Below are 55,960 nucleotides of genomic sequence, written 5' to 3'. Positions count from 1 at the left end.
GCCAGCACGATCATGGACTGCTCGCTGCCGGCGTAGATCGCGAAGGGCTGCAGGGTGACGACGGCGAGCAGGAAGACGACGGTGAGGGACGCCAGGAGGATGTTCAGGGCGATCTCGTTGGGCGTCTTCTGCCGGGCCGCGCCCTCGACCAGAGCGATCATCCGGTCGATGAAGGTCTCGCCCGGCTTGGTGGTGATCTTGACGACGATGCGGTCGGAGAGCACCTTCGTACCACCGGTGACGGCACTGCGGTCGCCGCCCGACTCCCGGATGACCGGGGCCGATTCGCCGGTGATCGCGGACTCGTCGACGCTGGCGACGCCCTCGACGACATCTCCGTCGCCCGGAACGATGTCGCCGGCCTCGCAGACGACCAGATCTCCGATGCGCAGTTCGGTACCGGGGACCCGCTCCTCGTCCGTGCCGACGATCCGGCGGGCGACGGTGTCGGTCTTGGCCTTCCGCAGGGTGTCGGCCTGGGCCTTGCCGCGGCCCTCGGCGACCGCCTCCGCCAGGTTGGCGAAGATCGTCGTCAACCACAGCCAGACGGCGATCGCCCAGCCGAACCAGTCCGTCGGATCCAGTGCCGCGAGCACGGTGGTGAGCACCGAACCCACCAGCACCACGAACATCACCGGCGACTTGACCATCACCCGTGGGTCGAGTTTGCGTATCGCGTCGGGGAAGGAGGCGATCAGCATCCTGGGGTCGAACAGCCCGGCGCCGACGCGCCCTTCGGGAACGGCCCCGGCCGGAGTGTCCTGATGCGGCGCGCGGGCCGGCGTGACTGTGGACATCGCGTCCTCTTGCTTCGTACGGATGGTCATGACGCCAGCCCCTCGGCCAGCGGCCCCAGGGCGAGGGCCGGGAAGTAGGTCAGACCGGCGATGATCATGATGGTGGCGACCAGCAGTCCACTGAAGAGGGGCTTGTGGGTGCCGAGGGTCCCGACGGTCGCCGGTACGGGCCGTTGCCCGGCCAGCGAGCCGGCCAGGGCCAGGACGAACACCATGGGCAGGAACCGGCCCAGGAGCATCGCGAGTCCGATCGTGGTGTTGAACCACTGCGTGTCCGCGTTGAGCCCGGCGAACGCCGAACCGTTGTTGTTGGCGCCGGAGGTGTAGGCGTAAAGGATCTCCGAGAAACCGTGCGCGCCGGAGTTGGTCATCGAGTTGCCCGGGGTGGGCAGGGCCATCGCGGCGGCGGTGAAGCAGAGCACCAGGGCCGGTGTGACGAGGATGTAGCAGGCGGCGAGCTTGATCTCGCGGGTGCCGATCTTCTTGCCCAGGTACTCCGGCGTACGGCCGACCATCAGACCGGCGATGAACACCGCGATGATCGCCATGATCAGCATCCCGTAGAGACCGGAGCCGGTACCACCGGGCGCGATCTCACCCAATTGCATGCCGAGCATCGTGATGCCGCCGCCGAGGCCGGTGAACGAGGAGTGGAACGAGTTCACCGCACCGGTCGAGGTGAGCGTGGTGGCCACCGCGAAGATGGACGAGCCACCGACCCCGAACCGGTTCTCCTTGCCCTCCATCGCCCCGCCCGCGATGTCGAACGCGGGCCCGTGGTGGGCGAATTCGGTCCACATCATCAGCGCGGTGAAGCCGAGCCAGATGACGCCCATCGTCGCGAGGATCGCGTACCCCTGCTTGAGGGAGCCGACCATGCGGCCGAAGGTGCGCGTGAGAGCGAACGGGATGACGAGGATCAGGAAGATCTCGAAGAGGTTGGAGAGCCCGTTGGGGTTCTCGAACGGGTGGGCCGAGTTGGCGTTGAAGTAGCCGCCGCCGTTCGTGCCCAGCTCCTTGATCGCCTCCTGCGAGGCGACCGCGCCGCCGTTCCACTGCTGCGAGCCGCCCGTGAACTGGCCGACCTCATGGATGCCGGAGAAGTTCTGGATCGCTCCGCAGGCGACCAGCACGAGCGCGCCGATCACCGCGATCGGCAGCAGGATCCGCACGGTGCCGCGCACCAGGTCGGCCCAGAAGTTGCCGAGTTCACCGCTGCGCGTGGCGGCGAATCCCCGGACGAGTGCCACCGCGACGGCGATGCCGACGGCGGCCGAGACGAAGTTCTGCACCGCGAGGCCGCCGGTCTGCACGACGTGGCCCATGGCCTGCTCGCCGTAGTACGACTGCCAGTTGGTGTTCGCGACGAACGAGGCCGCCGTGTTGAACGCCTGGTCGGGGTCGATCGAGGAGAAGCCGAGCGAGCCGGGCAGCGAGCCCTGGAGCCGCTGCAGCAGATACAGGAAGAGGACGCTCACGGCGGAGAAGGCGAGAACACCGCGCAGATAGGCGGGCCAGCGCATCTGCGTGTCAGGGTTGGCGCCGATGGCCTTGTAGATCCACTTCTCGGCCCGCAGATGGCGGGGCGAGGTGTAGACACGGGCCATGTGGTCACCGAGCGGGCGGTATGCCAGACCCAGCGCCACAACGAGCGCGAGTACCTGGAGCACGCCTGCGAGGACGGGGCTCATATCGGGCTCAGAACCTCTCCGGGTACAGAAGGGCGAGGACGAGATAGCCCAGCAGGGCTACGGCCACGACGAGGCCGGCCACGTTTTCGGCAGTCACAGCTTCGCCACCCCCTTGGCAATGAGAGCCACCAGCGCGAAGACCGCGATCGTGGTGACGACGAAGGCCACGTCGGCCATCGGGTGCTCCTGAATGAGGTGCGGATTTCTCGGACCCCTTGAGCAAACCCCCTGCCCGCACCCCCGTGACCTGCGTTGATGGCTTCCTTACGGGTTCGGGCGCGGCCTTGACGGCGCCATTACGTGCCCGATACGCGCCCCATACGGGCGGCCACGCGCCGCCCCGCCCCGTGACACGCAAAAGCCGGTGGCCCGTATCCCTGCGAAGGGGGTACGGGCCACCGGCCGGTGCATACGGGGTGCGGGTCAGCGCACCTCGGTGATCTCGGGGTGCGGTCAGCGCACCTCGGTGATCTCGGGGCCGCGCTGGAGGCCTGCCATGCCGCCGGAGAACTTCGAGCCCTCCTGCTCCTCCTGCTGAACGCCCTCGGGGACCATCTGGGCGTCGTTGGGGAGCTTGAGCACGATCGGGTCGCGCGGGGCCATCGGGCCGTCACCGCGGACGACCACGGTGTCCCGGAAGACCGTCTCCAGGAGACCGGCGGCCTCCGGCTGCACGGCACCCTGGCCGGAGATCACTCCGCGCAGGAACCAGCGCGGACCGTCGACACCGACGAAGCGCACCATCTGCACGCCGTTCGCCCCGTCGGGAAGCTGTACGGGGACCTGCGCGCGCAGTTCCCAGCCCAGCGGGCCCTCGACCTCGTCGATGATGCCGCCCTGCTGGGTGATACCGGAGGCGATCTCCTCGCGGACCTCGCCCCAGATGCCCTCTTTCTTGGGGGCGGCGAAGGCCTGCAGCTGGATCGCGCTGTCGCGCAGCACGACCGTGGCGGCGACGATCGCGTCACCGGCGACCTCTACGCGCAGCTCCATGCCCTCGACACCGGGCACGAAGATGCCGCCCAGGTCGACCCGGCCCTCGCCGGGCTGGGAGACCTCGTCGATGTCCCACGGCCCGTCCGGCCGCGGAGCCGGCGGAAGGTTCGTCCGGCGCGACCCGCTCTCGGCGTCATCGAGCTCGTCGACGACCTGCTCGGCCTCGCGCGCTTCGTCCGCCGTGTCCTCGGCGGAACCACTGTTCTTGCGACGTCCGAACACGTCACTTTCCTTCCCGGTCGGATTCGACCGAAGCGTAGCTGTTCCCGCCCTGGGGAACCCCGCCCCGGACGCCATCAACATCAACGGCGGCATGACCGCCGGTGGACCCGAAGCCCCCTTCGGCCCGCGCCGAACCGGGAAGCTCCGACACTTCGTGGAAGCGCACCTTCTCGACCTGCTGCACGACCAGTTGGGCAATCCGGTCGAACCGCTCGAACCGCACGGACTCGCGCGGGTCGAGATTGATGACGATCACCTTGATCTCTCCACGGTACCCGGCATCCACCGTCCCCGGGGCATTCACCAGGGCGACTCCACAGCGTGCGGCGAGGCCGGATCGGGGGTGCACGAACGCGGCGTACCCGTCCGGCAGCGCGATCGAGACCCCGGTCGGCAGTACCGCCCGCTCCCCCGGCGCCAGCTCGACGGCCTCGGTGGTGACGAGATCGGCTCCGGCGTCGCCCGGGTGCCCGTACGCCGGAATCGGCACGTCCGGGTCGACCCGGCGGATCAGGACGTCCACGGGATGGCGCATCAGGGGTTCACCTCGAAGGCTCGGGCCCTCTTGACCTGGTCGGGGTCGGCCATCGCGGCCCGGATCTCGGCAGGGCGGCCGTTGTCGATGAAGTGATCGACCTTGACCTCGATGAACAGGGCCTCGGCCCGGACCGCCACGGGCCCGTCCGGGCCGCCGATCCGGCCGGTCGCCCGGGAGTAGATCTTGCGGCCGTGCACAGCGGTGATCTCGGCGTCCAGGAACAGCACGGTGTCCACCGGCACGGGGCGGACGAAGTCGGTCTCCAGCCGCCCGGTCACCGCGATCACACGCAGCAGCCAGTTCAGCGAGCCGAGTGTCTCGTCGAGCGCGGTGGCCAGCACCCCGCCGTGGGCGAGGCCCGGGGCGCCCTGGTGGGCGGCCTGCACGGTGAACTCGGCGGTGACGCCGACGCCCTCACCGGCCCGCGCCTGGAGGTGCAGCCCGTGCGGCTGTCCGTCACCGCAGCCGAAACAGTGTTCGTAATGGGCGCCGAGCAGCTCGCCGGGTGCGGGGGCGTCGGGATGCCGGACCGGTTTCACCGCGTCGGCCGGGGGCTTCAGAGCCGCAGATGTTCCACTCACAGCCGCAGACCTTACCCGCGCGGGTACCCGCAGGTCGCGCCGTGCCAAGCTTGGCTTCATGCAGCCTTCCACCCCGCCCTTCGACGAACGTCTCACCGCACCCCGTTCGTGGTGGCTCATCGCCGTCCTGGTCGGCATCGCATGCGCGCTGATGCTGCTGCCGCTGGGCACCCTGCCGCTGCTCGCCGGGCTGGCGGGCGGCACCGCACTGTCGGCAGTGGCGGTCAGCTCCTACGGCTCCGCCCGGATCCGGGTGGTCGCCGGCGCCCTCGTCGCCGGCGACGCGCGGATCCCCGTGTCGGCGCTCGGCGAGGCCGAGGTGCTGGACGCCGACGAGGCGCGCGCCTGGCGCTCGTACAAGGCGGACACGCGGGCCTTCATGCTGCTGCGCAGCTACATCCCCACGGCGGTGCGCGTGGAGATCACGGATCCGCAGGACCCGACTCCGTACGTCTACCTGTCGACGCGCGAGCCGCAGGCACTGGTGGCAGCCCTGAAGACGGCGGATCCGGCCTGATCGGGTGCCGGAGGCCCGGTCCGAGGCCCGGTCCGAGGCCGGGGCCCTGTCCGACCCGGGGCCGGGGGGCCTGTCCGACCCGAGGCCGGGGCCCGGGCTGTTCGTACGGGGCTCCTGAAGGTCTCGTGCGTCCTGCGGGGGCCCTCAGCCGTCCGATTCCTTCGGCTTCCCGGGCCGGGCCGTGTACGGGCTTTCCAGCGGCGGCAGTTCCGTCAGCCGGTCCCAGGGGACCTGCCGCTTGCGCAGATCCTTCCTGACCCGTTCGGCGAGTTTCCTGGTGTCGCGCCGGTTCATCATCGCGCCGACGGCGGCGCCGATCATGAACGGGATGAGGTTGGGCAGATCGCGCGCGGTGCGCTTCATGATCTGCTGGCGCAGCTCGCGCTTCATCTGGCCGCCGAGCGCCGCGTTGACCGTCGTGGGGTGGGCCACGTCGATACCGCGCTCCTCCGTCCAGGACGTGAGGTAGGCGGTGGAGCGCTGGCCGATGCCGCCCGGCGGGCGCAGTCCGTAGACCTCGTGCAGCTCCGCGACGAGCTTCATCTCGATCGCGGCCACGCCGGTGATCTCGGCCGCCAGCTCGGCGAGCATGGCGGGTGGTACGGGCATCATGGCCGCCGCGCCGATGCCGGCGCCGACGGTGGCGGTGCCCTTGCTCGCGCCGGCGATGAGCCGGTCGGCGATCTCCTCCGGCCCCAGGCCCGGGAACTGCCTGCGGAGGGTGGCGAGATCGCGTACAGGGACGCGGGGAGCGATATCGATGATCAGGTCGGCGATATGACCGATCGCCGCCTTGGCGCTCTCCCCGCCCTTGCGTACGCCCCGTTTCACTGACTTCAGACGGCCTGCCCCGGTCACGGGCTCCGTCCTGTCGACCTCTCCGGCCCTGTCGGCCGCGTCGACTTCCGCAGCCGCCTCGATGGCCGCGACAGCTGCTTCGACTGCTTCGAGCGAGGCCGGCAGGCCTCGCTCGTCGTCCTGTTCGCCCGGCGTGGGTGGCAGGGCGGACCGCTCGGCAGGCGCTGCTACGCCCTCTGCCGGGCCTGTACCGCCCTGTTGCGCCTCCGGCCCTTCCTTGCGCCGGATGCGCCGCTTCCGGAACGGTTTGTCCCCTGCCACGGCCGACCGGACCTCAGTCGCAGTCGCGGCAGATCGGCTGGCCGTTCTTCTCGCGGGCCAGCTGGCTGCGGTGGTGCACGAGGAAGCAGCTCATGCAGGTGAACTCGTCGGCCTGCTTGGGCAGGACCCTTACGGCCAGTTCTTCGTTGGACAGGTCTGCGCCGGGCAGCTCCAGTCCTTCGGCCGCATCGAATTCGTCGACGTCGACGGCGGACGCCGTCTTGTCGCTCCGGCGAGCCTTGAGCTCTTCAAGGCTGTCCTGATCGACGTCGTCGTCGGTCTTGCGTGGGGTGTCGTAATCCGTTGCCATTGTCGCTCTCCCCCTCTGGGTGTCTGCGGTGTCTCAGCGCACGTAACGCGTGAGAGGCCGGACTTGTGCCCGACCCGAGGCGGAGATTTTGCCTCACATCAAGGTCTGTTACTCAATCGACACCCAAAAGGACCGCTCGAGAGTGATCGGCTTGGGTGGCGATGGGGACCGTACACGGTCCCGGTGGCGCTGTTTGCCAGCACCACCCCGTGTACTTCCCGTGATATCGACCCCCGAAAACCCGACTTTTGCCGGATTTTCGGAAGGATCCCTGATCACGGAGCGTGGACGGGCGGAATATCGCTCTTGTGATCGATCACACACGACTCCTCCGGGATCGAGTCCCGAAAATTCCGCTCAAAGCGAACAAAAATAATCCGCACACATATCGCCACGCCCAGCTTCTCAGACAGGCAGTGAGACGCGCATCACAAGACCACCGCCTTCGCGGGGCTCGGCGATGATACGGCCGCCGTGCGCGCGCGCGACGGAGCGTGCGATCGACAGGCCGAGACCGACCCCCTTGTCGCTGCCCGTTCGCTCCGTACGCAGCCGCCTGAAGGGCTCGAAGAGGTTGTCGATCTCGTAGGCAGGCACCACGGGCCCGGTGTTCGCGACGACCATCAGGGCCTGCCCAGGCAGCAGCTCGGTGCTGACCTCGACCCAGCCGTCCGCCGGAACGTTGTAGCGCACCGCGTTCTGTACGAGGTTCAACGCGATCCGCTCCAGCAGGACGCCGTTGCCCTGAACGACGGCCGGGGCCAGCTCGCTGCGCATCTCCACGCCCTTGGCCTCGGCCTCGCCCCGGGCCTGATCCAGCGCCCGGGAGGCCACTTCTGCCAGATCGACGGGCTTGCGCTCGACGATCTGGTTGTCGCTGCGGGCGAGCAGCAGCAGCCCCTCCACGAGCTGCTCGCTGCGTTCGTTGGTGGCCAGCAGTGTCTTGCCCAGCTGCTGGAGCTCCGGGGGCGCCTCCGGATCGGAGAGGTGGACCTCCAGCAGTGTGCGGTTGATCGCCAAGGGGGTGCGCAGCTCGTGCGACGCGTTCCCGACGAACCGCTGCTGCGCGGTGAAGGCCCGCTCCAGCCGGTCCAGCATGTCGTCGAAGGTGTCGGCGAGCTCCTTGAGCTCGTCGTCCGGCCCGTCCAGTTCGATGCGGCGGGACAGATCGGTTCCGGCCACCCTGCGGGCGATGCGGGTGATCCGGCCCAGCGGCGCGAGCACCCGCCCCGCCATGGCGTAGCCGAAGGCGAAGGCGATGACGCTCAGCCCCACCAGGGCCAGCAGCGACCGGTTGAGGAGCGTGTCGAGCGCCTGCTGGCGCTGATGGTTGACGCAGGCGTTCATCGCGGCGTTGAAGTCGTCCGGGGTCGCCTTGTCCGGCAGGTTGCAGACCTTGCTGGTCACCTGCCCGTTGGCGATCTCGAACGGCAGCTCGCTGCCCACGTGCAGGGCCTGGGCGGCCAGCATGTAGATGATCGACAGCAGCAGGATGCCGGCGATCAGGAACATGCCGCCGTACAGCAGGGTGAGCCTTATCCGGATGGTCGGGCGCAGCCAGGGGTACGGGGGCTCCTGCTGCTTGGGCTCCCAGGTGGGTTTGGGGGGCGCCGCCGCGGGCGGCGGAACGATGGGCACCGGCGTCAGATCCGGTAGCCGGAGCCGGGCACCGTGACGATCACCGGCGGCTCGCCGAGCTTGCGCCGCAGGGTCATGACGGTGACCCGGACGACGTTGGTGAACGGGTCGGTGTTCTCGTCCCAGGCCTTCTCCAGGAGCTGCTCGGCCGAGACGACGGCGCCCTCGCTGCGCATCAGGACCTCCAGCACCGCGAACTCCTTGGGAGCGAGCTGCACCTCCTGATCGCCCCGGAAGACCTCGCGGCGGTTGGGGTCGAGCTTGATTCCCGCGCGCTCCAGGACGGGCGGCAGCGCCACCGTCGTACGGCGGCCGAGGGCCCGGACCCTCGCGGTCAGCTCGCTGAACGCGAAGGGCTTGGGCAGATAGTCGTCCGCGCCGAGCTCCAGGCCCTCCACGCGGTCGCTGACGTCCCCGGATGCGGTGAGCATGAGCACCCGGGTCGGCATGCCCAGCTGGACGATCCGGCGGCAGACGTCGTCGCCGTGCACCAGGGGGAGGTCCCGGTCGAGGACCACGACGTCGTAGTCGTTGACCTCGATGCGCTCCAGGGCCGCTGCACCGTCGTACACGACATCGACGGCCATGGCCTCACGGCGCAGCCCGGTGGCCACCGCATCGGCGAGCAGCTGCTCGTCCTCCACGACGAGTACGCGCACGGCGCTTCCTTCCTTAGAACTTCACAAAAGTGCTTCACAACAGAACTTCACGGCTGAACTTCACAACGTTCGAAACAGACCGGCGGAGCGTCCGGACGGACGCATGGTCGTGATCCGGACCACGCCTCGGCACGGTCTGTGCGGCTCCATCCTGCCCGCAACACGTATAAACCGGCGGTAAGACGGCGTGGCCCGACCTGCGGCTTCCGGGAATTCGGAGGATTCCCGGGCCAGTTGAGGTTTCTCTGAGGGTTGGGCCGGGGAGGACGAATTCACACCCGCGATCACGTCTTGTATGTGGCGTGCCACAGGCCCCTCCGTCCCCCGGAGAGTGCGTGATCACCCGCCCTACCGCCTCGGCGGAGGGAAACCCGGGCACACCCCCGTGCCACCGACCCACGATGAGGGGGCGCTTCATGGACGCTTTCACCGCAGGTCTGCTGCAACGCATCCAGACCACCGAGTCCGACCTCACGAAGGCCCGCGAGACGGGTGACGACTTCCTTGCGGACGTCGAGCAGGGCGAGCTGGACGACCTGCACCGCCTCGCTGCCGAGCACGGTGTTCACATCGGCGCCACAAGCGTCTGAGCCGTCACGGGAAGGCCCCGCGGTGCCGCACAGGCGCTGCGGGGCCTTCTCGGTTCCGGTGGGGCCCACGGCCCGCTCAGCGGCTCTCGCAGGCCCTGGGTGGTTCGGGTGACCTGGTCAGTCGTGCCAGGCTCCCAGTTCCTCCAGCAGGGCCTGGAGGGGTTCGAAGACGCCCGGCGCCGCGGCCACCGTCAGTCCGCCGTCGGCGGGCAGCCCGGGGCGGCCGCCCGTGAGCGCGCCCGCCTCCCGGGCGATGAGGTCCCCGGCGGCGAGGTCCCACGGGTGAAGGCCGCGCTCGTAGTAGCCGTCGAGGCGGCCGGCGGCGACGTCGCAGAGGTCGATCGCCGCGGAGCCGCCGCGGCGGATGTCCCGCAGCCGCGGGATCAGGACGCGCGCCACGTCCGCCTGGTGCTCGCGGACGTCCGCGACGTAGTTGAAGCCGGTCGACACGAGCGCCTGGTCGAGCGGCGGGGCCGGGCGGCAGCGCAGCCGGGCGCCGTCCCCGTACGCTCCGCCCTTTGCGTGCGCACCGCCGCCGAGGACCGCGTGGTAGGTCTCCCCGCGCATCGGGACCTCCACCACGCCCACGACCCGCTCGCCGTCGCGCTCCGCGGCAACGGAGACGGCCCACGTGGGCAGGCCGTAGAGATAGTTCACGGTGCCGTCGAGCGGATCGATCACCCAGCGGACGCCGCTGGTGCCCTCGGAACTGGCGCCTTCCTCGCCGAGGAAGCCGTCCTGGGGGCGGCGGTCGGCCAGGAGGCCGGTGATCAGCTTCTCGGCGGCGATGTCCATCTCGGTGACGACGTCCACCGGGCTGGACTTGGTCGCGGCCACTCCCAGGTCGGCGGGTCGGCCGTCGCGCAGCAGCGCGCCGGCGCGGCCTGCGACGTCCAGGGCGAGGTCGAGCAGTTCGGACAGCAGGGGGTCGGTCACGGCGCTCCCAAGGGGGTGAGGCGGGTACGGAGGTCGGCGGTGGCGCGTCACGCGTAGGGGCTGTCGGCGCCCGCGGCAGCCGGCTTGGGCGCCCGGGCCGGACAGCAGCCGACCGGGCAGAGATCGTGGCTCGCCCCGAGCGTCCCGAGGGCGCACCGCTCCCGGCGGAGGCCCTGCTCGGTGGCGGCGCGCTCCAGCACCAGGTCCCGCACGGCCGCCGCGAAGCGCGGGTCGGCACCCACCGTGGCCGACCGGCGCACCGTGAGTCCGATCTCGGCCGCCTTCGCCGTGGCTTCGGTGTCGAGGTCGTAGAGGACCTCCATGTGATCCGAGACGAACCCGATGGGTGCCATCACCACGGCAGGGACACCCTCACCGTGCAGCGACTCCAGGTGGTCGCAGATGTCGGGCTCCAGCCACGGGATGTGCGGGGCGCCGCTGCGCGACTGGTAGACGAGCTGCCAGGGGTACGCGACGCCGGTCCGTTCGGCCACGGCGGCCACGATAAGCCGGGCGACGTCGAGGTGCTCGGCGACGTACGCACCGCCGTCGCCGTGTGCCTCCACCGGTCCGGAGGTGTCCGCCGCCGATGTGGGGATGGAGTGCGTCGTGAAGGCCAGATGCGCTCCGGCCCGTACGTCCGCGGGAAGGCCGGCCAGCGAGGCGAGGACCCCCTCCACCATCGGTTCGACGAATCCGGGGTGGTTGAAGTAGTGCCGCAGCTTGTCGACCCGCGGCACGGACAGTCCCTCGGCCTCCAGGGCCGCCAGCGACTCGGCAAGGTTCTCGCGGTACTGCCGGCAGCCGGAGTACGAGGCGTACGCACTGGTCGCCAGGACGGCGATGCGACGGTGCCCGGCCCGGACCATCTCGCGCAGGGTGTCGGTCAGGTAGGGCGCCCAGTTGCGGTTGCCCCAGTACACGGGCAGATCCAGTCCGTGGTCCGCGAAGTCCTTGCGCAGGGCGTCGAGCAGTGCCCGGTTCTGGGCGTTGATCGGGCTGACGCCGCCGAAGAGGAAGTAGTGCTTGCCGACTTCCTTCAGCCGCTCCTCGGGGATTCCCCGGCCACGGGTCACGTTCGCCAGGAACGGAACCACGTCGTCCGGGCCTTCGGGGCCTCCGAAGGAGAGCAGCAGCAGGGCGTCGTAGGGAGCGGGATCGCGCAGATCGGACATGACATCGATCCTGCCACCCGCCCGCGGTCCGGCTCCCACCGACACCTGCCCCCACCCGGCCCCGCGCGTTCACCGGCGGGCCCCGGAATCCCACTGTCGGCCCCTCCCGCGCGCCCGTAAGCTGTGTCGGCCACGTTCACCCCTGACACCGCGTGTGACCACGCCGTACCGGAGTCTCCCGTGCCCAGTCCCTACCGCGCGATCTTCGCCGCCCCCGGCTCCAAGGAGTTCTCCTCGGCCGGCTTCTTCGGCCGGATGCCCCTGTCCATGATGGGCATCGGCGTGGTGACCATGGTTTCCCAGCTGACCGGCCGGTACGGGCTGGCGGGCGCCCTCTCCGCGACGCTGGCGATGTCGGCCGCGGTGGTCGGACCGCAGGTGTCCAGGCTGGTCGACCGACACGGGCAGCGCCGGGTGCTGCGTCCGGTGACGCTCGTCGCGCTGGCGGCCGTGGCCGGGCTGCTGGTCTGCGCCCAGCAGCGGCTGCCCGACTGGACCCTGTTCGTCTTCGCGGCGGGTGCGGGGTGTGTGCCCAGTGTCGGGTCGATGGTCCGGGCCCGCTGGGCGGAGATCTACCGCGGTTCGGCGCAGCAGCTGCACACCGCGTACGCGTGGGAGTCGATCGTCGACGAGGTCTGCTTCATCTTCGGTCCGATCATCTCCATCGGGCTCTCCACCGCCTGGTTCCCGGAGGCCGGCCCGCTGCTCGCCGCCGGATTCCTGCTGGTCGGAGTCTTCTGGCTGACCGCACAGCGGGCCACCGAACCGGTCCCGCACCCGCACGCCCGGCACGCCACCGGCTCCGCGCTGGGCTCGCGCGGGCTGCAGGTGCTCGTGGTCACCTTCGTGGCGACCGGGGCGGTCTTCGGAGCGGTCGACGTGGTGACGGTGGCCTTCGCCGAGGAGCAGGGCCACAAGGCCGCGGCGAGCCTCGTGCTGGCCGTGTACGCGCTCGGGTCCTGCCTCGCCGGAGCGGTCTTCGGCCTGTTGCATCTCAAGGGCAGGCCGTCCACCCGGTGGCTGGTGGGAGTGTGTGCGATGGCCGTGAGTATGATCCCCCTCCAACTGGCCGGGAGCCTTCCGTTTCTGGCCGTGGCGCTCTTTGTCGCGGGTCTCGCCATCGCACCGACGATGGTCACCACCATGGCCCTCGTCGAACAGCACGTACCGCGCACCAGACTGACCGAGGGCATGACCTGGACCAGCACCGGGCTCGCCGTAGGTGTGGCGCTCGGCTCCTCGGCCGCCGGCTGGGTGGTCGACGCGTCCGGGGCGAAGGCGGGGTACGCGGTGCCCGCCGTGGCGGGAGCGCTCGCGGCCGCGGTGGCGTTCCTGGGGTACCGCCGGCTCGCAGGGCCGGTTCCTACGGAAGGGCGCGGGGAAGATGACCGACACCTACGCACGGACGACGACGAGCGCGTGGCGTAACTGGGCGGGGAACGTCACCGCCCGTCCGGTACGGACCGTGTCCCCCGCCTCCGTGGACGAGCTCGCCGAGGCGCTGCGCAGGGCGTCCGAGGACGGTCTGAAGGTGAAGCCGGTCGGCACCGGCCACTCGTTCACCGCGACCGCGGCCACCGACGGGTTGCTGATCCGGCCCGATCTGCTCACCGGCATACGTGAGATCGACCGGGCGGCGATGACGGTGACCGTCGAGGCCGGCACCCCGCTGAAGCGGCTCAACACCGCGCTGGCCCGCGAGGGCCTCTCGCTCACCAACATGGGCGACATCATGGAGCAGACGGTTGCCGGGGCCACCTCGACCGGCACCCATGGCACCGGCCGCGACTCGGCGTCGATATCCGCGCAGATCCGCGCCCTGGAACTGGTCACAGCGGACGGCACGGTGCTGACGTGTTCGGCGGCCGAGAACCCCGAGATCTTCGCCGTCGCCCGGATCGGGCTCGGCGCGCTGGGCGTCATCACGGCCATCACCTTCGCCGTGGAGCCGGTCTTCCTGCTGACGGCGCGTGAGGAGCCGATGACCTTCGACAAGGTCACGGCGGACTTCGATCAGCTGGTGACCGAGAACGAACACTTCGAGTTCTACTGGTTCCCGCACACGGGCAACTGCAACACCAAGCGCAACAACCGGAGCGCGGGCCCCGCGGCCCCGCCCGGGAAGGTCAGCGGCTGGATCGAGGACGAGCTCCTCTCCAACGGCATCTTCCAGGTGGCCTGCTCGCTCGGCCGGGCAGTCCCCGCCACGATCCCCTCGGTCGCGAAGCTCTCCAGCCGTGCCCTGTCGGCGCGTACGTACACCGACATCCCGTACAAGGTCTTCACCAGCCCGCGCCGGGTGCGGTTCGTGGAGATGGAGTACGCCCTGCCGCGCGAGGCCGCCGTGGAGGCGCTGCACGAGGTCAAGGCGATGGTGGACCGTTCCCCGCTGCGGATCAGCTTCCCGGTGGAGGTGCGCATCGCCCCCGCGGACGACATCGCGCTCTCCACGGCCTCGGGCCGGGACAGCGCGTACATCGCCGTCCACCTCTACCGGGGCACGCCCTACCAGGCGTACTTCACGGCGGTCGAGCGGATCATGACCGCGCACGGCGGGCGTCCGCACTGGGGCAAGGTCAACACCCGCGACGCCGCGTATCTGGCGGGCGTGTACCCGCGCTTCGGTGAGTTCACCGCCGTACGGGACCGGCTGGACCCGGACCGGCTCTTCGCCAACGACTACCTGCGCCGGGTCCTGGGCGACTGACCTCGTCCCTCACCGCGACGCAGTCGGCCTCCGCCCTGGTCATGGGCGGAGGCCGACTGCGTCGCGGCCGGAGACCGGCCGCGTCCGCTCACTCCTGGGTGTCCGTATCGGCGGGTGCGCGGTCCTCCTGCGCCGGAGCGCTCGCCGTACCCGTCGGGTCCGGTGCGGAGCTGCTGCCGTCACCGGTGGTCGCCGGGCTGGGCGCGGGCGCCGGAGCCGTACTGTCCCCGGCGGATGCCGACGGGGTGGGCGTGGGCGTCGGGTCGGCCGAGGAACTGCCGTCCCGGTCCGGTTCCGGGCTCGCGCTCTGTCCGCCGTCCTGCGTGTCGGTGCCGGGCTCCGTGCTGTTGTCCTGGCCGGGTGCCGTGGCGTCCTGTTCCGGGTCGGTGCTGGGGGACGGTGCCGGGTCCGAGGAACCCGAGCCCCGCTCGCCGCGCACGACGGAGCCGACGGTGGTCCCCTGGCCGCCACTCAGGTCGTTCCCGGAGACCAGCTCGAACGTGGTGATCCCCGCCATCGAGACGACGAACACCACGGCTGCCCCGAGGGCCGAGCGCTTCCAGCCGCGGATCCGGGTGCCGTGCGTGGTCGCCTGCGTGAACTCGTCGTCCGGCGACGGGGCCGCGGGCGCCGCCGTGAGCCGCCGGGTTCCGTCCGGCGACTCGATCAGCTGCGTGCGGTCCGGGTCGACAGTCACCTTGCGCAGCACGGTCGTGGCATCCACCGGCCGCAGGACGGCTGTGGCGTCGGCGTCCTTCTGCGCGGGGACCCCGCCCCGCACCGGAGAATCCACCTGCCGCAGGACGGTCGTGGCATCCAGTGGGCGCAGCATCGCGGTGGCATCGGCGGATCCGGCCGTCTCGCGCAACGCGACCCGCGTCCCGGAAGTCACCCATTCCGCATCCGGGTCACCGCCGTCACGCGTCTGACGCGTGTGAACCGTCACCTCACGGCCCGGGTGCTTCACCTGGACCGTCACCTCGCGGATCTGCTCGCCCGTGCGGCGGAAGAAGTGCTGGAAGACCGAGCCGCCGCAGGTGGCCACGACGCTCATCACCCCGGCGCCGAGAATCGTCCCGTACACACCCAGTTGAGAGGCCGCCACCGCCGCCGCGACCGCCGCCACGGCACTGCCCGCCACCTGGGGCAGGCTCAGATCTATCCGCCTTTCTCTGGGTTCTATGTCGCTTTCCGGCTTCTGCACCATTTCCAGCCCTTGATTGACATCTCTCCCACCATGCAACAACAAGGGACATTTGAGCGAAGCGGATAGTTCCGTTTACGGGGATTGTGTGAAGCAGGACACGCGTGAGGGGCATTCCGCCTCCAACTGGGTACCTCAACTCCCGTGCCTCACGAGAACTTCGGCGGCGCGGCGGTCCACCCCCATGGCCCGAATGGAGTACTGTGGCGAGCCCTGGGGCCGGACTCCCGCGTGGAATCCGGAACCTTCGGGGAGGGAGCCGAAGGAGGCACTCGATCCGGCGGCGCCGCGGCATCGCACGGGGCCAGCTACGCTGAGCGACCATCGGTTACTTTGCGTTGCGCAAGAGGTCACCGTGTCATACCGGCGATCAAGGGCTCACGCCCGACACGCCGGGCAACACGGCAATGTTGTGGCAGGCAGCACCCGGGCAGGCCACACTCGACTAGCGGAAGCAGCGACGCACGTGACGTCGGCAGGCACCACCCGGGAGGTCCCCATGCCCGAACTGCGTGTCGTGGCCGTCTCCAACGACGGCACACGACTGGTGCTCAAGGCTGCAGACAGCACGGAGTACACGCTCCCGATCGACGAGCGGCTGCGAGCCGCCGTGCGCAACGACCGGGCACGGCTCGGCCAGATCGAGATCGAGGTGGAGAGCCACCTCCGCCCCCGCGACATCCAGGCCCGGATACGGGCCGGTGCCTCCGCGGAGGAGGTCGCTCAGTTCGCCGGGATTCCGGTCGACCGTGTCCGCCGCTTCGAGGGCCCCGTGCTCGCGGAGCGCGCCTTCATGGCCGAGCGGGCCCGGAAGACTCCTGTGCGCCGTCCAGGCGAGAACACCGGCCCCCAGCTCGGCGAGGCGGTGCAGGAGCGCCTGCTGCTGCGCGGCGCCGACAAGGAAACCGTCCAGTGGGACTCGTGGCGCCGCGACGACGGCACCTGGGAGGTCCTCCTGGTGTACCGGGTCGCCGGTGAGCCGCACTCGGCGAGCTGGACCTACGACCCGCCACGCCGGCTGGTCCAGGCCGTCGACGACGAGGCGCGCTCGCTGATCGGCGAGACCGACGACGTCGCCGCACCCGAACCCAGCTTCCCGTTCGTCCCCCGGATCGCCCGGCTGCCGCGCGACCGGCCGCTGGACCGCGCCCTCGACCGCCAGATGGAACGCCCCACGCCGCCTCCGCCGCCGGAGCCGGAGGAGCGCATCGGCGGGGTCACCGCGAGCGAGCGGGATTCACTCACCAGCCTGCTGGAGGCGGTACCGAGCTTCCGCGGCGACATGGTCGTACCGGAACGGCCCGCACCGCCCGAGCCCCCGGCGCTCGAACCCGCCGTCCACAAGCCGGAGGCCGAGGAGCCACCTGCCCCCGCCGCGTCGGCCGGCGCCGGTTCCGCGTACGCGGACGTGCTGATGCCGCGCGCGGTCGCAGGTCACCGCGACCGGCTCACCGGGACGACGGACCGGCAGGCCGAGGCGGACGGGGTCCGGCCCGGGCGTCGGGCCGCGGTGCCGAGCTGGGACGAGATCGTCTTCGGCACGCGCCGTAAGAAGCAGGACTGAGCGGAACCGGGTGACCGCGGCATGACGAGGGCCCGTACGCAGCCGCGTACGGGCCCTCGCGCGCTGCCCGGGCCGGAGCCGCAGCCCCGCCCGGCTCCCCTACTGCGGGTCGGGGCCCGTGGCGACCGGGCGGGACCCGTCGCGCGTCCAGTGCGACCAGGAGCCCGCGTAGAGGGCGCCCGCGAATCCGGCGACCTCCAGTGCCAGCACCTCATGGGCACCGGAGACCCCCGAGCCGCAGTAGACGCCGACCTCCTCGGCGTCCTCGGAGGCGCCCAGCTCGAAGAACCGGGCGGCCAGCCGCTCGGCGGGCAGGAATCGCCCGTCCTCGCCGACGTTCTCCACGGTCGGCGCCGAGACCGCTCCCGGGATATGCCCGCCCACCCGGTCGATCGGCTCCACATCGCCCCGGTAGCGCTCGGCGGCCCGCGCGTCGAGCACCAGACCCGAGCGGGCGAGGGCGGCCACGCCGTCCGCGTCCAGCAGGGGCAGCGCACCGGGCGCGGGGACGAAGTCACCCTCCGCGGGAGCCGGGATCTCCTTCGACAGCTCACCGGTCCAGGCACTGAGACCGCCGTCCAGCACCCGGACGTCCCGGTGCCCCGTCCAGCGCAGCAGCCACCAGGCACGGGCCGCCGCCCAGCCCTGGCCGCCGTCGTACACGATCACCGAACTGTCCCGCCCGACCCCCGCGCGGCGCATCACCGCACCGAACTCCACCGGGTCGGGCAGGGGATGGCGTCCGCCGTCACCGGCCGGACCGGCGAGCTCCGCGTCCAGATCGACGAAGACCGCGCCGGGAATGTGCCCGGCCTCGTAGTCGGAGCGACCATGGGGGCCGCCCAGCTGCCAACGTACGTCCAGGAGCACTGGCGGACGTGGCCCCGCCGACTCGCTCACACATTCGGATGCGGAGATGATGGGCTTCATGCATGCCATCTTCGCGCAGCGGCCGCCTCACCCGTAACAGCGCCGAAAAGGATATACCGCCACGAACCGGACCTTCTCTGTCGAGATCACGGAAAAGACGGCGCGGCCGGGGCGCATCACGCGCCGGGTGGTGCAAGCATCTGCACGGGGCGTACACATCCCGTACCGCACAACGGCGCGCCGGCCCCGTTCCCCCCGTACGGCCACCACGATGGTCCGAGGAGAGTGTGACGATGACCGAGGCTGCCGCTCGGCGTACACCCGGAACACCTTGCTGGGTGAGCCTGATCGTGCACGGCCTGCACACGACCCAGAACTTCTACGCCGAACTGTTCGGCTGGGAGTTCGGTCCCGGCCCCGAGCAGCTCGGCCCGTACGTCCGGGCACTGATCGACGGGCAGGAGGTCGCGGGCATCGGACAGCTGCCGCCCGACCGGCACCTCCCGATCGCCTGGACGACCTATCTGGCCACCGACGACGCCGACCTCACGGCGGAGACGATCCGCGCCTGCGGCGGCACGGTCGGCGTCGGACCGCTCGACGCCGGGCAGGCGGGCCGGATGGCCATCGCCTCCGACCCGGGCGGAGCCGTGTTCGGGATCTGGCAGGCGGCCGCGCACGTCGGCACCACGCTGGCCGGCGCCCCCGGCACTCCGGTCTGGAACGAGCTGGTGACCCGGGAGACGTCGACGGTCGCCAAGTTCTACCAGGCGGTCTTCGGCTACGAGGCCGAGGCGATCGTCTCGGCCGACTTCGACTACCAGACCCTCCACCTCGACGGTCGCCCGGTGGCCTCGCTGCACGGCGTCGGCCACGCCCTGCCGCGCGACCGGGGCCCGCACTGGATGACGTACTTCGAGGTCGCCGACACGGACGAGGCGGCGCAGCGCGTGGTGGAACTCGGCGGACACATCCTGCAGCCCCCCAGGGAGGGGTCCAGCGGCAGGGTGGCCACCGTGGCGGACCCGGAGGGCGCGGCGTTCACGATCGTACGGTCGGCGGAGCGCTGAGGAGGACGGCGAGCGGCGGCGCCGTCAGCGCGCCTCGCGGAACTCGACGACCGTCTCGTCGTCGCGGCTGGTGCGCAGGAGAGCAGCGCCATCGCCCGGGTCGCCGTCCTTGAGGTTGTACGCATAAAGTCCGGCGTCCCGCCCGCAGCCCGCGGCACGGGCGGGTACGGCATGCGTGGCGAGGAGACCCAGCAGGCCCAGGACCGTGGGCTCCTCGGCCACGTCCACGGCACGGGCCCGGTATTCGCACGGCCGGCCCGATTCCGTCCCGGTCGTCCGGATCACGGCATTGCCGATGGTTGTTCACGCCCATGCGACCACCCATCGCCTGGGCAGCACCACGAAACGGGGCTGGTCACTGCGCTTGACGATCTCGAGAACGAGGTGGAGCTCCTCCTTGACCCAGTCGACGAGCATGCCGGTGTAGATCGTGGACGATGACGGCGTCGGCGGTCTCCGGGGCCAAGTCGGAGCGGGCACGGCCCATGGCGATGCCGTGGGGGCGGCGGCCAGAGCAGGGGCGTCGTTGACGCCGTCACGAGGATCAGCGCTTTACGGGCCCTGGGACCTCCAGGCGCCGTACGCCACGAGCTCCACCATCCGAGGAGGACCGCGAGGCACAGCACGCGCAGGTCGCCACGGGGCCCGGGGACTGGCTGCCGTCCCCGGCCGGCCGGAAGAGAAAATCACCCACCGAGGCGCCGAGACCACAGTCCAGCGCCATGGGTCCTGCGACCAGCCCGCCCGCCCCGGTTCTTTGGGGCGTTAAGCGCTGTCGCCCCACCAGCCACGGGAACCACACGAAGCACTGAAGTCAGGTGGCGGAAAGGCCCGGTGCCGAGTCGGCGTTCAGGGTCCACAGAGCGGCGGTGTACCAGAGGAGGGCGATTCCGAGCACGAGCAGGGCGCCCATCGCAGGGAGCAGCCAGCCGGGCAGGCGTCTGCTGCGCACCACCATCACTTTGGCTACGAAGGCACCGAAGAGGGCGCACCCTGCGATGGAGTGGATCGTGGTCCGTGGCGATGTGGTCTCGATCCCGTACGTCTGAAGGCAGTGGTAGGCGATCGGAAGCGAGAAGAGGAAGGTGAGGAATCCAAGCGCGCGGTGTCCCAATCGCACCCGTCGGGGCGCGGCGCGGGCTCCGGGGATACGGCCGTACATCCACAGGGCGAGGGCGAGTTGAATGAGGGCGAGGCCGAGCAGTGCGGTGCCGAGTTGCGCCTTGAGGTCGACTGCGGCGTTGCCGTGCCTGCCGAAGAGCCCGTACCCGTAGTCAGGTGTGTGGTGGGTTCCGAAGAGGTAGATCCCGACGCCGACCGCGACAGGCACCAGGAAGGCGAGGGGCGCGAGCACCGCACCGGTAGCGCGGCTCCCGCCGCCTTCGCCGTCGCGCCGCGAACTCATGCCGTCGTGTCCCGTCTCAGCTTTCGACCTGCTTGCCCTTGGCGTTCAGGGCATACCACTCGGCGCCGAACTGGTCGAGGCCCTGCCCGTTCGTCTGGCCGGGCTTCGTGTCGCCGGCGTAGTGGTAGAGGGGGTGACCGTTGTAGGTGACCTGCTCTTCACCACCGGATCGCTTCGTGAGGCCGAGCAGCTTCTTGTCCACGCCCTTTCCGGCCTTGGCATCCCCCTTGCTGAGCAGCGGAGGCCAGGCTTTGGCGCAGTCGCCCTCGCAGTTCGACTTGTTCTTCTTGTCGGCGAGGAAGAGGTAGAGGGTGCGGCCCTTTTCGTCGACGACGATCGTGCCGAGTTTGCCCACGGACTTCGTGTCGATGGTGGCCGGTTTGGAGGGCGAGGCGCTGGAGGGCGTGGAGCCGTATCCATCGCCTGAGGTGTCGCTGGTGCTGTCGGAACATCCGGTCAGAATGGTGGCAAGCAGGGCGGCGGCACACGTGGTGGCCGTGGCGGTGCGCTTCATCAAAAGCTCCGTGGGTGAGGTGGCGGCAGGGTTCCATGTCACTCCCCGCCCGTGCCCCACCGCTGACTGCGTCGTCCTCAAGACCACTCCCCCGGCTCATCAGGGGTTCCCTGCGTGCCGCTGTCATGCCTGAGCTCCCCTGGCAAACGGGGCTCTGAAGAACTTCTGCGCGTCGGAACTCTCCCCCACCCCTACGCCTCCCCCTCGGCCCGCCGAAGCGCCGGCAGGGAAGCGAGTCCAGGGCCCGTCAGGTACCCGGCACGCCACCGTGACTGGTACCCCGGCGAGATCAAGAACGTCGAGCTGGCCGCACCGCCGCGACCCTGGCCACGCCGAGCTCCCGGCGTCTCCTTCGGCAACTTCGATCCCGAAGAGGCAGTGGTCGAGCCCCCGGCCGAACCACTGTCGGACGTCACCACCGACCTACCGGCCCGGCCGCAAGAACCGGCGCCCACCCCACGCCGCTGTCCCGGCTGCTGTGCCCGTGAGGTCGGGCCATCTTTCGGCTCGGCAGCACGGCTGTCAGCGTGGCGCTCTAGCGTGTCTCCTCAATGACCCAACGTCAGAACGAGGGACTCGCATGGCGGTTGCACGGACATGGCTCGACGTCTCCTATCAGGAGAAGGACGAAGCAAAGGCGACAGGTGCACGCTGGGATGGTGCGGCGCGACGCTGGTACGCCCCGCCTGGCAAGGAGAGCGCGCTTTCGAAGTGGACGGCGTCACCCGACGTTCCGGATCTGCTTCCTGGTGAAGATCGCACTCTGGGGCAGGGGCTGTTCGTCGACCTTGTCCCCAGGTCCTGCTGGTTCACGAATGTCCGTTCCTGTGTGGCGCCTAAAGACTGGGAGCGTCTACGCCGCATGATCACGCGACGTGCCGGCATGAAGTGCGAGGCATGCGGCGCGTCCGAGGACAGGAACGTGAAGCGCTGGTTGGAAGCGCACGAGCGTTGGACGTTCGACGACCAGAAGCTCACGCAGACACTCCGCCGCTTGATCTGCTTGTGCACCGACTGCCACACAGTGACCCACTTTGGCTTTGCTCAGGTCCGGGGCATTGCCGATCAGGCGCTCGCCCACCTGGTGAAGGTGACCGGCATGACCAAGGGACAGGCGATGCAACACATCGACGCCGCATTCGGCGTCTGGGAAGCACGCTCGGGCCGCGACTACGCTCTGGACCTGTCTGTCCTCACGGACGCCGGAGTCACGCTGACTCCGCCACCAGCGGCGCAAGACCGTGGCCGGGTGGCCGAGGAGACGCTGCAGAATCAGACGGGAGTACCCCCGCAGCGGGGCTCGCGGCAGCGCGCGTAGCGGACGGGACGGAACGGAAGCGGGGGATGCGACCACACCAGGATGACGAACTCCCCTTCTGCACGGATCTCCGTGCAGACGCTTAGCCTGCGGCGCATGAGTCTGGATGCTGAACTGAGCGCGCTGGCAGCTCAAGAGGACCTCCCCGTCGACCTGGTGTGGCGTCTGCTCCGGCATCCGGTGGCCCGCCGCTCGGTGGCGCTGAGGCGCCGAGACCTGACCGAGCAGCTGATCGAGGAGATCATCGAACTCGGCTCTGCACGTTCCCTCGCGGCCAACACCTCCGTGCCCGCAGATATCAGGGCCCGCCTGGCGGAGCACCCGGAGCCGTCGGTCCGGTGCGGGGTCGCTGCGAGCGTCGCGGACGAGCCGCCAGGGTTGCCGGCCCGGTTGGCAGACGATCCAGATTCCTCCGTGCGGTCGTTTCTCACTATGAACGACCACCTGCCGCCGGAACTGCCGGCCCGCCTGGCCTCAGACCCAGAGCCCAGTGTGCGGTCGTCGATCATCCAGTACTGGCGCGATGCCCCGGACTGGGTGCGTAGGGCGCTGCTGACGGACGCCGATCCCAACATCCGCAGGGCCAGCGTTTCGGCTTACGTCCCGCCCGCGGCCGATAGCTGGCGATGAGTCCGCGGGGGCGCAGGCGACGCAGCTCGCGGCACGGCCGGGAGCGGTCGGCCGGCAGGAAGGGTGAACGTAACCAGTGTGACCCAGGTCACACTGTGGCCGTGCAGCAGTTCCATGGCCTTCCCCGTCAAGGATGGGTGACAGGAAGGGAGGCGGGTGTGGATCTGGCAGCCAAGTGGGCAGTGGGGGCCGAGCGCGGCGGGACCGAGTCGGCGGAGGGGGACTTCCATGGATTCGTCACCGCACGGTCGGCCGCGCTGTTCCGGGGAGCACTCGTCCTGACGGGCAGTCGAGACGCGGCGGAGGATCTGGTGCAGGAGACCCTGGAGCGGGCCTGCCGCAAGTGGCGCACCATCAGCGCCAAGGACGCCCCGGACGCGTACGTGCGGCGGATCATGGTCAATCTCGCCAACGACCGTTGGCGAAGATTCCGGCGTACGGCTCAGCACCCGGTCGACGGCGACCCGGCCGCGTCGAGGGACGAGTACGGACGGATCGACAGCCGGGACCAGTTGGTCCGCGCTCTTCAGCAACTGCCGATACGGATGCGGACGGTGGTGGTGCTGCGGTACTTCCACGACCTGTCCGACGCCGAGATAGCGGTCGACCTGAAGATCTCGCCGAGCACCGTCCGTTCCCAGCTCGCCCGCGGCATCGACCGGCTCAGAAGCCAGTTCCCAGAACCCTCCACCCCTTCACCGCAGCAGCTCCTGGAAGGAACGCGATGAGTCCGTACGAACCGCGGCCTTCCGGCTGCACACCTTTCGAAGAGGAACTGATCGACGCTATGAACAACTTCGCGCACTCCACCAACGCACCGGCCTTCGACACGGCCGGCATGGTCCACCGCACCCGCCGCAGGCGGACCACACTCATCGCCGGTTTCGCCGCTGCCCTGATCGTGGCGGGCGGCGGCACGGCGCTGGCCTCCATGACCGGTGCCTCACAGACGTCGGCGAAGCCCGCCGCCGCCACCGTCGACCACAACAGGGCCACCTTCCTGTTGGGCGGCCTCACGAAGGAGCCCATCGCGGTCGACCTCACGGGCATGGACCTGGCCACGGCCAAGGGACAGTTCCTCAAGGCTCAGCTCAAGCTCGGCACGATCGTCAAGGTGACCAGTCCCGGCTGCAAGCCGACCTCGGTCATCGAGGTCACTCCCCACAGCCCGAAGATCGTGAGCAAGGGCGACACGGTGAACGTGAAGCTCTGCGCGGGCTGATCGGGCCCGTAGTCGGGTGAGGGCCCGTCCTGAGCGTGCGCGCGCGAGCCGCTCAGGACGGGCCGAACCGCCGGATCGACGTCAGAAGCGCCACGACTGCCACCACAACCGTCCGCCAGGTCACGCGGTGGTTGCGCTCAAGCTCCCGCATCGACATGCCGCCGTGATGGTCACGGCGGGTCTCCGCGTGCAGCTCGACCTTCGACGGGCATGACCAGGACTTTTCACCAGGGGCATCCCGATGCTGCTCTGGCAAGGACCCCGGCGCCTTCCCAACTCATCAACATCACCCGACCGTGGTTCTGGGCGCCTCCCAAATCCGTCGACAAGTAACGTCACTACTGCTCGACAAAGCCAGTCCTGCACGGACCGCACCCGTGACCAGCCATTTTGTGGGCACCTACAAGTTCCCACACCGCGGAGAGCGGGGTCCGGCACGATGCACTCGTTGACCTTCGGAGTGCACATCTTTCGCAGTGGACGGAACCCCTGGCAAGTCCCCTCGTCGCTGCTCAGCAGCACTCTCCGCCTATCTGCTGAACGCCCGCACAAGCCGCTAGTGAAGCCCGAGGTCAGGCATCACGCGGATGACACAGGCAGAACATCCGGGGACAGTGCACCCATGCGGGCGGACGCAGCAGTCACACGGCGCCGGTGATGACGGCGGCAGAGAACCTCGTAACAGGTCTCACCCATCGGCCGGTTCACGTCACCGACCACGACCTGCGCCCCCTCGATGACCATCTCGCCGTCTATGGTCCGCGCGTTGTGGGTGGCACGGGCTCCACACCAGCAGAGAGCCTCAACCTGAAGCTGCTCGATCCGGTCGGCCAGCTCGATCAGTCGCTGCGAACCAGGAAACAATCTCGTGCGGAAGTCCGTCGTGATACCGAAAGCGAAGACGTCCATGTCCAAGTCGTCCACGACGCGGGCCAGTTGATCAATCTGGGCCGGAGCCATGAACTGCGCCTCGTCCACGATCACGTAGTCGACCCTGCCGCCCTTGGTCAGCTGAGCAATCAGGTACGCGTACAGGTCCATGCCCTCGGAAGCCTCGACCGCCTCCGTGACCAGGCCCAGCCGGGAGGACAGCTTCCCCTCCCCCGCCCGGTCGTCACGGGTGAAGATCACGCCCTGGAGCCCTCGTGCCGAACGGTTGTGTCCGATCTGGAGGGCCAGCGTGCTCTTTCCGCAGTCCATCGTTCCGGAGAAGAACACAAGCTCGGGCATGAGGGGTTGAGCACCTTTCGGAACAGGCGAGGAGGAGGGCTGAGCGGGAAGCGGGGTCTAGGTACGTACTTCGAGGAGCGGGACGAGCTGCTCGACAGGGGTCATCGAGCCGTGCATGCCGACCATCGCGGACTCGTGCGGCTCGTTGACCGAGGCGGTGATCACCACGTCGTCGTGAGCCGCCGCGACCACGTCGCCGATTCTGCCACGCACCCGCTCGTCGATCCGCGGGCCGAACCAGCCGGCCTCGACGGCCTCTTCACGGCTCGCCACCCAGAACTGCTCGCCGAGCACCTCGCGCCAGACGGTCAGCACATCGGCCTCGGCACCCGGGACGGCGTAGACATGGCGGGCACGGCCCTCGCCGCCGAGCAGGGCGACGCCGGCGCGCAGCTCCCAGTCCTCGTCGAAGTCGATCCTGGATTGTTCGTCGAACGGGATGTCGATCATTCCGTGGTCGGCGGTGATGTACAGCGCCGAGCGGGGCGGGAGCTGCTCGGCGAGGCGCCCGGCCAGGCCGTCGACGTACATCAGCTGCCCGCGCCAGGCGTCGGAGTCGACGCCGAAGCGGTGGCCCTTGCCGTCGACCTCGCTGTAGTACGTGTAGACCAGGGAGCGGTCCCCGGCGGCCAGCCGTTCGGCGGCGACGTCCATCCGCTCCTCGCCGGTGAGCCGGCCGAGGAAGGATCCGCCGCTGAGCGCGACCTTGGTCAGCGGGGTCTGCTCGAAGGTGGGGGCGGAGACCTGGGCGGTACGCACTCCGGCCGCGTCGGCCAGCTGGAAGACGGTGGGGTACGGCTGCCAGACCTTCGGCGCTGTCCACGGCCTCCAGCGGAGCTGGTTCATCAGCTCGCCGGTCTCCGGATTACGGGCCGTGTAGCCGGGCAGGCCGTGCTCGCCCGGCGGGAGCCCGGTGCCGACCGACGCCAGCGAGGTCGCGGTGGTGGCCGGGAATCCCGCGGTGATCGGGCGGCCCGTGCCACCGCGGGACGTGGGCAGGAGTGAGTGCAGGAACGGTGCCTCGTCCGGGTGCGCCTTGATCTGCTCCCAGCCGAGACCGTCGATCAGGAAGACACAGTTGCGGTCGGCGGGGGTGAGCTCGGGGATCGCCGCGGTGAAACCGGGGACACCCTGTCCCGCGACGAGCGTCGGCAGCAGATCGGCGAGCGAGCCACTGCCGTACTCCGGCACGGGGGCGGTGTCGACGGGCAGCAGCACAGGGTCCTGCCAGGCCGGCTGGACCATCAGCGGCCGGCCGCCGGGGTCACGGCCGTGGCCTCGGAGAGCGCCTGGGCGAACGCGAGAGTCTGGCGCACGGTGTCGGGGCCGTCGCCGGCCTCGCTGACCCGCAGGCTCAGGTCATCGGCGGTGGAGCTGCCGGTGTAGCCGTGGTCGGCCTCGCAATTGGCGTCGCCACAGGCGGCGGGCTCCAGGTCGATCCGGGAGACCGCGCCCCAGCCGATGGTCAGGACGACCTCGCGGGGCAGCGTGCCAGGGACGTACTTCTCCGGGTTGGCCACGACCCTGCTGACCACGACCGAGGAGATCCGGTCCAGCTTGACCGACTCGGTGGAGGTGGTGGCGTACGGCGTCGGGGAGCTGGTGTCGGCGTTCTGCTCGTCGGTGTGGCTGACGATGAAGCGGGTGTCCGTGAGCACCAGCACCGTGACGTGACGGCGCACCTCGTTGGAGTCGAAGGTCGTCTCCTGGTGCACCAGGTACGAAGCGACCGGCTCACCGCCCACGGCGGCCTCCACCGCCTCGGCCACGAGGGCCGGGTAGTAGCCGCTGCGCTCGATCGCCGCGCGCAGCCCCTGGGTCGTCGTACCGGTCTTAGCCATACGCACCATCCTACGGGGGGCTGGTGACTGCCCGGGACGTCCTGCCACCCCACCGGACGGGAGGCGGGAGGCGCGGGTCAGTAGTTGGACAGGCGGCGGGGGCCCAGGTCGGTCCGGGCCGGGGGTGGCGAGAGCCGGACGCTCGCTCCGAGGACGGTCAGCCCGTGGGTGGCGACCACGACCGGTTCCAGGGCGATGGAGACCACCTCGGGATGGTCGTCGACCAGCCGCGAGACCCGCAGCAGCAGTTCCTCCAGTGCGGCGGTGTCCACGGGCGCCGAGCCGCGCCATCCGAAGAGGACCGGGGCCGCCCGGATGGACCGGATCAGTTCGGCGGCGTCGCGGTCGGTGGCGGGCACCAGGCGGTGCCCGGTGTCACCAAGGAGTTCGGAGGGTGCGCCCGCCAGGCCGAAGGAGAGGACGGCGCCGGCCGCCGGGTCGATGGCGGCCCGTACGACGGTGTCGACGCCGCGCGGGGCCATCGACTGCACGACTGGCCGGAGCTCGGCGGGCTTGCCGAGCAGGTCGGTCAGTTCGCCGTACGCCCGGCGCAGCGCGCTCTCGCCGTCGAGGTCCAGGCGGACTCCGCCGAGGTCGGCGCGGTGACGCAGATGGGGCGCGGTCGTCTTCAGCGCAACGGGGTAGCCGAGCCGCGCCGCCGCGGCCACGGCCTCGTCCGGCCCGGGAGCCGGGAGGGTGGGCCGGACGGTGATGCCGTAACAGGCGAGGAGTTCGCGGGCCTCGTCGTGTTCCAGGGGCCGGCCACGCGGATCGGGGTCCGGGCCGAGCAGGGCGTCGATGAGGGCGGCTGCCGCCGGCTCGTCAATCGTGTCGTCGAGGAACTCGGGCACCTTTCCGGGGACCGCGGCCTGGCGACGCCACTGGGCGTACCGCACGGCTTCGGCGAGCGCCCGGACCGCGCGTTCGGCGGCGGGGTAGGCGGGGATCCGGCCGACGGCACGGGGGGCCGGGGATTCGGGGGCGGGGGCGCCGGGATCGGCGGCTCCGGGGGCCGGGTCCGCGGCGGCACCGACCGGCCGGGGGCCGGGTGGGGCCGCAGCCGGGCGTCCCGGCGACGCCTGCCCCGGGCGCTGCTGCGCCACCGTGCTGGTCGCGGCGGCCAGGGCCTCCGCCAGGCCGCCGATCTCCACATGGACGACGGTCACGGGCTTGGCCGGACCTGCGGCGGCTGCCGCGTGCAGGGCGGTGGCCAGGACCTCCCCGTCGCCCGACTCCGCCTCGCCGTTCTCGCCCACCCACGGGATCGCCGTCACGACGACGGCGTCGCAGCCGTCGTCGGCCAGCGCCTCGGCCAGTGCGTCCCTGAAGTCCTGCGGGGTGGCGGCCGTGGTGAGGTCGACGGGCGGGCGCGGGCGCAGCCCTTCCGCCAGGCAGGCGTCGTACGTGAGCAGCCCGAGGGACTCCGAGTTGCCGAGGATCGCGACCCGTCCGCCGGCGGGGAGCGGCTGGTCGGCCAGGAGCAGGCCCGCGTCGACCATCTCCGTCACCGTGTCGACGCGGATCACGCCCGCCTGCCGCATCAGCGCGGAGACCGTCGCGTCCGGGATCCGGCTGACGGGGACCGCGTGGCCGGGCGGGGTGGAGCCGCTGTGCCGGGCGCCCTTCACGACGACCACCGGCTTCACGGCCGCGATCCGCCGGGCGAGGCGGGTGAACTTGCGGGGGTTGCCGAGCGACTCCAGGTAGAGGAGGGCGACATCGGTGTCCGGGTCCTCGTACCAGTACTGGAGGAAGTCGTTGCCGGAGATGTCGGCGCGGTTGCCGGCCGAGATGAAGGTGGAGAGCCCCGCGCCGCGCCGGTAGAGCCCGGAGAGCAGGGCGATGCCGATCGCGCCGGACTGGGTGAACAGGCCGATGCGTCCGGAGGCGGGCCGTTCGGGCGCGAGGGAGGCGTTGAGCCGGACGGCCTCGGAGTTGTTGATGATGCCGAAAGCGTTCGGGCCGATGATCCGCATGCCGTACGAGCGGGCCTGGCGCACCAGTTCGCGCTGGCGTTCGCGGCCTTCGGCCCCCCACTCCGCGTATCCGGCGGACAGCACGACGAGCCCTTGGACGCCGTGTTCCCCGCAGTCCGCGACGGCCTCCGGCACGCGGTCGGCGGGGACGGCGACGACGGCCAGGTCGACCGGTTCCCCGATCTCACCGAGGGAGCGGTGGGCGGGCACGCCGTCGATCGTGGCCTGATCGGCGGCGAACGCGCTGTTCACGGCGTAGGTGCGGCCGGTGAAGCCGGCGCTCAGAAGGTTGCGCAGCACCGTACGGCCTACACCGCCGGGGGTGCGGCCCGCGCCGATGACGGCGACGGAGCCGGGGGCGAGCAGCCGCTGCACGGAGCGGGCCTCCGCCCGGTGTTCCCGGGCGCGCTGGACGGCCAGCGACTCGGCGGTCGGCTCCAGGTCCAGGGTGAGGTGGACGGAGCCGTCCTCGAAGCTGCGCTGCTGGGTGTACCCGGCGTCCCGGAACACCTTGATCATTTTGTTGTTGGCCGGCAGCACCTCGGCGGCGAAGCGGCGGATGCCCCGTTCGCGCGCGACGGCCGCGACGTGTTCGAGCAGGGCCGAGGCGACTCCGCGGCCCTGATGCGCGTCTTGGACGAGGAAGGCGACCTCGGCCTCGTCGGCCGGGGCCGAGGCGGGCCTGCCCTGCTCGTTGATCCGGTCGTAGCGGACGGTGGCGATGAACTCGCCGCCCACCATGACGGCCAGTCCCACCCGGTCGACGTAGTCGTGATGGGTGAAGCGGTGGACGTCCTTGGCGGACAGCCGGGGGTAGGGAGCGAAGAAGCGGTAGTACTTCGACTCGTCGGAGACCTGCTCGTAGAAGCTGACCAGCCGGTCGGCATCGTCCGTGGTGATGGGCCTGATGCGCGCGGTGCCGCCGTCGCGGAGCACCACGTCCGCCTCCCAGTGATCGGGGTAGGCGTGATGCGGACTCTGCTCCGGAGAGGGCTGCATGGGCAAAGCCTACGGCTCCGTCACCGGTCGCGTGGGGGTCGGGGCAGGGGCAGTCTGAGGGGGGCCGGGCGACGGTATGCGCGGGCCGAGAACAGCTCGCGAGTCGGCCGGAGCATCGCGCACTGCATGAGAGACTGGTCTAGACAACCATTGATTCGTGAAGGGCAGAACCATGGCTGAGCGCCGCGTCAACGTCGGTTGGGCCGAGGGCCTGCACGCCCGCCCCGCTTCCATCTTCGTCCGTGCCGCCACGGCTTCCGGCATCCCCGTGACCATTGCCAAGGCCGACGGCAACCCGGTGAACGCGGCCTCCATGCTCGCCGTTCTCGGGCTCGGCGCGCAGGGCGGCGAGGAGATCGTCCTCGCGTCCGAGGCCGACAACGCCGAAGCCGCCCTGGACCGTCTGTCCAAGCTGGTCGCCGAGGGGCTCGACGAGCTTCCGGAGACCGTCTGACCCCGACGGGTCACGACAGCAGGCATTCCTGCGGAAGAGCCGCGGCACCCTTCACCGGGAGCCGCGGCTCTTTCGTTTAGGTGAAGACCTTCACAACACGAACGGCCTTCGCCCGGCAAAGGGACGCGCCCGGCAAATCGGTTCCGCCGAAGTCCATTAGGGCAGCAGAAAGAAAGCCCTGCGGAATGCCTATTCTTTGTATACGGCGCAATTGTTAATGCCGGCCGCTCGGTGTGTTTACGGCATGTTGCGAGGTCCTCACCCGGGCGGGGCGGACCGCAGCGGCATCCGGCCGGCCGGGGCGGCGCAGCCGGTACGCGGTGGTGGCCCGCTCGGCATGCTGGGCGGCCAGGGACCTCGCCCTCTCCGCGTCACCGCGCGCCACGGCGTCCACGATCGCTCCGTGCTCGGCCCACGAATCGGCCGGACGGGCCGGGTGCTCGACCACGTACATCCAGGCGGTCTTGTGCCGGAGCTGGGTGAGCATCGCGATCAGGCCGGGACTGCCGGAGGCCTGCGCGAGCGTCTCGTGGAACCAGCCGCCCAGGGAGCGCAGATCGTCGCCCTCCCCCCTGCGGGCCCGCTCCTGACCGAGCCTGACCAGGCCGCGCAGCACCTTGAGGTGCGGGTCCGTGCGACGGTGGGCGGCCCGGGCCGCACCGAGCGGCTCCAGGAGCATCCGGACCTCCAGGAGGTCGGCGGCCTCCTGCTCGGTGGGCTCGGCGACGCAGGCTCCGGCGTGCCTGCGGGTGACCACGAACCCCTCGGACTCCAGGGTGCGCAGCGCTTCCCGCACCGGGACCCGGGAGACCCCGTAACGGCGCGCGAGCACCTCCTCGGTGAGTCGGCTGCCGCGCTCGAAGACACCCAAGACGATGTCTTCACGGATTGCCGTGCATACCGAATGCGCCGGAATGCGCATGTCCGAACCTCCGCCTTAATCCCCGCGAAACGCGGCCGATCGACGCCTGTCCTGTGACTCTATTGCAATGCGGTCGCATTTCCGACGGCGGGTGGAAATTCATGAATATCTTTTGGTCACCGGCCGTTCGGGAACGACCGGCGCGGAACGGCGCGGCATGCCGACACACAGCGAAGGCCCCGGCGTGATGCCGGGGCCTTCGTCGGTGTCCTGGGGTCGGTCAGACGGTGACGCCGTGGGCGCGCAGGTAGGCGACCGGGTCCATGTCGGAGCCGTACGAGGGTGTGGTCCGGGCCTCGAAGTGGAGGTGCGGGCCGGTCGAGTTCCCGGTGGAGCCGGAGAGGCCGATCTGCTGTCCGCCGCCGACACTCTGACCGACGGACACACCGATCGAGGAGAGGTGGCCGTACTGGGTGTACGTGCCGTCCGTCATCCGCAGCACGATGTTGTTGCCGTACGCGCCGCCCCAGCCGGCCTCGACGACCGTGCCGGCGCCGACGGCGACGACGGAGCTGCCGGACGCGGCGTGGAAGTCGATGCCGGAGTGGCTGCCGGAGGACCAGAGCGAGCCGCTGGACTTGTAGCCGGTGCTCACGTACGAACCGGCGACAGGAAGCTGGAAGTAACCGAGCCTGGCGCGCTCGGCGGAACGGGCGGCGCGGGAGGCGCTCTCGCGGGCCTCCTCGGCGCGGGCGGCGGCCTTCGCCTTCGCGGCCGCCTTGGCCTTGGCCTTCGCCTTGAGCTCCGCCTTCTTCTTCGCCTCGGCCTTCTTCTTGGCCGCCTCGGCCTTGGCCTTCTTCTCCGCGACGTCGGCCTGGTGCCGCTGCGCGTCCGCCTGTGCTTCGATCCGGTCGGCGAGGACGTTCTCGATGGCGATGACCTGGGTGAGGCCGGTCTCGCTGACGGCGGGGGTCTCGGTGTCCGCGGCGAGGGCCGGGGAGGCCAGTCCGCCGATGACGCCGGTGGTGGCCAGAGTCGCGATGCCGACGGCCTTCGCGCCGGTGCGCGTCAGGCGGCTCGGGGCACGGTGCTTCCCGGTGGCACGGGTGAACGCCATGAAGTGGCTGGTTCCTTTCCTTCCTTCTCGCCTACCGGGTTAGCTGACGGGTTCGGAGCAGGAAGGTCTCCTACGGATCCCCCGGCCTCGTACGAGGCTCAGGCATCCGATTCACCCCAGGGACTGCGTGGGTCCCCGGCTCCCCAGGCTCGCGCCTGACGGGGACTCGGCGATGACTGTCCGGTACGTCGCGGATGCGGCATACGAGTGACGGACAGCGGAGCCGACGCTAAGCGGGGTCACTTCCCCACACCAAACGGACAGGCCATTTTGTAGCGCATCCCACAGGGCAGACGGGCAACCTCTCCCGCAAAGCAGACAAAACGGAAGGCCCTCACGGAGGCAGCTCCGTCAGGGCCTTCCGTTTGCCCCGGTATCAGGTGAAGTAGCCGGTCGGCTCAGCCGGCCACGACCGACACCTCGCCGATGCCGAGCGCCCGGACGGGCTCGGCGATCTGCGCCGCGTCACCGACCAGAACCGTGACCAGCCGGTCCTGCGGGAAGGCGTTGACCACGGCCGCGGTCGCCTCGACGGTGCCGGTCTCCGCGAGGCGCGCGTACAGGTGCGCCTGGTAGTCGTCCGGGAGATGCTGCTCGACCTGGTCGGCGAGGGTGCCCGCGACCGAGGCCGCCGTCTCGAACTTGAGCGGGGCGACACCCACGAGGTTCTGCACGGCCGTCTCGCGCTCGGCGTCCGTCAGTCCTTCGGCCGCCAGGGTCCGCAGGACCGTCCACAGGTCCTGCAGCGCCGGGCCGGTGGACTCCGTGTCCACGGAACCGCTGATGGCGAGCATCGCGGCGCCCGTCGCCCCGGAGGCGGAGTCCGGGGCCGAGGAGCGCAGCACCTGGGCGAAGGCCCGCACGCCGTAGGTGTAGCCCTTCTCCTCGCGCAGCACCCGGTCGAGCCGGGAGGTGAGCGTGCCTCCCAGGCAGTACGTGCCGAGCACCTGCGCCGGCCAGACGCTGTCGTGCCGGTCGGCGCCGATGCGGCCGATCAGCAGCTGGGTCTGCACCGCGCCGGGGCGGTCCACGATCACCACCCGGCCCGCGTCGTCGGCGGTGATCGGCGGGACGGGGCGGGGCTCGGCGGTGTTGCCCGACCAGTCGCCGACGGTGTCGGCGAGCAGGGCGTCCAGGTCGATGCCCGTGAGGTCGCCGACAACCACAGCGGTCGCGGTCGACGGGCGGACGTGGGCGTCGTAGAAGGCGCGCACGGCGGCGGAGTCGATCCGTGCCACGGTCTCCTCGGTGCCCTGGCGGGGACGCGACATGCGGGCCGTGGCCGGGAAGAGCTCCTTCGAGAGCTGCTTGGCGGCGCGCCGGGCGGGGTTGGCCTGCTCGTGCGGGATCTCGTCCAGCCGGTTGCCCACCAGCCGCTCGACCTCGCTGTCGGCGAAGGCCGGCGCCCGCAGGGCCTCGGAGACCAGGCCGAGCGCCTTGGCGAGCCGGGAGGCCGGAACCTCCAGGGAGACCCGGACACCGGGGTGGTCGGCGTGGGCGTCGAGCGTGGCTCCGCACCGTTCCAGCTCGGCGGCGAACTCCTCGGCACTGTGCTTGTCGGTGCCCTCGGACAGGGCGCGCGACATGATCGTGGCGACCCCGTCCAGGCCCTCGGGCTCGGCGTCCAGCGGGGCGTCGAGGAAGATCTCGACCGCCACGACCTGCTGGCCGGGGCGGTGGCAGCGCAGCACGGTGAGCCCGTTGGGCAGGGAGCCGCGCTCAGGCGCGGGGAAGGCCCAGGGCCTGGCCACGCCTGGGGCGGGCTGCGGGTGGTACTCCATCGAAACTCCAGTCGCGGCAGCGTCGGTCACTTGTCCGCTCCTTCGTGCGCGTCGGTGTCGGTGTCGGCGGCATCCGCCTCTTCGGCGGCCTCGGCGGGCTCGAGCGGCTCGTAGACCAGCACCGCCCGGTTGTCGGGCCGCAGCTGGGCCCTGGCGGCAGCCTTGACCTCCTCCGCGGTGACATCGAGCACCCGGTGCACAGCGGTCAGGGCGAGCTGCGGGTCACCGAACAGCACAGCGAACCGGCACAGTTCATCGGCACGGCCCGCGACCGTACCGAGACGGTCCAGCCACTCGCGCTCCAACTGAGCCTGAGCCCGCTCCATTTCCTCCGGTGTGGGCCCCTCCTCGGCGAACCGGGCCAGCTCCTCGTCGACCGCGGTCTCGATCTGCGGCACCTCGACACCACCGGACGTCTTGACGTCCAGCCAGCCGAGCGAGGGTGCGCCCGCGAGCCGCAGCAGCCCGAATCCGGCCGCGACGGCCGTCCTGTCGCGACGGACCAGGCGGTTGTGCAGCCGGGACGACTCGCCGCCGCCCAGCACCGTCAGAGCGAGGTCCGCGGCGTCGCACTCCCGGGTGCCGTCGTGCGGCAGCCGGTAGGCGGCCATCAGCGCACGCGCCGGGACCTCCTCGCGGATCTCCTCGCGCAGCTCACCGCCGATGGTCCCGGGGAGCGCGCCGTCGCGCGGCGGCTGCTTGCCGTCGTGCGAGGGGATGGTGCCGAAGTACTTCTCGATCCAGGCGAGCGTCTGCTCGGGGTCGATGTCACCGACGACGGAGAGCACGGCGTTGTTCGGCGCGTAGTACGTACGGAAGAAGGTCTGCGCGTCTTCCAGTGTCGCGGCGTCCAGGTCGGCCATCGAGCCGATCGGGGTGTGGTGGTAGGGGTGGCCCTCCGGGTAGGCGAGCGCGGTCAGTTTCTCGAACGCGGTGCCGTACGGGACGTTGTCGTAGCGCTGTCGGCGCTCGTTCTTGACGACGTCGCGCTGGTTCTCCATGGACTCCTCGTCGAGCGCGGCGAGCAGCGAGCCCATCCGGTCGGCCTCGAGCCACAGGGCCAGCTCCAGCTGGTGTGTCGGCATCGTCTCGAAGTAGTTGGTCCGCTCGAAGCTGGTCGTCCCGTTGAGGGAGCCGCCGGCGCCCTGGACCAGCTCGAAGTGTCCGTTCCCCTTGACCTGGCCGGAGCCCTGGAACATCAGGTGCTCGAAGAGGTGAGCCAGACCGGTGCGTCCCTTGACCTCGTGGCGCGAACCGACGTCGTACCAGAGGCACACCGCGGCGACCGGGGTCAGATGGTCCTCGGAGAGCACCACGCGCAGGCCGTTGGCCAGACGGTGCTCGGTCGCTGTCAAGCCGCCGGAGCCGGCCTGGGCTGTGGCCGTGTGACCCATGGGCATGTACGTCCCTTCGATCGCGATACTGGATTTGGTGCGAGACCTGCCACTGTAAGCAAGCGCACCGACACCTGGCGAAGTTCCCGTGCCGCGAAAGTTCGCGGGAAAGAGGGTTCCGACCGCCTCGGGACGGGTGGAGAACGCCCTTTGGGACGGGTCGAGGTCCGGGTTGTCAGTGGGGCGGTCCACAATGGTGCGCGTCAGAACCTGAGGTTGCCCGAACAGAATCCGTGAAGGAGTCGCAGCAGCGATGGCCCGCCGCAGCACGAAGACCCCGCCGCCGGTCGACTTCGAGGAGAAGATCCTCGACATCGACGTCGTCGACGAAATGCAGGGCTCCTTCCTCGAGTACGCGTACTCGGTGATCTACTCACGGGCCCTGCCTGACGCCCGTGACGGCCTGAAGCCGGTGCACCGCCGCATCGTCTACCAGATGAACGAGATGGGCCTGCGCCCGGAACGCGGCTTCGTGAAGTGCGCCCGTGTGGTCGGCGAGGTCATGGGTAAGTTGCACCCGCACGGAGACGCGTCGATCTACGACGCGCTGGTGCGGATGGCGCAGCCGTTCTCCATGCGGCTCCCCCTCGTCGACGGGCACGGGAACTTCGGCTCGCTCGGCAACGACGACCCGCCAGCCGCCATGCGGTACACCGAATGCCGGATGGCCGACGCGACGTCATTGATGACGGAGTCGATCGACGAGGAAACCGTCGCCTTCCAGTCGAACTACGACGGCCAGGAGCAGGAACCGGTCGTCCTCCCTGCCGCCTATCCGAACCTCCTGGTCAACGGCACGACCGGCATCGCGGTCGGCATGGCGACCAACATGCCGCCGCACAACCTGGGCGAGGTCATCGCCGCCGCCCGCCACCTCATCAAGCATCCGGGTGCGGACCTGGAGACCCTGATGCGGTTCGTCCCCGGTCCCGACCTGCCGACCGGCGGCCGGATCGTGGGCCTGGGCGGCATCAAGGACGCCTACACGGCCGGCCGCGGCTCGTTCAAGATCCGTTCCACGGTCGCCGTGGAGAACGTCACACCGCGCCGCAAGGGCCTGGTCGTCACCGAACTGCCCTTCACCGTCGGCCCGGAGAAGGTGATCGCCAAGATCAAGGACCTGGTCTCGGCGAAGAAGCTGCAGGGCATCGCCGACGTCAAGGACCTCACCGACCGCTCGCACGGGCTGCGTCTGGTCATCGAGATCAAGAACGGCTTCGTCCCCGAGGCCGTGCTGGAGCAGCTCTACAAGCTGACGCCGATGGAGGAGTCCTTCGGCATCAACAACGTGGCGCTGGTCGACGGACAGCCGCTCACGCTGGGCCTCAAGGAGCTCCTGGAGGTCTACCTCGACCACCGCTTCGACGTGGTGCGCCGGCGCAGCGAGTTCCGCCGGACCAAGCGCCGCAACCGGCTTCACCTGGTCGAGGGCCTCCTCGTCGCGCTGATCGACATCGACGAGGTCATCCGCCTCATCCGCTCCAGCGACAACTCGGCGCAGGCCAAGGAGCGGCTCATCGAGCACTTCTCGCTGAGCGAGATCCAGACCCAGTACATCCTGGACACCCCGCTGCGCCGGCTGACCCGGTTCGACCGGATCGAGCTGGAGAGCGAGCGCGACCGGCTCAATGCCGAGATCGCCGAGCTGACCGCGATCCTCGAATCGGACGCCGAGCTGCGCAAGCTCGTCTCCACGGAACTGGCGTCGGTCGCGAAGAAGTTCGGCACCGACCGGCGCACGGTGCTGCTGGAGTCGGCCGGTTCGCAGGTCGCCTCGGTGCCGCTGGAGGTGGCGGACGACCCGTGCCGTGTGCTGCTGTCCTCGACCGGTCTGCTGGCACGTACGGCCAACGACGACCCGATCGTCTTCGCCGAGGACGCCAAGCGGGCCAAGCACGACGTGATCGTGTCGGCGGTGCCGGCCACGGCGCGCGGCGATGTCGGCGTGGTGACGTCCACCGGGCGGCTGTTGCGGCTCGCGGTGATCGATCTGCCGCAGCTGCCGGACACCCATGCGGCACCCAATCTGTCGGGCGGGGCCATGGTCGGTGAGTTCCTCACGCTGGAGGCGGACGAGGAGGTCGTCTGCCTCACCACGCTCGACGAGTCCTCACCGGGGCTGGCGATCGGCACCCTGCAGGGCGTCGTGAAGCGCGTGGTGCCCGACTATCCCGCCAACAAGGAGGAGCTGGAGGTCATCACCCTCAAGGACGGTGACCGGATCGTCGGTGCGGCCGAGCTGCGCACCGGCGAGGAGGACCTGGTCTTCATCACCTCGGACGCGCAGTTGCTGCGCTACCCGGCGGCGCAGGTGCGCCCGCAGGGGCGTCCGGCCGGCGGCATGGCGGGCGTCAAGCTCACCGCGGGGACGGAGGTGCTCTCGTTCGCCGCGGTGGATCCGGCGGTGGACGCCATGGTGTTCACGGTCGCCGGTTCGCACGGCACGCTGGACGATTCGGTGCTGACGTGCAAGCTCACCCCGTTCGACCAGTACCCGCGCAAGGGCCGCGCCACCGGCGGGGTGCGCTGCCAGCGGTTCCTGAAGGGCGAGGACGTGCTGGTGTTCGCCTGGGCTGGTGAGACGCCGGCCAGGGCCGCGCAGAAGAACGGCACACCGGCCACGCTGCCCGAGCCCGATCCGCGGCGTGACGGTTCGGGGACACCGCTGGAGAGCCCGGTCGCGGTGATCGCCGGCCCTGTGTAGGCCGCGGGCCCGGCGCTACGTGTCGTCGTCGCCGGGCTGTTGCACGTACCGCAGGACGCCCCACATGGATCGCTCGTGTGCGGCGTCCTGCGGCGTTTCCCGCCCGGTTTCCCGCCCCGTCCCCGCCGGTGCGCGACAGCCTTCGAGCTCCTTGCGCAGGGCCTGCGCGTCGACGCCGGAACCGATCAGGACGAGCCGGGTCAGCCGCGGCTCGCCGCGCGTCCAGGGCCTGGGGGCGAACCGCAGGAACCTGCCGACGGCGTGCACCGGGTAGGCGTTGTCCGCATCGCCCGCGCCGAAGTCGACGTGGCCCTTGATCCGGTAGAGGCCCTCGGGCCGGGAGTCGAGGAACTCCATCAGTCTGCGGGGGTCCATCGGCACGTCGGAGGTGAAGTCGACGCTCTCGTACGCCGTGTGCAGATGCTCCCCGTGCTCCTCGCCGGTCTCCCGCGCCCGTTCCTCCAGGTACAGGTCCTCGAACGTGAGCTGCCGGGCCTTCTCCTCGCCGTCGGGCCGCAACGCCGGGTCGAAGAGCAGCTCCGGATCGATGCGTCCGTACGTGGCGGGGATGACGGCCGCCGTGCTGCCGGTCACCGCGACAGCCTCCCGAATGCGCGCCGGTGCCTCCTCCCCGGCCCGGTCCGTCTTGTTCAGGACGACCAGGTCGGCCACGGCGAGATGGCGGTCGATCTCCGGGTGACGTTCCCGGGTGGCGGCGAACTCGGCGGCATCCACCACCTCGACCAGTCCCCCGTACACGATGTGCGGGTTGTCGCTGGCGAGGAGCATCCGTACGAGTTCCTGGGGTTCCGCGAGCCCGCTCGCCTCGATGACGATCACGTCGAGGCGGGCGGCGGGCCGGGTCAGGGTCTCCAGGTAGGTGTCCAGTTCACTCGCGTCGACCGCGCAGCACAGACAGCCGCCGCCCAGTGAGACGGTCGAGCCGACCTGCCCGGAGACGGTCATGGCGTCGATCTCGATCGACCCGAAGTCGTTGACGATCACACCGATGCGGTTTCCCGCGCGATGGCGCAGGAGGTGGTTGAGCAGCGTCGTCTTGCCGGATCCCAGGAATCCCGCGAGGACGATGACGGGGATCTGCCGGATGCGGGGCGGGGGCGACGCGTTCAACGGGGGGCCTTCCTGCTGTGTCACACGGCCGGGACCGGCTGGGGCGGCGGCGGACCGACGTACCGGGCCGCCGGGCGAATGATCTTCGAGTCCTCCGCCTGCTCCAGGATATTGGCGCTCCAGCCGACGATCCGCGCCGCGCAGAAGGTCGGGGTGAACATCTCGCGCGGCAGGCCGCACAGCTCCATGACCACTCCGGCGTAGAACTCCACGTTCGTGTGCAGTTCACGCCCCGGCTTGAGCTCGGCGAGGATCGCCTCGACCTGCCGTTCCACCTCGACGGCGAAGTCCACGAGTGGGCCGCCGAAGCCCTGGGCGATGGACCGCAGCATGCGCGAACGCGGGTCCTCGGTGCGGTAGACGGGGTGTCCGAAGCCCATGATCCGGTCGCCGGCGAGCACCCGCTCGCGGATCCAGCCGTCGATGCGGTCGGGGGTGCCGATGGCGTCCAGGGTGTCGAGGGCGCGGCTGGGGGCACCCCCGTGCAGCGGCCCGGAGAGTGCGCCGACGGCGGCCACCAGGCAGGCGGCGATGTCCGCCCCGGTGGAGGCGACGACGCGGCCGGTGAAGGTCGAGGCGTTGAAGCCGTGGTCGACGGTGGAGATCAAGTACTGCTCGACGGCCCTGACCCGGTCGGCGTCCGGTACGGAGCCGGTCAGCATGTAGAGGTAGTTGGCCGCGTACGGCAGGTCATCGCGCGGCTCCACCGGTTCGAGCCCCCGGCCCAGCCGGTACAGGGCTGTCAGCACCGTGGGGACGGCGGCGCACGCGGCCAGGGCGTCGCCGCGGCGCCGCTCCGCGTCGATGTCGTACACCGGCCGGAAGCCGGCCGAGGCGCCGAGCAGGGAGAGTGCCGTGCGCAGCCCCGCGAGCTGACCGGCCGCGGCGCCCGCGCGGGCTATGGCGGGCAGGGCGTCGCGGACCTCGGCCGGCAGCCGGCGCAGCCCGGCGGTACGGGCGGCGAAGTCGGCGCGGGCTGCCGGGCCAGGCAGTTCGCCCTCCGTCATCAGGTACCAGACATCCTCGAAACTCCGGGTCTGCGCCAGTTCGATCGCCGAGTACTGCCGGTAGTGGTAGAAGCCCTCGCGGCCCCGGACGTCGCCGAGGGCGGTATCCGTGACGACAACACCCGCCAGGCCCCGGGGGACGTCGAGCGGTGTGTCGACGGTGGTGGTCGTCATTGCTTCCTCCATGGACATTCCCGTTGCTGTTGACGCGCACGTCGCTGTCGACGTGGGCGTTGCCATTGACGTGCGCGTTGCTGTTTACGTGCGCGTTGACATTGATTCGACTGTCCATGCTTGACTTGAGTTCTGTCAATGTTGATTCAATCAATATGGATACGGTGGACAGCATGACGGATCAAGCAGGCGAGGGCGGCTTCAACGAGCCCCTGGCGCAGCGGCTCACCACGCGCGAGACGGCCGATCGCCTGGGCGTGAAGCCCGAGACGGTGTACGCGTACGTGAGCCGGGGCCAGCTCAGCAGCAACCGCGCACCGGGCGGGCGCGGAAGCACGTTCGACGCGGCGGAGGTCGACGCCCTGGCCCGGCGTACGGGACGCAGGGAGCCCACTGCCCCGGCAGGCGCACTGTCCTTCCCCACGGGCGTCACGCTCATCGGGAGCGACCGGTACTTCTTCCGCGGCGTCGACGCCACGGAGCTGGCCCGGCGCCATGCGTACGAGGAGGTCGCGGAGTGGCTCTGGACCGGGGAGCTGCGACCCAGTGTCCGCTTCACAGCACCGGCCGAGGCACTCGCCGCGGCCCGCAGGGCGGTCGGCGCGCTGCCGCCGCACTGCGGCTCGACGGACCGGCTGCGGGTGGCGGTGGTCGCGGCGGCCGCGGCCGATCCGCTGCGTTTCGACCTGTCGCGCGAAGCGGTGCTCGGTGGCGCCCGGAGCCTGATCCCTACCCTGGCCGCCGCACTTCCGACGGTCACGGAGGACGTCGGGGAGGCGACGGACGGGACGGCACCTCCCCGCCTGGCCCGTCAGCTGTGGCCGAAACTCACCGGCCGCCCGGCCGACGAGGCGTCACTGGCGGTACTGGACACCGCGCTGGGGCTGCTGATCGATCACGATCTGGCCGCCTCCACCCTGGCGGCACGGGTCGCCGCCTCCGCCCGCGCCCATCCCTACGCCGTGGTCTCGGCAGGGCTCGGGGTACTGGAGGGTCCTCTGCACGGCGCCGCGAGCGGGCTGGCGCACCGCATGCTGACCGAGGTCCTGGAACGGGGCGGGGCGGCTCCGGTGGTCGCGGACCATCTGCGTACCGGACGCCGGGTGCCGGGACTCGGCCACCGGCTCTACACCGGCGAGGACCCCCGGGCGCGCACTCTCTTCGAGCTGCTCGCCGAGATCCCGCAGGCGGCGCCGGCCCTGGCCGCCGCCCGTGACGTCGTCGCCACGACCGCCCGCCACACCCCGCTGCACGCCAATGTCGATCTGGCGCTCGCTGTGCTCTCCGTCTCCTCGGGCATGGTCGTGGAGGCGGGAGAGACGGTGTTCGCGATCTCCCGCACGGCGGGCTGGATCGCGCACGCCCTGGAGGAGTACGGGGAGCGCCCCCTGCGGATGCGTCCGAGTGGGCAGTACACCGGCCCGCAGCCACCCCAGCCGCTACCCACCGCCGTATCGCAATAGCCGGTTCCCACAGCGCAAATTAGCGACGGTCAGCGGGAAGCGCCGCGCGGGGGCTGGGCCGTCGACCCCCGCACCACCAGCTCAGGCTCGAAGAGCAGCTCGTCGGACGGCACCGTACGGCCTCCGATCTGCACGGAGAGCAACTCGACGGCGGCCCGCCCCATGGCCTCGATCGGCTGGCGGACAGTGGTGAGCGGCGGCTCGGTGCAGTTCATGAACGCCGAGTCGTCGTACCCGACGACCGAGACGTCCGCGGGGACCGAGAGGCCCCGGCGGCGTGCCGCGCGGACCGCACCCAGGGCGAGCGGGTCACTGGCGCAGATGAAGCCGGTGACGCCCTCGTCCAGCAGTCGTGTGGCGGCCGCCTGCCCGCCCTCCAGAGAGAACATCGCCCTGGCCACCCACTCGTCCGGGATGGTGGCGCCGGATGCCTCGGCGAGCACCCGGGCGGCGGCCAGCTTGCGCTGCGAGGGCATGTGGTCCGAGGGGCCGAGCACCAGACCGATGCGCTCGTGGCCGAGCGAGACCAGGTGGCGCCAGGCCTGCTCGACGGCCACGGAGTCGTCGCAGGAGACGCAGGGGAAGCCGAGGTGGGCGATGGCCGCGTTGATCAGGACGACAGGGATCTTGCGGTCGGCCAGCACCTTGTAGTGATCGTGGGGGGCGTCGGCCTGGGCATAGAGACCACCGGCGAAGACCACGCCCGAGACCTGCTGCTGCAGAAGCAGCTCGACGTAGTCCGCCTCGGAGACCCCGCCCTTGGTCTGGGTGCACAGGACCGGGGTCAGGCCCTGCTGCGCGAGCGCACCGCCGACCACCTCGGCGAAGGCGGGGAAGATCGGGTTCTGCAGCTCGGGCAGGACCAGCCCGACCAGCCTGGCCCGTTCGCCGCGCAGCTGGGTCGGGCGCTCGTAGCCGAGGACGTCCAGCGCGGACAGAACGGCCTGCCGCGTGGCGTCGGAAACGCCCGGCTTGCCGTTGAGTACCCGGCTGACCGTGGCCTCGCTGACTCCAACCTTCTGTGCCACCTGAGCAAGTCGTCGCGTCATGTGCGCAAGATTAGCGCAAGAAGCGCAAGCCGATTGCGTGGATCTGGAAACGAGACGAATTTCGGAAAGCACCGGAATGCCCTCTACCGTCTCTACATGAGCGCCCCACCGCCCACGGCCAGGAGACCGCGCCGACTCGGCTGGCCCCAGCGCGTCTTCTCGCAGGTGCTGCTGATGCAGCTGGCCATCGCCACCGGCGTCACCGTACTTGCCACCGGCCTCTTCCTGGCACCCCTCAGCGCCCAACTCGACGACCAGGCGATGCGCCGGGCCCTGTCCATCGCACAGAGCACGGCCGCCCAGCCACAGATCGCCGAGGCGCTGCTCACCACGGACCCTGCGCCCCGGGGCCCCGTCCAGAGCGCCGCGGAGCGGATCCGTCGTGCCACGGGCGCCGAGTACGTGGTCGTGATGGACCGCCACGGCGTGCGCTGGTCGCATCCCGACCTTGCCCGGATCGGGCGGGTCGTCTCCACCGACCCCGGCAGGGCGCTCGCGGGCCGGGACGTGATGGAGATCGACAGCGGCACGCTCGGACGCTCGGCCCGAGGCAAGGTGCCGTTGCGCGACGGGTCGGGGCACATCGCCGGTGCGGTCTCCGTCGGCATCGCGTACGACAGCGTTCGCGCCCGGCTCCTCGCGGCGATTCCCGGCCTGCTCGCCTACGCGGGCGGAGCGCTTGCCGTGGGAGCGCTGGCCGCCTACCTGATCTCCCGGCGCCTGCAGCGGCAGACCCACGACCTCGCGTTCTCCGATATCGCCGCGCTGCTGACGGAGCGCGAGGCGATGCTGCACAGCATCCGGGAGGGGGTGGTCGCGCTCGACCGCGGTGGCCGCATCCGGCTTCTGAACGACGAGGCGCAGCGGCTGCTCGGGGTCGGGCCCGAGGTGTCGGGGCGCCCGCTGGCCGAGGTGTTCGGTACCGGGCGGACCGCCGATGTGCTGGCCGGCGACGTGGCGGGCGAGGACCTGCTGACCGTACGCGGCAGCCGGGTGCTGCTCGCCAACCGGATGCCGACGGCCGACGGAGGAGCCGTCGTCACCCTCCGCGACCGCACCGAGCTCGAACACCTCGGCCGGGAGCTCGACTCCACCCGGGGACTGATCGACGCCCTGCGCGCCCAGGACCACGAGCACGCCAACCGGCTGCACACGCTCCTCGGGCTGCTGGAGCTGGAGCTGCACGAGGATGCGCGGGAGTTCGTCACCGAGGTCGTCGGCGTCCACCGGGCCACCGCGGAACAGATCACCGAGAAGGTCCGTGACCCGCTGCTCGCCGCGCTGCTGGTCGGCAAGGCGACGGTCGCCGCAGAACGCGGCGTCGCCCTGCGCATGGCACCCGGCACCATGCTCCCGGACCGGCTCGTCGATCCGCGCGGGCTCGTGACCATCGTCGGCAACCTGGTCGACAACGCACTGGACGCGGCCGCCGGATCGGAGGGCGCCCTGATCGAGGTGGGCCTGCGGGCCGAGGGCCGTACGGTGGTGCTGCGGGTCCGTGACAGCGGCCCCGGCGTCCCGCCGGGGCAGCATGAATCGATCTTCACGGAAGGCTGGTCGACCAAGGAACTCCCGGCGCACGGCAAGCGGGGCCTCGGGCTCGCACTGGTGCGGCGGCTGGCCGAGCGGCAGGGCGGGAGCGTGGCGGTGGACACGGTGGACGAGGGCGGGGCGGAATTCACCGTCGTACTCCCGGAGGCCATGACCGAAGCGGAAGCAGACAAGGCGGGAGCGGCACAGTGATCGAGGTCCTGGTCGTCGACGACGATGTCCGTGTCGCGCGGATCAACGCGGCCTACGTCTCGAAGGTGCCCGGCTTCCGGGTGGCCGCTCAGGCCCACTGCGCCGTCGACGCGATCGCCGCGGTCGAGGAGGGTCACGTGGACCTGATCCTGCTGGACCACTACATGCCCGATCGCAGTGGTCTTGCCGTGGTGCGGGAGTTGCGCGGTCTCGGCTATCGCACCGACGTGATCATGGTGACGGCGGCGCGCGACATCGCCACGGTCCAGGAGGCCATGCGTCAGGGCGCCCTCCAGTACCTGGTCAAACCGTTCACGTTCGCGGGGCTGCGGACCAAGCTGGAGGCCTACGCCGCACTGTGCCGCACCCTGGAGAGCGGCGGCGAGGCCGAGCAGGGCGAGGTGGACCGGCTCTTCGGCGCCTTGTGGACAGCGGGCGAGCCCGATCTGCCCAAGGGCCACTCGACCACGACGGCCGAACTCGTCCGCAAGGCGCTCCGCGGCGCCGACGGCCCGCTCTCCGCCCAGGAGATCGCCGAGAGCGCCGGGATGAGCCGGCAGACGGCCCAGCGCTATCTGAAGTTGCTGGAACGGTCCGGGCGCGTCCGGCTGACCCTGCGGTACGGCGAGACGGGGCGCCCCGAGCACCGCTACGCGTGGGTCACCGGCGGTCGATGACCGCGACATCCGGGCCGCACGGCCGAGGCCTACGCCTGGGCAATACGCCTGGGCTTTACACCTGGGCATTACGTCCGGGCCCTACGTCCCAAGATGCTCCGAGTCGTAGGTTGTCCGGCTCTGCTCGATGCCGGGATTGTTGTCGACAGCCCACTCGGCCAGCTTCACAGCGGGCTCGATCAGGGTGCGTCCCCTTGCGGTGAGTTCGTACTCGACCCGGGGCGGAACCTCGGGGAACACCGTGCGGGACACCAGGCCGTCGCGCTCCAGGTGCCGGACCGTGCGGGTGAGCATGCGCTGCGATATTCCGGGGATCCGTTGCTGGAGCTCGGTGAAGCGCATGCGTTCGCCGTCGAGCGTGGCCACCACCAGCAGGGTCCACTTGTCGCCGATACGGTCGAGGATGCCGCGGATCGACCGGCCTCCGTCGCCACGGATGAGGCAGCTGTGGCGGTACTTCGACATCGGCGTCCCCTGTTCGCAAGGCACACCCGTGTGCCTTTTGTAAGCGTTCCGATAGTCACCGAGTATGTGCCTGCTTACAAGTCGCCACCATGACGGAGGACAGGAACATGGAGATCGCCTACTGGATCGTCGCCGGGCTCCTGGCGGCCTTCTACCTGTACGCGGGTGGCAAGAAGGCCGCACAGAGCCAGGAGCAACTGGCGCCCATGATGGGCTGGGTGGACACGGTCCCGATGTGGCTGGTCCGGGTCATCGGCGTCGTCGAGATCCTTGGCGCTGCCGGTCTGGTGCTGCCGCCGCTCACGGGGATCGCGCCCGTCCTCGCGATGGCGGCAGCACTGGGCCTGCTCGTGCTCCAGGTGCCGGCAGCTGCCCTGCACCTGTCCCGGAACGAGGTCAGGGAGACCGGCCTGAACGCCGCCCTCATCGCGCTCGCCGCGGTGACGGCATGGCTGGCCACGACCTGGTGAGGCGCCGCCGGGCGCCGTGAGCCCCGGTCCGGTCACACCGCGCCGGCTCCGGTCAGCGCACGCACCTCGGTCTCCGCGTGCCTGGCCTCGTCGGGCGGCTCGGCCGACGTCACCGTGCCGATCCAGCCGGCCAGAAAGCCCAGCGGGATGGAGACGAGACCGGGGTTCTCCAGCGGAAAGAACTGGAAGTCCACCCCGGGGAACAGAGCGGTGGGGCTGCCCGAGACGACCGGGGAGAGCAGGACCAGCAGGACCGCTGGAATCAGGCCGCCGTAGACCGACCAGACCGCCCCGCGCGTGGTGAACTTCCGCCAGAACAGAGAGAAGAGCAGCACCGGCAGGTTCGCCGATGCGGCGACCGCGAAGGCGAGACCCACCAGGAATGCCACGTTCAGGTCCTGGGCGACCAGCCCCAGCCCGATGGCGGCCACCCCGATACCGGTCGCGGCAACCCGGGCCACGGTGACTTCGCTGTACTGCCGGGAGCCCGGCCTCCTGAGCGTGGCATACAGATCGTGGGCGACGGACGCGGACGAAGCCAAGGTGATGCCGGCGACGACGGCAAGGATGGTCGCGAAGGCCACCGCGGCGACGACGGCGAACAGAATCGTTCCCCCCGTCGAGCCCTCGCCGCCGCCGAGGACCAGGGCGAGCAGCGGAACAGCCGTGTTCCCGGCGGGATTCGACTCCCGCACGTCGGCCGAGCCGACCAGCGCCGCCGCGCCGAAGCCGAGCACGATCGTCATCAGGTAGAAACTGCCGATGAGGCCGATGGACCAGACGACCGACCGGCGGGCGGCACGGGCCGTGGGCACGGTGTAGAAGCGCGACAGAATGTGCGGAAGGCCGGCCGTGCCGAGCACCAGTGCCAGCCCCAGGCTGATGAAGTCGACGCGTGCCGTCCAGCTCCCGCCATAGCGCAGACCGGGCGACAGGAACTCCTTGCCGTACCCGCTGCGGTCGGCGGCGGAGTTGAGCAACTCATTGATGTTGCCGTGGAAGTGGACCAGGACCAGGACGGTCAGGACCACGGTGCCCGCCATCAGCAGGACCGCCTTGACGATCTGGATCCACGTGGTGGCGCGCATTCCGCCGAGCGACACGTAGACCACCATGAGCGCCCCGACACCGATGACCGTCCATGACCGCGCGGCGCCGCTCGTCCCGCCGAGGAGCAGGGCGACGAGACTGCCCGCCCCCACCATCTGTGCCACCAGGTAGAGCACGGAGACGGTGACGGAGGAGGTTCCGGCAGCGATCCGGACCGGGCGCTCCGCCATGCGGGCCGCCACTACGTCGGCGAGGGTGAACCGCCCACAGTTGCGCACGAGTTCCGCCACCAGGAGCAGGACGACGAGCCAGGCGACCAGGAAGCCGACCGAGTAGAGCATGCCGTCGTAGCCGTAGAGGGCGATCACTCCGGAGATACCGAGGAACGACGCGGCCGACATGTAGTCGCCGGCGATGGCGAATCCGTTCTCCATGGGAGAGAACAGCCGGCCGCCCGCGTAGAACTCCTCGGCCGAACCCTGACGGTTGCGGCTCACCCAGGTCGTGATGCCCAGCGTGACGGCGATGAAGGCGCTGAACAGCAGGAGCGCCAGGGTCTGGTGGTTCCCGCTCAACGCCCGATCCCCCGCGTCATCTCCTGGGTGTCCCAGCGCAGATCGAGCGCGGCCCGGTCCCTGCGCAGCCGCGCATGCCGCGCGTACGCCCCGGTGAGCAGAAACGTGGTGAGGAACTGCCCCAGTCCCGCGACCATGGCGACGTTGACCGCCCCGGCCACCGGACGGGCCATCAGACCGGGTGCGGTGACCGCCGTGACGACGTAGGCGAGATACCAGACGAGGAAGGCGAGGGTGGCGGGGACGACGAACCGCCGGTACCGCCGGCGCACCTCCTGGAAGGCCTCGCTGCGCTGCACCTCCAGATAGATCTCCGCCGCGCTCTGGCCACTCCGGGGTGCGGCGGGGCCGGGCACCGCGGCGGGCGCGAAGCTCCCCGTACCGTCCAGCTCCCCCCATCCGGAGGCCAGTGCGTCGTACCACGGGTCGTCGAGCCGCATCCCTGCGGCCTCGCGCCCTGCTTCCTTCTCCACCGAACAACTCCCCTTGTCCACGGACCACTTCGGCCGCGTACCCAAGAATGGGCAGATCGGGAAGATCCCGGGCACTTCATTCCCCGGACTTCACCTCTTCAGGTGAAGGATGTCCCGGGCGGCTGTGCGAGCCCTCGAACGTACGCATAGCGGACCGCCTGGGCTCGGTCGCGGAGCCCCGCCTTGGCGAACAGGTTGTTGATGTGACTCTTCACGGTGGCCTGCGAGATGTGGAGCCTACGAGCGATCTCCGTGTTGGACATCCCTTCGGCGATCAGGACGAGCACTTCGGCCTCACGGGGAGTCATCCCGTCGGGCAGCTCCGGCTCACTGCTCCCTGCCCGCTGCAGAGGTCCCGCGGTGACCTGCTCCAGCAGCCGGCGCTGAATGGCGGGCGAGAGCCCTGCCTCGCCCGAGAGCACGGCCTGGATGGCCCTGACGATCTCGTCGCCGCCGGCGTCCTTCGTCAAGTAGCCCCGGGCCCCCGCCCGGAGTGCGGGAAAGAGCGAATCGTCGTCGTCGAAGGTCGTCAGCACCACGACCTGTGTGCCGGGGAAATCCGTGCGGATACGGCGCGTTGCCTCCACCCCGTCGCAGCGGGGCATCCTCAGGTCCATCAGGACGACGTCCGGGGCGTGCTCGGCCACGAGAGCGACGGCCTCCTCGCCGTCCTTCGCCGATCCGACCACCTCGATCCCGGGCAGCAGCCCCAGCAGCATCACGATTCCCTCACGCACCACCGACTGGTCGTCGGCGACCACCACCCGCGCGATCACGCGGGTACCCGCAGCCTCACCACGAACCCCTCCTCGCCGGGACCGGCCTCCAGGCTGCCTCCCAGCAGTTCGGCGCGCTCCCTCATCCCCAGCAGACCGTAGCCGGATCCACTGACAGCCAGCTCTCCTCCGGCACCGTCTCCACCCGAATCGCTGACTTCCAGAGCGATCGCGTCCGGTTGATACTCCAGCCTGATCAGCACGCCGGCCCCCGGCGCATGCTTGCGCACGTTGGTCAGCGCCTCCTGCGCCACGCGCCGGACCGTCTGCGATGCCTCGGCGGTCAGCACCCGCCGCTCCCCCTCCACCCTGACCTCGGCCGGCTCCGCCGCTACCAGCTGCCGCAGGAAGTCCTCCACGGGCGACACCTCGCCACGCAGGGCGGAGAGTGCCTGCCGGGTCTCCGCAAGCCCCTCACGGGCCATGGAACGAGCCCCGACCACCCGCTGCAGGACCTGGTCCCTGAACTCCCCCGCAGGCTCCCTCTCGATCAGCAGCCGCGCCGCTTCCAGGTGCACCAACTGCGCGGACAGGCTGTGCGCGAGCACGTCGTGGATCTCCCGGGCGATCCTGGACCGTTCGTCCAGGGCCGCCGTCTCGGCTTCCGCCACCCGGGCCGCCCGCTCCTGGGCAAGGAGCCGCTGCGCGCTTCCACGGGCCTCGGCGTCCAGGCGCAGCACGTACCCCGCGAGACAGAGCCCGGCCGTGGTCATCGCCGTGGTCTTCCAGCCGTCGGCGCCCACCACGGCGTACGCGCCGAGCGCCACGGCCGTCGATGGGACACCGGCCGAGAGGGGCAGCCGCTCCAGGGCCGTGACGGCGCAGCCGCACCAGAGAACCACCGCAGGCACGTCGGCCCCGGCCTGCTGCGCCCCGAACGCCGCGAGCATCAGCAGGAACAGCAGGCCGAGCGAGGGCCACAGCCGGTTCTCCAGGCTGGCCCGGAAGAAGGCCACGGCAATCGCCGCGCACGCAGCCACCCCGGCCAGACCGACCACAATCTCCCACGGGCCGAAGAGGCCTCCCGTGAAGGTCCCCCAGAGCATCAGAGTCAGCAGCCCTGCCCGCACCGACCATCCGATCACTGTCCGTGACCGGGTGCGGGTCTCCCGTGAGAGGGCTTCCCTCGACGGCCAGCTCGTCCAGACAGCGGGTGTCACACGCGGTCCTTCCGGGCCGGCCGGAACGGCACGCCTTCGGCAGGACCACGGTGCGGCTGAGGTATCTCCGCGGCCCGCCGGGCCAGCACACCGCTGCGCACCAGCAGAGTGGCCGCGAGAGCCATCATCAGGGCGGGCGCGCCCTGATGTATGCCCAGTGCCGCGGCAAGCCCGTACAGAGCCGCTCGCAGTATCAGACCTCCGGTCCAGACGTAGACGGTCGCCCTGGTGCCCTTGCTCCACAGAGCCCCGTCCTCCGCGCGCCAGAGCCGAGTGGTCCACGCCCAGCCGGCGCCGGTGACCAGACCCACGGCCAGTTCGGCACCGAGGACGACGAACGACAGCGCCTCGTGACCCGGATCCACGAGTCCGGGCTCGCGCAGAGCCATGACGAGCAGCACGCCCGGCAGGACCCACCAGCGGCGGTCGCCCGATAGCTGCTGCGCCGAGCACTGGCGGACGACGACGAGAGCGATGACCGCGATGATCACCAGGACATTGACGAGCCCGGGCATGGGCGCCTCCGAGTTGCGGGAAGTTCTGCCACTTCGAAGCTACGGAAACGGCCCGCTCAAAGGATCGGCTCAGGGGTGGATCACGGGTGGAGCCGTTGTCTCCACCCGTGGGTGGAGACAACGGCTCGGTCCGGCGCGATGCCGGGCTTGGCGCAGGCTCAGACGTCGATGCGAGAGCGGTCCAGCGTGGCCGCCGAGCTGGTGATGAACTCCTTGCGGGGCGCCACCTCGTTGCCCATCAGCAGATCGAAGACCTTTTCGGACGATTCCAGATCGCCGATGTTGATCCGCCGCAGCGTGCGGTGGCGCGGATCCATCGTCGTCTCCGCGAGCTGGTCGGCGTCCATCTCGCCCAGACCCTTGTAGCGCTGGATCGAGTCCTTGTACCGGACGTTCTTCCGCTGGAGCTCCAGCAGCCGCTGGCGCAGCTCGTTGTCCGAATACGTGTAGATGTACTTGTCCTGCCCCTTCTTAGGCTGGACGAGCTCGATCCGGTGCAGCGGAGGCACGGCGGCGAAGACCCGTCCCGCCTCGACCATGGGCCGCATGTACCGCTGGAAGAGCGTCAGCAGCAGGACACGGATGTGGGCACCGTCCACGTCGGCGTCGACCAGCAGCACGATCTTGCCGTAGCGGGCGGCGTCGATGTCGAAGGTCCGGCCCGACCCGGCTCCTATGACCTGGATGATCGCTCCGCACTCGGCGTTCTTCAGCATGTCGGAGACGGATGCCTTCTGAACGTTGAGGATTTTGCCGCGGATCGGCAGCAGCGCCTGGAACTCGCTGTTCCGTGCCAGCTTGGCGGTGCCGAGCGCGGAGTCGCCCTCCACGATGAACAGCTCGCTGCGCTCCACGTCGTCACTGCGGCAGTCGGCGAGCTTCGCCGGGAGGGAGGAGGTCTCCAGAGCCGTCTTGCGACGCTGGGCATCCTTGTGCTGACGGGCGGCGATCCGGGTCCGGGCCGCTGCCACCGCCTTTTCCAGGACCGCCCTGGCCTGGGCCTTCGCGTCCCGCTTGGTGGAGGTCAGGAACGCCTTGAGCTCCTTGGCCACGACGTTCGCGACGATCCGGTTGGCCGCCGAGGTGCCCAGCACCTCCTTGGTCTGCCCCTCGAACTGCGGCTCCGCCAGTCGTACGGTCACGACCGCGGTGAGGCCTTCCAGCGCGTCGTCCTTGACGATGTCGTCCTCGGCGACGCGCAGCATCTTCGCGGAACGGAGAACCTCGTTGACCGTCTTGGTCACAGAGCGTTCGAAACCGGACACATGAGTGCCGCCCTTGGGGGTGGCGATGATGTTGACGAAGGACTTCAGGTTGGTGTCGTACCCGGTGCCCCAGCGCATGGCGATGTCGACGACCAGCTCCCGGGTGACCTCGGTCGCCGTCATGTGGCCGACCTCGTCGAGCACGGGAACGGTCTCCTTGAACGTGCCCTGCCCCGTCAGGCGCAGCACGTCGCAGACGGCCTTGTCCTGGGCGAGGTACTCACAGAACTCGCTGATCCCGCCCTCGTAGCGGAAAGTCTCCTCCGTCTTGCCCTCTCCGTCCAGGCCACGCTCGTCGCGCACGACGATGGTGAGACCGGGGACGAGGAAGGCCGTCTGGCGGGCCCGCTGGTGGAGCGTCTCCAGGTTGAGCTTGGCGTCCTTGAGGAAGATCTGCCGGTCGGCCCAGTACCGCACCCTCGTGCCGGTGCGCGCCTTCGGGACCCGCTTGCCCTTGAGCAGCCCGTTGGCCGGATCGAAGGGGCTGTCCGGGCCCTGCTCGGTGAACATGCCGGGGACGCCGCGGCGGAAGCTGATCGAATGGGTCGCACCGTGGAGGTCGACCTCCACGTCGAGCCGGGCGGAGAGAGCGTTCACGACTGAGGCGCCCACGCCGTGGAGACCGCCGGAGGCCGCATACGCGCCACCGCCGAACTTGCCTCCGGCGTGCAGTTTGGTCATCACGACCTCGACGCCGGACAGTCCGGTCTTGGGCTCCGCGTCGACGGGGATGCCGCGGCCGTTGTCGCGGACCTCGACGGAGGTGTCGTCGTGAAGGATGACCTCGATGTGGTCGCAGTACCCGCCGAGGGCCTCGTCGACGGAATTGTCGATGATCTCCCAGAGACAGTGCATGAGGCCGCGGCTGTCGGTGGACCCGATGTACATGCCGGGGCGCTTGCGAACCGCTTCGAGCCCCTCGAGTACGAGCAGGTGCCGCGCGGTGTAGTTGGAACCGTCTTGGTCTGCTCCGGTCAGCAGCGCAGTGGACGGCACGGACGTATCGGCGGTCACGCGGTTCGCTCCTCGCTGAATTTCATTTGGGGCCCAGTGGGTAACGGGCTCGGCTTCGGTCGCCGCTGAGAGGGTACCGAGGCCTGGTAGAGCGGGTGTACCGCCACCCTCGGAGTGCCCTCACACTAGTCCAGCCTCGCATACGCGTTCGATACCTCCTTGGAGTGACGCGCACATCACGTTCCCTTCCAGGCATGAACCATTTAGGCTCCGGGCACGTCCTCATGAACAACCGGCAAGCCAGCCGGCGGGACCGACCAAGACAAGCAACGCGAAACCGTACCGTCACGCAATACGGCACATTCGCCGCGAACCGGCAACAGACAGCCATCCTGAGAAGAAGTTTCGAAGAAATGCCACGAGCGGGAACGTTTTCGGCCTGGTTGGATGTTGACCCTGGTACGACAGCTCGTCGAGCTAGAGAAGAGGCGACGTGACTACTGTTCTGACCCCCGCGAGCCCGCTGACCGCAGCAGACCGCTGTGACCGTTGCGGCGCCCAGGCATACCTGCGCGTCGTCCTGATCAGCGGCGGTGAACTGCTCTTCTGCGCCCACCATGGTCGCAAGTTCGAGCCGGAACTCAAGAAGATCGCCGCGGAAATACAGGATGAGACGGACCGGCTTACGGCCGTGCAGGCCCAAGCCGCCGAAGAGGAACAACACTGACACCTCGCATCCACGACGAGCCAGGGGCCGGTCCCGCACCGGCCGACGGGCGGCTCCCCATGTGAGGGGAGCCGCCCGTTCTCGTACCCGCTGAGCGGTGGCGGTCAGGCGGCGCCGTCCATCCACTCGATGGCGGCGGAGATCCGCGTGTAGACACCCGGGCTGCCCGCGAGGCCGCACCCGTTACCCCAGGACACGAGGCCGACGAGCCTGCCCTGGGCCACCAGAGGCCCTCCGCTGTCCCCCTGGCAGGCGTCGTAGCCCCCCTGGGGTTCGCCCGCGCAGAGCATCGCGGAGGCGTCGTACGTGCCGCTCCTGCCCCCCGGGTAGGCCTGCTCGCACGAGCTGTCCGGCAGGACGGTCACCTTCGCGGAGCGGAGCGACGTCGCGTAGTCGCCGTTGCCGGTCGTATCGCCCCATCCATAGACGGCTGCGGGTGTCCCGGAGGTATACGCGGAGTCACCGGCCTCCGCCATGGGGATCACACTCTGTTCGGGCAGCGCTTCAGCGAGGGTCAGCACGGCGACGTCACCGCTGTTGGTGGCGGCGTCGAACCCGGGGTTGACCCACGTCCCGCTCACCGCGATCTCCTTGCCGCCGGCGCCGTTCAGCTCGTCGCGGCCCGAGATGATCGCCAGATCACGCACCTGGGCGACATCGACACCCAGCGCCTCCCGGGTCAGGCAGTGCGCGGCCGTCAGCACCTTCCTCGGCCCGACCGCGACGGCGCCGCAGAACTGGCCGGCCCGGGTACCTCCGAACCGGTCACGGCTGGAGAGCGCCACCACCCACGGGCTGTCCTTGACATGAGCGGGCTGACCGCCGATGACGATGCTGTCCGCGACTGCCGAGGCGGGGGAAGCGAGCGGTATCACTGCCGTTGCGGCAGTGAGGGCGAGCGCCCCGGTCATGGTGCGGACGACGGTACGGGACATACGTACTCCTGACTCTGTGATGGACCATGCCTACCCAGAGTCATTCTGCGGACCCCAACCCGCACCCGCACAGAACCGAGGGCCCGGATCCCCATGGGGATCCGGGCCCTCGGCCGACGTGCCTTCGCGGCCTAGTCGAGATAGTCGCGCAGCACCTGCGAACGCGACGGGTGGCGCAGCTTGGACATCGTCTTGGACTCGATCTGACGGATGCGCTCGCGCGTCACGCCATAGACCTTGCCGATCTCGTCCAGCGTCTTCGGCTGTCCATCGGTGAGACCGAAGCGCATGGAGACCACGCCCGCCTCCCGCTCGGACAGGGTGTCGAGCACCGAGTGCAGCTGCTCCTGGAGGAGCGTGAAGCTGACCGCGTCGGCCGGGACGACCGCCTCGGAGTCCTCGATCAGGTCACCGAACTCGCTGTCCCCGTCCTCACCCAGCGGGGTGTGGAGGGAGATCGGCTCGCGGCCGTACTTCTGGACCTCGATGACCTTCTCGGGGGTCATGTCGAGTTCCTTGGCCAGCTCCTCCGGGGTGGGCTCACGGCCCAGGTCCTGGAGCATCTGACGCTGCACGCGCGCGAGCTTGTTGATGACCTCGACCATGTGCACCGGGATACGGATGGTGCGGGCCTGGTCGGCCATGGCGCGCGTGATCGCCTGACGGATCCACCAGGTGGCGTACGTGGAGAACTTGTAGCCCTTGGTGTAGTCGAACTTC

54 protein-coding genes and 1 riboswitch (2 of these 55 only partly in view) are annotated in these 55,960 nt (G+C 70.2%); of the genes, 17 read left to right on the top strand and 37 right to left on the bottom strand.

What is annotated here, in order from left to right; all coding sequences use genetic code 11:
- The 6 genes from kdpB to ACIOEW_RS29340 form a co-directional block, all read right to left on the bottom strand.
- Positions 1-827 carry the beginning of a potassium-transporting ATPase subunit KdpB gene (gene kdpB, locus ACIOEW_RS29365; RefSeq protein ID WP_401967280.1) on the bottom strand. The gene continues 1,300 nt to the left of window position 1, outside the view, so only the first 827 of its 2,127 coding nucleotides appear in the window; it begins with the start codon at positions 825-827; its stop codon lies beyond the left edge, outside the window.
- Positions 824-2,488 (bottom strand): potassium-transporting ATPase subunit KdpA, encoded by a 1,665-nt coding sequence (gene kdpA, locus ACIOEW_RS29360; RefSeq protein ID WP_401967278.1) that lies wholly within the window; start codon positions 2,486-2,488, stop codon positions 824-826. The genes kdpB and kdpA overlap by 4 nt, the downstream gene beginning before the upstream one ends.
- Positions 2,489-2,495: 7 nt before the next feature.
- Positions 2,496-2,585: a K(+)-transporting ATPase subunit F gene (gene kdpF / locus ACIOEW_RS29355; RefSeq protein ID WP_147971349.1), complete on the bottom strand. Its 90-nt coding sequence runs from the start codon at positions 2,583-2,585 to the stop codon at positions 2,496-2,498.
- A 356-nt stretch (positions 2,586-2,941) separates the two neighbouring features.
- A complete protein-coding gene (locus tag ACIOEW_RS29350; protein ID WP_362557231.1) occupies positions 2,942-3,706 on the bottom strand; it encodes a DUF3710 domain-containing protein in 765 nt (254 codons plus the stop codon).
- A gap of 1 nt (position 3,707) precedes the next feature.
- Positions 3,708-4,241 carry a dUTP diphosphatase gene (gene dut / locus ACIOEW_RS29345; RefSeq protein WP_350995945.1) on the bottom strand — a complete coding sequence of 178 codons (534 nt, stop codon included), beginning with the start codon at positions 4,239-4,241 and terminating at the stop codon, positions 3,708-3,710.
- Positions 4,241-4,825, bottom strand: coding sequence for a PaaI family thioesterase (locus ACIOEW_RS29340; protein ID WP_326657385.1), 585 nt, complete (start codon positions 4,823-4,825; stop codon positions 4,241-4,243). Before ACIOEW_RS29340 ends, dut begins: the two co-directional genes overlap by 1 nt.
- A 58-nt stretch (positions 4,826-4,883) precedes the next feature.
- Between ACIOEW_RS29340 and ACIOEW_RS29335 the strand changes: the two genes are divergently transcribed.
- Positions 4,884-5,342 (top strand): DUF3093 domain-containing protein, encoded by a 459-nt coding sequence (locus ACIOEW_RS29335; protein ID WP_362557227.1) that lies wholly within the window; start codon positions 4,884-4,886, stop codon positions 5,340-5,342.
- A gap of 144 nt (positions 5,343-5,486) precedes the next feature.
- On the opposite strand, the gene ACIOEW_RS29330 is transcribed toward ACIOEW_RS29335, so the two are convergent.
- The 4 genes from ACIOEW_RS29330 to ACIOEW_RS29315 all read right to left on the bottom strand — a co-directional run bounded on the left by ACIOEW_RS29330 (position 5,487) and on the right by ACIOEW_RS29315 (position 9,068).
- On the bottom strand, positions 5,487-6,461 hold the full coding sequence (locus ACIOEW_RS29330; RefSeq protein WP_401967276.1) for a hypothetical protein: 975 nt from the start codon (positions 6,459-6,461) through the stop codon (positions 5,487-5,489).
- A gap of 13 nt (positions 6,462-6,474) precedes the next feature.
- Positions 6,475-6,771 carry a DUF4193 domain-containing protein gene (locus ACIOEW_RS29325; RefSeq protein ID WP_003965732.1) on the bottom strand — a complete coding sequence of 99 codons (297 nt, stop codon included), beginning with the start codon at positions 6,769-6,771 and terminating at the stop codon, positions 6,475-6,477.
- A gap of 405 nt (positions 6,772-7,176) precedes the next feature.
- Positions 7,177-8,409, bottom strand: a complete 1,233-nt coding sequence (locus ACIOEW_RS29320; protein ID WP_362557224.1) for an ATP-binding protein — start codon at positions 8,407-8,409, stop codon at positions 7,177-7,179.
- A 5-nt stretch (positions 8,410-8,414) separates the two neighbouring features.
- A complete protein-coding gene (locus tag ACIOEW_RS29315; protein WP_401967274.1) occupies positions 8,415-9,068 on the bottom strand; it encodes a response regulator transcription factor in 654 nt (217 codons plus the stop codon).
- 416 nt (positions 9,069-9,484) lie between these two features.
- On the opposite strand from ACIOEW_RS29315, the gene ACIOEW_RS29310 reads away from it, so the two are divergent.
- Positions 9,485-9,658, top strand: a complete 174-nt coding sequence (locus ACIOEW_RS29310; RefSeq protein WP_187285335.1) for a hypothetical protein — start codon at positions 9,485-9,487, stop codon at positions 9,656-9,658.
- Between the two features lie 117 nt (positions 9,659-9,775).
- Here ACIOEW_RS29310 and ACIOEW_RS29305 read toward each other — a convergent pair whose 3' ends face one another.
- Both ACIOEW_RS29305 and ACIOEW_RS29300 read right to left on the bottom strand, forming a co-directional pair.
- Positions 9,776-10,594: an inositol monophosphatase family protein gene (locus tag ACIOEW_RS29305; protein ID WP_362557222.1), complete on the bottom strand. Its 819-nt coding sequence runs from the start codon at positions 10,592-10,594 to the stop codon at positions 9,776-9,778.
- A gap of 47 nt (positions 10,595-10,641) precedes the next feature.
- Entirely contained in the window at positions 10,642-11,769 is a 1,128-nt protein-coding gene (locus ACIOEW_RS29300) for a ferrochelatase (RefSeq protein ID WP_401967270.1), read from the bottom strand.
- 180 nt (positions 11,770-11,949) lie between these two features.
- Here ACIOEW_RS29300 and ACIOEW_RS29295 point away from each other — a divergent pair, with 180 nt between their 5' ends.
- Both ACIOEW_RS29295 and ACIOEW_RS29290 read left to right on the top strand, forming a co-directional pair.
- Positions 11,950-13,197, top strand: a complete 1,248-nt coding sequence (locus ACIOEW_RS29295; RefSeq protein WP_362557218.1) for an MFS transporter — start codon at positions 11,950-11,952, stop codon at positions 13,195-13,197.
- A complete protein-coding gene (locus ACIOEW_RS29290; RefSeq protein ID WP_362557216.1) occupies positions 13,154-14,476 on the top strand; it encodes a D-arabinono-1,4-lactone oxidase in 1,323 nt (440 codons plus the stop codon). The genes ACIOEW_RS29295 and ACIOEW_RS29290 overlap by 44 nt, the downstream gene beginning before the upstream one ends.
- Before the next feature lie 88 nt (positions 14,477-14,564).
- On the opposite strand, the gene ACIOEW_RS29285 is transcribed toward ACIOEW_RS29290, so the two are convergent.
- Positions 14,565-15,683: a hypothetical protein gene (locus ACIOEW_RS29285; protein WP_401967267.1), complete on the bottom strand. Its 1,119-nt coding sequence runs from the start codon at positions 15,681-15,683 to the stop codon at positions 14,565-14,567.
- A 496-nt stretch (positions 15,684-16,179) separates the two neighbouring features.
- On the opposite strand from ACIOEW_RS29285, the gene sepH reads away from it, so the two are divergent.
- Positions 16,180-17,244, top strand: a complete 1,065-nt coding sequence (sepH, locus tag ACIOEW_RS29280) for a septation protein SepH (RefSeq protein WP_362549520.1) — start codon at positions 16,180-16,182, stop codon at positions 17,242-17,244.
- 99 nt (positions 17,245-17,343) lie between these two features.
- Here the strand turns inward: sepH and ACIOEW_RS29275 are convergent, their stop codons facing one another.
- On the bottom strand, positions 17,344-18,174 hold the full coding sequence (locus ACIOEW_RS29275) for a sulfurtransferase (RefSeq protein WP_401967264.1): 831 nt from the start codon (positions 18,172-18,174) through the stop codon (positions 17,344-17,346).
- 233 nt (positions 18,175-18,407) lie between these two features.
- On the opposite strand from ACIOEW_RS29275, the gene ACIOEW_RS29270 reads away from it, so the two are divergent.
- Positions 18,408-19,184 carry a VOC family protein gene (locus ACIOEW_RS29270; protein ID WP_351002289.1) on the top strand — a complete coding sequence of 259 codons (777 nt, stop codon included), beginning with the start codon at positions 18,408-18,410 and terminating at the stop codon, positions 19,182-19,184.
- Positions 19,185-19,208: 24 nt separating this feature from the next.
- On the opposite strand, the gene ACIOEW_RS29265 is transcribed toward ACIOEW_RS29270, so the two are convergent.
- The 3 genes from ACIOEW_RS29265 to ACIOEW_RS29255 form a co-directional block, all read right to left on the bottom strand.
- On the bottom strand, positions 19,209-19,469 hold the full coding sequence (locus ACIOEW_RS29265) for a hypothetical protein (RefSeq protein WP_401967262.1): 261 nt from the start codon (positions 19,467-19,469) through the stop codon (positions 19,209-19,211).
- Positions 19,470-19,998: 529 nt separating this feature from the next.
- Positions 19,999-20,589, bottom strand: coding sequence for a DUF6529 family protein (locus ACIOEW_RS29260; RefSeq protein WP_362549512.1), 591 nt, complete (start codon positions 20,587-20,589; stop codon positions 19,999-20,001).
- 16 nt (positions 20,590-20,605) lie between these two features.
- The gene (locus tag ACIOEW_RS29255) at positions 20,606-21,103 is read right to left on the bottom strand and encodes a hypothetical protein (protein WP_362549510.1); all 498 of its coding nucleotides are present in this window, start codon (positions 21,101-21,103) and stop codon (positions 20,606-20,608) included.
- Positions 21,104-21,683: 580 nt separating this feature from the next.
- On the opposite strand from ACIOEW_RS29255, the gene ACIOEW_RS29250 reads away from it, so the two are divergent.
- The 4 genes from ACIOEW_RS29250 (at position 21,684) to ACIOEW_RS29235 (ending at position 24,273) form a co-directional block, all read left to right on the top strand.
- A complete protein-coding gene (locus tag ACIOEW_RS29250; protein WP_401967260.1) occupies positions 21,684-22,421 on the top strand; it encodes a DUF5710 domain-containing protein in 738 nt (245 codons plus the stop codon).
- Between the two features lie 96 nt (positions 22,422-22,517).
- Entirely contained in the window at positions 22,518-23,051 is a 534-nt protein-coding gene (locus tag ACIOEW_RS29245) for a hypothetical protein (RefSeq protein ID WP_401967258.1), read from the top strand.
- 158 nt (positions 23,052-23,209) lie between these two features.
- Positions 23,210-23,779 carry a SigE family RNA polymerase sigma factor gene (locus tag ACIOEW_RS29240; protein WP_401967256.1) on the top strand — a complete coding sequence of 190 codons (570 nt, stop codon included), beginning with the start codon at positions 23,210-23,212 and terminating at the stop codon, positions 23,777-23,779.
- Positions 23,776-24,273, top strand: a complete 498-nt coding sequence (locus ACIOEW_RS29235; RefSeq protein WP_362549499.1) for a hypothetical protein — start codon at positions 23,776-23,778, stop codon at positions 24,271-24,273. The genes ACIOEW_RS29240 and ACIOEW_RS29235 overlap by 4 nt, the downstream gene beginning before the upstream one ends.
- 579 nt (positions 24,274-24,852) lie before the next feature.
- Here the strand turns inward: ACIOEW_RS29235 and ACIOEW_RS29230 are convergent.
- The 4 genes from ACIOEW_RS29230 to ACIOEW_RS29215 all read right to left on the bottom strand — a co-directional run bounded on the left by ACIOEW_RS29230 (position 24,853) and on the right by ACIOEW_RS29215 (position 30,319).
- A complete protein-coding gene (locus ACIOEW_RS29230; RefSeq protein ID WP_362549496.1) occupies positions 24,853-25,503 on the bottom strand; it encodes a thymidine kinase in 651 nt (216 codons plus the stop codon).
- Between the two features lie 57 nt (positions 25,504-25,560).
- A complete protein-coding gene (locus ACIOEW_RS29225; RefSeq protein WP_401967253.1) occupies positions 25,561-26,748 on the bottom strand; it encodes an alkaline phosphatase family protein in 1,188 nt (395 codons plus the stop codon).
- Entirely contained in the window at positions 26,748-27,344 is a 597-nt protein-coding gene (locus ACIOEW_RS29220; protein ID WP_351002285.1) for a DUF5998 family protein, read from the bottom strand. The genes ACIOEW_RS29225 and ACIOEW_RS29220 overlap by 1 nt, the downstream gene beginning before the upstream one ends.
- A gap of 77 nt (positions 27,345-27,421) precedes the next feature.
- Entirely contained in the window at positions 27,422-30,319 is a 2,898-nt protein-coding gene (locus ACIOEW_RS29215) for a GNAT family N-acetyltransferase (protein WP_401967251.1), read from the bottom strand.
- A gap of 172 nt (positions 30,320-30,491) precedes the next feature.
- On the opposite strand from ACIOEW_RS29215, the gene ACIOEW_RS29210 reads away from it, so the two are divergent.
- Entirely contained in the window at positions 30,492-30,773 is a 282-nt protein-coding gene (locus tag ACIOEW_RS29210; protein WP_123462851.1) for an HPr family phosphocarrier protein, read from the top strand.
- A 214-nt stretch (positions 30,774-30,987) separates the two neighbouring features.
- On the opposite strand, the gene ACIOEW_RS29205 is transcribed toward ACIOEW_RS29210, so the two are convergent.
- The 4 genes from ACIOEW_RS29205 to ACIOEW_RS29190 form a co-directional block, all read right to left on the bottom strand.
- Positions 30,988-31,695 (bottom strand): GntR family transcriptional regulator, encoded by a 708-nt coding sequence (locus ACIOEW_RS29205; protein WP_401967247.1) that lies wholly within the window; start codon positions 31,693-31,695, stop codon positions 30,988-30,990.
- A gap of 220 nt (positions 31,696-31,915) precedes the next feature.
- Positions 31,916-32,752, bottom strand: coding sequence for a M23 family metallopeptidase (locus tag ACIOEW_RS29200; RefSeq protein ID WP_401967245.1), 837 nt, complete (start codon positions 32,750-32,752; stop codon positions 31,916-31,918).
- 13 nt (positions 32,753-32,765) lie between these two features.
- Positions 32,766-32,934, bottom strand: a riboswitch (cyclic di-AMP (ydaO/yuaA leader).
- Positions 32,935-33,150: 216 nt separating this feature from the next.
- A complete protein-coding gene (locus ACIOEW_RS29195; protein WP_401967430.1) occupies positions 33,151-34,533 on the bottom strand; it encodes a M16 family metallopeptidase in 1,383 nt (460 codons plus the stop codon).
- 26 nt (positions 34,534-34,559) lie between these two features.
- Positions 34,560-35,933 carry a pitrilysin family protein gene (locus ACIOEW_RS29190; RefSeq protein WP_362549482.1) on the bottom strand — a complete coding sequence of 458 codons (1,374 nt, stop codon included), beginning with the start codon at positions 35,931-35,933 and terminating at the stop codon, positions 34,560-34,562.
- A gap of 247 nt (positions 35,934-36,180) precedes the next feature.
- On the opposite strand from ACIOEW_RS29190, the gene ACIOEW_RS29185 reads away from it, so the two are divergent.
- Entirely contained in the window at positions 36,181-38,631 is a 2,451-nt protein-coding gene (locus ACIOEW_RS29185) for a DNA topoisomerase IV subunit A (protein WP_362549479.1), read from the top strand.
- Between the two features lie 15 nt (positions 38,632-38,646).
- Here ACIOEW_RS29185 and ACIOEW_RS29180 read toward each other — a convergent pair whose 3' ends face one another.
- On the bottom strand, positions 38,647-39,762 hold the full coding sequence (locus tag ACIOEW_RS29180) for a CobW family GTP-binding protein (protein WP_401967242.1): 1,116 nt from the start codon (positions 39,760-39,762) through the stop codon (positions 38,647-38,649).
- 20 nt (positions 39,763-39,782) lie between these two features.
- On the bottom strand, positions 39,783-40,943 hold the full coding sequence (locus ACIOEW_RS29175) for a citrate synthase (protein WP_401967240.1): 1,161 nt from the start codon (positions 40,941-40,943) through the stop codon (positions 39,783-39,785).
- A 173-nt stretch (positions 40,944-41,116) separates the two neighbouring features.
- Here ACIOEW_RS29175 and ACIOEW_RS29170 point away from each other — a divergent pair, with 173 nt between their 5' ends.
- Positions 41,117-42,406, top strand: coding sequence for a citrate/2-methylcitrate synthase (locus ACIOEW_RS29170; protein ID WP_401967238.1), 1,290 nt, complete (start codon positions 41,117-41,119; stop codon positions 42,404-42,406).
- Positions 42,407-42,435: 29 nt separating this feature from the next.
- Here the strand turns inward: ACIOEW_RS29170 and ACIOEW_RS29165 are convergent, their stop codons facing one another.
- Complete coding sequence (locus tag ACIOEW_RS29165; RefSeq protein ID WP_362549467.1) at positions 42,436-43,455, bottom strand: LacI family DNA-binding transcriptional regulator; 1,020 nt, start codon at positions 43,453-43,455, stop codon at positions 42,436-42,438.
- Positions 43,456-43,551: 96 nt separating this feature from the next.
- Here ACIOEW_RS29165 and ACIOEW_RS29160 point away from each other — a divergent pair, with 96 nt between their 5' ends.
- Both ACIOEW_RS29160 and ACIOEW_RS29155 read left to right on the top strand, forming a co-directional pair.
- Complete coding sequence (locus ACIOEW_RS29160; protein WP_362549464.1) at positions 43,552-45,198, top strand: sensor histidine kinase; 1,647 nt, start codon at positions 43,552-43,554, stop codon at positions 45,196-45,198.
- Positions 45,195-45,875, top strand: coding sequence for a response regulator (locus ACIOEW_RS29155; protein ID WP_401967235.1), 681 nt, complete (start codon positions 45,195-45,197; stop codon positions 45,873-45,875). The genes ACIOEW_RS29160 and ACIOEW_RS29155 overlap by 4 nt, the downstream gene beginning before the upstream one ends.
- 81 nt (positions 45,876-45,956) lie before the next feature.
- Here ACIOEW_RS29155 and ACIOEW_RS29150 read toward each other — a convergent pair whose 3' ends face one another.
- Positions 45,957-46,340, bottom strand: coding sequence for a winged helix-turn-helix transcriptional regulator (locus tag ACIOEW_RS29150; protein WP_401967233.1), 384 nt, complete (start codon positions 46,338-46,340; stop codon positions 45,957-45,959).
- Between the two features lie 107 nt (positions 46,341-46,447).
- On the opposite strand from ACIOEW_RS29150, the gene ACIOEW_RS29145 reads away from it, so the two are divergent.
- A complete protein-coding gene (locus tag ACIOEW_RS29145; protein WP_362549541.1) occupies positions 46,448-46,810 on the top strand; it encodes a DoxX family protein in 363 nt (120 codons plus the stop codon).
- A 32-nt stretch (positions 46,811-46,842) separates the two neighbouring features.
- Here the strand turns inward: ACIOEW_RS29145 and ACIOEW_RS29140 are convergent, their stop codons facing one another.
- From ACIOEW_RS29140 to ACIOEW_RS29115, 6 genes are all read right to left on the bottom strand, one after another.
- Entirely contained in the window at positions 46,843-48,435 is a 1,593-nt protein-coding gene (locus ACIOEW_RS29140; RefSeq protein ID WP_401967232.1) for a cation acetate symporter, read from the bottom strand.
- Positions 48,432-48,875 carry a DUF485 domain-containing protein gene (locus ACIOEW_RS29135; protein ID WP_362549539.1) on the bottom strand — a complete coding sequence of 148 codons (444 nt, stop codon included), beginning with the start codon at positions 48,873-48,875 and terminating at the stop codon, positions 48,432-48,434. Before ACIOEW_RS29135 ends, ACIOEW_RS29140 begins: the two co-directional genes overlap by 4 nt.
- Positions 48,876-49,006: 131 nt before the next feature.
- On the bottom strand, positions 49,007-49,684 hold the full coding sequence (locus ACIOEW_RS29130; protein WP_401967229.1) for a response regulator: 678 nt from the start codon (positions 49,682-49,684) through the stop codon (positions 49,007-49,009).
- Positions 49,681-50,844, bottom strand: a complete 1,164-nt coding sequence (locus ACIOEW_RS29125) for a histidine kinase (RefSeq protein ID WP_362549451.1) — start codon at positions 50,842-50,844, stop codon at positions 49,681-49,683. Before ACIOEW_RS29125 ends, ACIOEW_RS29130 begins: the two co-directional genes overlap by 4 nt.
- Positions 50,841-51,359, bottom strand: a complete 519-nt coding sequence (locus ACIOEW_RS29120) for a DUF1453 domain-containing protein (protein ID WP_401967227.1) — start codon at positions 51,357-51,359, stop codon at positions 50,841-50,843. The genes ACIOEW_RS29125 and ACIOEW_RS29120 overlap by 4 nt, the downstream gene beginning before the upstream one ends.
- Before the next feature lie 158 nt (positions 51,360-51,517).
- Positions 51,518-53,638: a DNA topoisomerase IV subunit B gene (locus tag ACIOEW_RS29115; RefSeq protein ID WP_362549445.1), complete on the bottom strand. Its 2,121-nt coding sequence runs from the start codon at positions 53,636-53,638 to the stop codon at positions 51,518-51,520.
- A 433-nt stretch (positions 53,639-54,071) separates the two neighbouring features.
- On the opposite strand from ACIOEW_RS29115, the gene ACIOEW_RS29110 reads away from it, so the two are divergent.
- The gene (locus ACIOEW_RS29110) at positions 54,072-54,305 is read left to right on the top strand and encodes a hypothetical protein (protein WP_024489001.1); all 234 of its coding nucleotides are present in this window, start codon (positions 54,072-54,074) and stop codon (positions 54,303-54,305) included.
- A gap of 104 nt (positions 54,306-54,409) precedes the next feature.
- Here the strand turns inward: ACIOEW_RS29110 and ACIOEW_RS29105 are convergent, their stop codons facing one another.
- Positions 54,410-55,240 carry a S1 family peptidase gene (locus tag ACIOEW_RS29105; RefSeq protein WP_401967226.1) on the bottom strand — a complete coding sequence of 277 codons (831 nt, stop codon included), beginning with the start codon at positions 55,238-55,240 and terminating at the stop codon, positions 54,410-54,412.
- 131 nt (positions 55,241-55,371) lie between these two features.
- On the bottom strand, positions 55,372-55,960 hold the end of the coding sequence (locus ACIOEW_RS29100; protein WP_362549439.1) for an RNA polymerase sigma factor. It continues 953 nt past the right edge of the window; only the last 589 of its 1,542 coding nucleotides appear in the window; the start codon falls outside the window, past its right edge — the gene reads right to left on this strand; its stop codon occupies positions 55,372-55,374.

It is taken from the genome of Streptomyces sp. NPDC087901 (assembly GCF_044742205.1).
GTDB lineage: Bacteria > Actinomycetota > Actinomycetes > Streptomycetales > Streptomycetaceae > Streptomyces.
This window is presented reverse-complemented; position numbering and strand designations above follow the sequence as displayed.

What these genes read in the sequence shown, in the direction of transcription:
- kdpA (WP_401967278.1), bottom strand. Translation starts at nt 2,488, where the DNA reads ATGAGCCCCGTCCTCGCAGGCGTGCTCCAGGTACTCGCGCTCGTTGTG.
- dut (WP_350995945.1), bottom strand. Translation starts at nt 4,241, where the DNA reads ATGCGCCATCCCGTGGACGTCCTGATCCGCCGGGTCGACCCGGACGTG.
- ACIOEW_RS29335 (WP_362557227.1), top strand. Translation starts at nt 4,884, where the DNA reads ATGCAGCCTTCCACCCCGCCCTTCGACGAACGTCTCACCGCACCCCGT.
- ACIOEW_RS29325 (WP_003965732.1), bottom strand. Translation starts at nt 6,771, where the DNA reads ATGGCAACGGATTACGACACCCCACGCAAGACCGACGACGACGTCGAT.
- ACIOEW_RS29310 (WP_187285335.1), top strand. Translation starts at nt 9,485, where the DNA reads ATGGACGCTTTCACCGCAGGTCTGCTGCAACGCATCCAGACCACCGAG.
- ACIOEW_RS29300 (WP_401967270.1), bottom strand. Translation starts at nt 11,769, where the DNA reads ATGTCCGATCTGCGCGATCCCGCTCCCTACGACGCCCTGCTGCTGCTC.
- ACIOEW_RS29290 (WP_362557216.1), top strand. Translation starts at nt 13,154, where the DNA reads ATGACCGACACCTACGCACGGACGACGACGAGCGCGTGGCGTAACTGG.
- ACIOEW_RS29285 (WP_401967267.1), bottom strand. Translation starts at nt 15,683, where the DNA reads ATGGTGCAGAAGCCGGAAAGCGACATAGAACCCAGAGAAAGGCGGATA.
- sepH (WP_362549520.1), top strand. Translation starts at nt 16,180, where the DNA reads ATGCCCGAACTGCGTGTCGTGGCCGTCTCCAACGACGGCACACGACTG.
- ACIOEW_RS29275 (WP_401967264.1), bottom strand. Translation starts at nt 18,174, where the DNA reads ATGAAGCCCATCATCTCCGCATCCGAATGTGTGAGCGAGTCGGCGGGG.
- ACIOEW_RS29270 (WP_351002289.1), top strand. Translation starts at nt 18,408, where the DNA reads ATGACCGAGGCTGCCGCTCGGCGTACACCCGGAACACCTTGCTGGGTG.
- ACIOEW_RS29260 (WP_362549512.1), bottom strand. Translation starts at nt 20,589, where the DNA reads ATGAGTTCGCGGCGCGACGGCGAAGGCGGCGGGAGCCGCGCTACCGGT.
- ACIOEW_RS29255 (WP_362549510.1), bottom strand. Translation starts at nt 21,103, where the DNA reads ATGAAGCGCACCGCCACGGCCACCACGTGTGCCGCCGCCCTGCTTGCC.
- ACIOEW_RS29250 (WP_401967260.1), top strand. Translation starts at nt 21,684, where the DNA reads ATGGCGGTTGCACGGACATGGCTCGACGTCTCCTATCAGGAGAAGGAC.
- ACIOEW_RS29245 (WP_401967258.1), top strand. Translation starts at nt 22,518, where the DNA reads ATGAGTCTGGATGCTGAACTGAGCGCGCTGGCAGCTCAAGAGGACCTC.
- ACIOEW_RS29235 (WP_362549499.1), top strand. Translation starts at nt 23,776, where the DNA reads ATGAGTCCGTACGAACCGCGGCCTTCCGGCTGCACACCTTTCGAAGAG.
- ACIOEW_RS29230 (WP_362549496.1), bottom strand. Translation starts at nt 25,503, where the DNA reads ATGCCCGAGCTTGTGTTCTTCTCCGGAACGATGGACTGCGGAAAGAGC.
- ACIOEW_RS29225 (WP_401967253.1), bottom strand. Translation starts at nt 26,748, where the DNA reads ATGGTCCAGCCGGCCTGGCAGGACCCTGTGCTGCTGCCCGTCGACACC.
- ACIOEW_RS29220 (WP_351002285.1), bottom strand. Translation starts at nt 27,344, where the DNA reads ATGGCTAAGACCGGTACGACGACCCAGGGGCTGCGCGCGGCGATCGAG.
- ACIOEW_RS29215 (WP_401967251.1), bottom strand. Translation starts at nt 30,319, where the DNA reads ATGCAGCCCTCTCCGGAGCAGAGTCCGCATCACGCCTACCCCGATCAC.
- ACIOEW_RS29210 (WP_123462851.1), top strand. Translation starts at nt 30,492, where the DNA reads ATGGCTGAGCGCCGCGTCAACGTCGGTTGGGCCGAGGGCCTGCACGCC.
- ACIOEW_RS29205 (WP_401967247.1), bottom strand. Translation starts at nt 31,695, where the DNA reads ATGCGCATTCCGGCGCATTCGGTATGCACGGCAATCCGTGAAGACATC.
- ACIOEW_RS29200 (WP_401967245.1), bottom strand. Translation starts at nt 32,752, where the DNA reads ATGGCGTTCACCCGTGCCACCGGGAAGCACCGTGCCCCGAGCCGCCTG.
- ACIOEW_RS29195 (WP_401967430.1), bottom strand. Translation starts at nt 34,533, where the DNA reads ATGGAGTACCACCCGCAGCCCGCCCCAGGCGTGGCCAGGCCCTGGGCC.
- ACIOEW_RS29190 (WP_362549482.1), bottom strand. Translation starts at nt 35,933, where the DNA reads ATGCCCATGGGTCACACGGCCACAGCCCAGGCCGGCTCCGGCGGCTTG.
- ACIOEW_RS29185 (WP_362549479.1), top strand. Translation starts at nt 36,181, where the DNA reads ATGGCCCGCCGCAGCACGAAGACCCCGCCGCCGGTCGACTTCGAGGAG.
- ACIOEW_RS29175 (WP_401967240.1), bottom strand. Translation starts at nt 40,943, where the DNA reads ATGACGACCACCACCGTCGACACACCGCTCGACGTCCCCCGGGGCCTG.
- ACIOEW_RS29170 (WP_401967238.1), top strand. Translation starts at nt 41,117, where the DNA reads ATGACGGATCAAGCAGGCGAGGGCGGCTTCAACGAGCCCCTGGCGCAG.
- ACIOEW_RS29165 (WP_362549467.1), bottom strand. Translation starts at nt 43,455, where the DNA reads ATGACGCGACGACTTGCTCAGGTGGCACAGAAGGTTGGAGTCAGCGAG.
- ACIOEW_RS29160 (WP_362549464.1), top strand. Translation starts at nt 43,552, where the DNA reads ATGAGCGCCCCACCGCCCACGGCCAGGAGACCGCGCCGACTCGGCTGG.
- ACIOEW_RS29150 (WP_401967233.1), bottom strand. Translation starts at nt 46,340, where the DNA reads ATGTCGAAGTACCGCCACAGCTGCCTCATCCGTGGCGACGGAGGCCGG.
- ACIOEW_RS29145 (WP_362549541.1), top strand. Translation starts at nt 46,448, where the DNA reads ATGGAGATCGCCTACTGGATCGTCGCCGGGCTCCTGGCGGCCTTCTAC.
- ACIOEW_RS29135 (WP_362549539.1), bottom strand. Translation starts at nt 48,875, where the DNA reads ATGCGGCTCGACGACCCGTGGTACGACGCACTGGCCTCCGGATGGGGG.
- ACIOEW_RS29120 (WP_401967227.1), bottom strand. Translation starts at nt 51,359, where the DNA reads ATGCCCGGGCTCGTCAATGTCCTGGTGATCATCGCGGTCATCGCTCTC.
- ACIOEW_RS29105 (WP_401967226.1), bottom strand. Translation starts at nt 55,240, where the DNA reads ATGTCCCGTACCGTCGTCCGCACCATGACCGGGGCGCTCGCCCTCACT.